Genomic DNA, 45,699 nt, shown 5'->3' on the forward strand with positions numbered 1-45,699 from the left:
AAAGAGGAAGTAAAAGTGTATTTATTAACGGCACAGCTAATTACCCAGAGCTTTATTCAATTTGATTTTGAACTATTGAATGATGAAGAACAGCCTGTTCTACAAAAATTCATGGCACAAAATAATATGGATACAAATGATCAAGATCTATGGGAAGCATTGAAGTGAGAAATTCTTTACTCTCTAAAAAGTTAAAACGTACAGAAACACGCTTATTAATTATTGATGATAACCAACTCCGTTATAATCAAGTCTTAGAAATATTTGCCTCACAAGATCATCAGGTGAAAGCAACCCTACTAGATGACTTTAAAGCTTTTGAAAAACAACTCAACTTACCTTGGGACATTGTCATTTTTGGGCGTGCCTACGATTTAAAAATTGAACAAACACTGTCTTTAATTCAAGCATCAGCTCAGCCAAGCTTGCCCATTTTATTACTAGAGCCAGAAAATTACAGTGCTGATCAATATCAAAGCTACATTCATAAAGGCATTTATGATGTCTTAAATCTAAAAGCACCAGAAGCGTTCTATATCAGTATTGTTCGTGCCCTCTCATACAGTCGTTTAGTTCAAGCTGAACATCGTTTATTGAATGAATTAGAGGCCGCACAAACTCAAGCACAATCCTTAGCTGCTGAGAGTCACAAAGCCGTTGCACTTTTGCAAGAAGGTATTCACATGAGTGCCAATGCAGAATATGCAAATTTATTTGGCTTCAACAGCGAAGATGATCTGATTGGTTTACCAATTCTTGACGTTTTACAACCAGAAGATTTAGCTCAATTTAAACTCCGCTTTAAAAAGATTTCACAAGGTCAATTTGAGCATGGGCGTTTTGAACTTCATACTCAAAATCCAACCGTCAAGAATAATCCTTTGCAAGTCGAGTTTATTCCTTCTGGCGATGAAGATGAAATTCAACTCAATATCGAATGTGGTTCATCAATTAGTATCTCAACACCTACTAGTTTAGTTGCACCAGCCGTAGCAGAGAAAGTTTCAAGTCTAAATACTGCCTTACAACAGATTAATCGCCATTTAACCAACCACCCCGCGAATGTAAATGCTTTAGTTTTATTTAGTTTAAATCACTGCCCAAATGAGGTTTTCCAAAATGACTGGCGTGGAACTAAAGCGTATTTTTCAAACATTCAAAACTTCATTAAAGAGCAAGTAAATATTCCAATCTATCAGATTGAAAAATCACTTCATGCAGGTTTACTACAAGCCGAATCAAAAGAAGTTTTAAATTCACTATTGATTGGTTTAAACAACCTACAAAAGCCGCAGTTGCTAGCGACTGAACAATACACCTTCCCTTTACAGTTAAAACTGGGATATAGCGAACTTCCCAAGCAAATAAATGATGAAACTGCATTCGAGCAAATTTTGACGAAAGCATTCTCATCACAATTGCCAACATTGAATACACCAAAAATTGATGCTGACATTGGTCTCACTACAGAACATATTCCAAAGGCTGTTCAATTAACATTATTACAAGAGTTAAAACAAAAACTTGATGCTGGCGATATTCATCTGAAATATCAGCAGCTCTATGACAAACAAGATCAATATACGCATACCTATGAAGTCACTGGTGGGTTTATTCATAACAATCAGTGGCAAGATTTAAATGATCTTGGTGATTTAAAAGATGATCCTGAGTTATCTGTACAATTAGATCGCTGGATCTTGGTTGAGGCATGTAAGCAATTACACAACTTCATTACCCAATATCCGAAAGCCAAGCTCGTTGTTAACCTCAATCATCATATTTTGTTGAATGATAAGAAACTACCTGAATTAATTGCAAAATTACTCACCATTATTGGAAGTAAACAAGCACATCCATTAATTCTTCAGTTTTCAGAATTGGCTTTACAACAGAATTTATCTCAAGCACAACCTCAAATCGCTTTACTTCGTCAACACGGTGCTGAAATTTCTATCCGTAACTTTGGTAATTCACTGTATAGCGAATCCATCCTCAATCAGATTGATACACAATATTTGAGCTTCGATAATAAGCTAACCAAGCAATTGGCTTCAGATAAAGATATGGCTACGCTGCAAGAAAAAATTCTACATTTCATAGGAATAAAATCTGTAGAAATTCTCTTAATTGATCTGAATGATATGAATCTTTTTGCGAATGCATGGAATGTTGAAGCGCGTTTCTTACAAGGTAATTATTTCCAGAAGAAACTTGACCGCTTAACTGATGTACAAGACCAATAGTCCACGTTGAGGAGTTTGATGACTCCTCACCTTTTATTAAGGTAAAGCGTAAAATTAAGGGCACAAAAAAAACGGGCAAATTGCCCGTTTTTTCTTTCTTGGTATTAACGTTTGATAGAACGTGACATACCAGAGAAACGTTGTTTGAACTTGTCGATACGACCGCCAGTGTCCACATTCTTTTGTTTACCAGTGTAGAATGGGTGGCAAGCTGAACATACGTCTAGGTAAATAGTTTCTTTACCAAGCGCAGATTTAGTTTCGATTACGTTACCACATGAACAAGTAGCAACTAATTTTTCGTATTTTGGGTGAATATCGGCGCGCATGGTCGATGCTCCTAATTAACAAGAAAGGCTTAAGCTGTTATCGCAATTGATCACTCTCATAATGAGGAAAGCAAAGTTATTCAACTTGCAGATCAACACCATAACAGACCATTTCTTTTGACCCACCGAGACCTTTAAGATCAGAGCAAAGCCAACAAGTGGCGAGCATTATACGCCAACAAATCAAATTATGCGAACTATTCTTGCTTCGATTTTGCCCAATGATTCGCAATCACACCACACACCATTAACTGGATTTGGTGGAAAATCATGATAGGTAAAACAATCATACCTAATGGTTGGCCAATAAATAAAATTTGCGCCATGGGTACACCACTCGCTAAAGTTTTTTTAGAACTACAAAAGAAAATCGTCACTTGATCAGCACGATTAAAGCCCAGCCATTTCGGTAGATATAACGCAAGCAACATCACAATCGTTAAAAGAACTGAACAAGCAAGTACCAGATAAAGCAAAGTGATCCCATTCACCTGATGCCATAGACCAGCTACAACAGCGCTGCTAAATGCACCGTATACCACCATCAGAATCGAGCCTTGATCAAAAGCTTTCACTAAGCTTGGCACTTTCACCATCAACGGGAAAATATAAGGCCTTAATAATTGTCCCAAAATGAAAGGAACTAACAGCAATAAAGTAATTTGAATAATAGATTTTGTTGGATCAAAACCATGTTGGCTCTGACCTAAAATGAAATAGCTCACTAAAATCGGTGTAATGAACATACCGATGATATTAGAGAAAGAAGCACTACACACCGCTCCAGCGACATTACCTTTTGCAATCGAAGTAAAGGCAATTGAAGACTGCACTGTTGATGGCAAAAAGCACATAAACAAGAAGCCCCAATAAAGCTGCTGGCCTAAAAGTGGCTCTAAAATCGGTTTAGCAACTAATCCGATCACTGGAAAAATAAGAAAGGTAAAAGCAAAAACTAAAGCATGCATTTTCCAATGTAACATGCCTTCCACAACCGCTTCCCGAGAAAGCTTCGCACCGTGTAAGAAGAAAAGTATTGCGATTGCAGCGGTCGTTAAAATATTGAAATAGGATGCTAGTTGGCCTGAAACAGGCAGAAATGTTGCGAGTAACACCATCGCAACCAAGAATATTGTAAAGCGATCCAATGCCAAAAGTTTCAACATAACTTTTTCCTATTCACCCACTAATTATGATAAAGCCCAATATAATATTGTTGACCATTTGATCAACACATCATACTGGGCTATATAAATAATGCTAGCGCTTTTAAATGAGAATTCTTCAGCTTAAGATGAATTCAAATTAGTTATTACGTGCATTTTTATCCTGTTGAATTAATTCAACCTTGTAACCGTCAGGATCTTCAACGAATGCTATTACCGTTACGCCACCTTTCATTGGTCCAGCTTCACGCACAACTTTACCACCACGCGCCTTGATCTCTTCACATGCTTTATAGGCATCATCAACACCAATCGCGATATGTCCGTATGCATTACCTAATTCATAACTAGATGTATCCCAGTTATGGGTGAGTTCAAGCACCGTATTGTTTTCTTCGTCGCCATAACCAACGAAAGCCAAAGTAAAACGCCCTTCTTCATAATCACGTTTGCGTAGCAATTTCATACCAAGCACTTCAGTATAGAACTTTAAAGATTGCTCTAAATTGCCTACTCGTAGCATCGTATGTAACATGCGCATATTTATTCACCTGCCTGTTGTGTTGTTTGGTTCTCATGGTCACGTAAAAGTTTTGCAACCCAAACCACAAGAATTAAAATAGGTATACCAATTAAAGTTGTCATCAAAAAGAAATTCGGATAACCGATATTGCTGACAATTGTGCCCGAATAACCGCCTAACAGTTTTGGTGTTAAGGTCATTAATGAGCTGAAAATGGCATACTGAACCGCTGTAAATGAAACACTGGTTAAACTCGATAAGAATGCAATAAATGCTGCACCAGCCAAACCAGAAGCTAAATTATCCATAATGATGGCCATGTAAAGCCATAAGGAACTATAGGTTTTGATGACTTTACCTGAAAGCTCGACTGAACCTTGCTGATCAGGACTTACGACCGCAACAGGTTGAATGTCAATATCCAAAGCAGAGTTCGCTGGAGCCGTTGTATTGATTTGATATTGTCGCGTAGCCAATAACTGATTGCCGTTATTATTTGTCAAATTCGCTGAAGCTGTAATTGTTCTAGTTGATGATGCTTGTAAAGCCTTACCATCAATTACACCATTAAATAAGCCACTCTGATCAACTTTTGCAACAAACTCTTGTCCATCTAACTTTAAGACAACAGGTCTATCAGCATCTAAATCTGTTATGGATACATTAGCCAATTGCCCTTTGACAACCAAACTTTGCTTCAATTCATTTGCAGTTAGCTGATCATCACTGCTAATCGGCAACAATTGAATTTGAGGCTGCGTTGTTTCAATTAAATATGGAACTTCCAGTTTGATTTTTGAGTCAGCCTGATTTTGATACTGAGTGCTTACTTGTACCGAGTGAGCATTTAACAATTCTTGATTCGGTACTTGTAATTTCCAATATCCGACTTCATCAGTTTTTACTTGATAATGCTTATCCCCGATTTGCAATTCAACTTGATCAAGCGGCTTACCAGACTTTACTAGACCAATAAAAATCAAATTGGTCGAACTCGCTAAAACAGCACCAACAAACATGAGCTTCATAATATTCATGCGTTGTGCTAATAAGCCACCTAAGAAACCACCAACCAAACTGAATAAAACACCATAAATTTTAACCGCTTCAGCAATCTGCTCTTTACTGAAATTTAAATCTTGATAGAACACATTCGAGATTACACCCGCAATAATGTCTGAAATACGGAAGAAACCGATCAGCAATAAAAGTACAAGTGCAAGCTTAACACCGTAACGTTTAAAGAAATCTAAAATCGGTGCAACCCAAGTTTCCTTTGCCATTTGCTGATTTACAACACCTGCTTTTACCAACCCAAAACCGATCAATAAAGCCGTTGCTGTTGCAGTTAAAAATCTTAATGCCTCTAAACCAAATAAGGCTGCTGTATCTTTGATAGCAGCAACCTTTGAAATTGCTTCAGTTACATTACCCGAATAAATATAACTCACCACGAATGTTGCAACAGCAATAAAGAAAACAAAAACCAAGCGGTAATAATCTGTGGTTTTATAATGCTTATAAACGCGATTAACCTGAGGTTCACGGATACTGAGTGTTGTGATGATACCGATTGCCATCACGGCTGCCATCGCTAAGTAAGTATATTTCCAAGCCTCGTAAATATAATTACCTTTTGCTGTACCTAAATAGGCTGCTAAGAATAATGCGCCAGCACCAGCAACAATCATCCCGATTCGATAGCCTGCATTGTATGTTGAAGCTAAAACCGTCTGCATTTCTGTTTCAGCAAGCTCAATACGATAGGCATCAATCACAATGTCTTGGGTAGCAGCAGAGAAACCAAGTAAAACTGCACCAGCCGCCATTTGAATTAAATAGCTTTGCCCAAGCGCTGGATCAGAAAAGGCCATAACACAAATGGCACAGATAATTAAACACTGTGCAATTAACAACCAAGCACGTCGACGACCTAAAGACTTCGTCAAAAATGGTACAGGCAACTCATCAATCAATGGTGCCCAAACAAATTTAAATGAATACCCTAATGCAGCCCAACTAAAAAAAGTCACTGCACTTTTATCAATACCAGCCTCACCTAGCCACAATGATAAGCTAGAAAAAATCAATAGAATTGGTATCCCCGCTGAGAAACCAAGAAATAACATAATCAGAGCACGGCGATCTAAAAAAGCTTTAAATGCAGCTGCCCAACCAGAGGCTTGAGTCGTCATTGCTTATTATTTTCCATGAATATGCGTGAATGTGCTTATTCAATCGTTTCTTGTGATTGCTTGCAAGTTGCTTTATGCAACTATTGTTTTGTTTTGTCGATAAAAAACACAAGTTCGCTTGATCTTTAGACCTAAAACTGTATACCTTTAAGAGAGTCGATTGATACTTCAAATATGCTTGCAACCTAGTTCAAAAATAAAGCAAGTTTTTGTCAGTCATATAAGCATATCTGGAATATCAAATGACCAAACCCTCAACTAACGTTTATTTGTTGGATAGCAATGACCCAAAAACTCGATCAAATGACTGCAACAGCTTTATCATCAACACCAACAAACACGATTACAGCAACACTTAATTCATTCCCAAGCGCTTTTGAACAGACGGAAATCAAACCAACACTAATTAAAACAGCTTTAAAAGCAGAACAACTGACACATATTCCAGATTTATTAGAAATTCCAAGCTCGACTCGACGTATCAAACCGCTCAATAATTTTCTTGGGCAAGATCGTGCACGCGCGTCTGTTGAGGCTGGAATTTCTTTACCTTATTCTGGCTACAACATATTTGCAGTAGGTACAGCGGGGCTAGGCAAACGCACAATGATTAAACGTTTGTTACAGCAACATGCCAAGACCATGCAAACCCCAGATGATTGGGTGTATGTCAACAACTTCAAAAACCCAAGACAACCGATTGCTCTACGCTTCCCTGCTGGACAAGGGACAAAATTTCAAAATGCTTTACAACAAGCATGGCAGGTTATTTTAAAACAGCTCGAACGTCGCTTTAGCGCTGAAAGTTATCACAATCGTATCGAACGTATTCGCCAAGCGACAGGTGAAGTTCAACAACAAGCATTAGTTGAACTGACTAAAGAAGGAGAAGACCTAGACCTTAAGCTTATTTCCCGTAATGACAAACATGTCTTCATTCCAATGCAGCTTCGAGATGATGAATATCATGAGTTGACGCAAGAAGATATTGATACGCTTAGCAATAAAGAACGCGCTGAGATCACCTCCAATATTCGCTATATGGAAAAAAAATTAGACCGACTTGGTCTACATCTTGGTGATTTGGAAGATGATGCGCGAGATCAAGTGTCTATCCTTAATCGAGAAATTGCGACACAAGTGGTTATGCCGCGTGTTGACCTGATTCTAAACAAAAACAAAGAAGTTAAAGGTTTAGAGCAATTTCTTAAACAATATGCAGATGACATTATCGATAATGTTGAACTGATTTTAGAACAGGAAGAGGATGACTTTACGCCAGCTTTATTTAATCGGGTCCCTTCTCGTTATCAAGCCAATGTCATCGTATCGAATAAACCAAATAGTGGTGCGCCTGTTATTTTTGAGGATTTCCCAACACACTATAACTTACTTGGGCATGTTGAACAGCTTACTCATAATGGTACGATCACGACAGACTTTACCTTAATCCGTCCAGGTTCATTACATCAAGCGAATGGTGGCTTCCTCATGCTTGAAGCTGAGCATTTACTTGAGCAACCTTATGCTTGGCAAGGTTTAAAACGTGCACTTAAATCAGGGCAACTTAAGCTTTCTTCGCTTGAACATATGCTGACATTAACTGGCAGTATTTCAATTGAACCTGCTTCTGTACCTTTGGATCTCAAAGTTGTACTTCTTGCTGAACCTGAAATCTATTATGAAATTTTAGAAGTTGAGCCTGAACTCGGTAGCGTTTTCAAAATTCGTGCTGATTTCACTGATACATTACAACGTAATGACAGCAATGAACAAGCATATATGCAGTTGATTGCAGACTACGTACAAGCAGACAAATTGCTTCCATTTGATCGTTCAGCTTTAGCAGCTTTGCTTACCGATTCAAGTCGTCAAGCCGAAGATCAAAGTTCACTTTCATTACATGCTTCTACGCTGGGTGATTTAATCCGTGAAGCACATCATCATGCTTTCAAAAGTAACGATAAAATCGTAACGGATCAGCATGTGAATCAAGCTCTCCATCATCGTCAATATCGCTTAGGGTATTTACGTGAGCTTTACTGGCAAGATTTATCTCGCGGTACTCAACTGATAGAAACCTCAGGTCATCGTCTAGGTCAAATTAATGCTCTATCTGTAATTCACTATGCTGATGTCGAATTTGGCTTACCTTCTCGCCTCACTGCCTCAGTTTATCAAGGTGGTGGTGATATCTTAGATATCGAACGTAGTGTTGAGCTAGGTGGTTCATTACATGCTAAAGGGGTATTGCTCATGTCGAGCTTCCTCAAAGCTCACTTTGGTCGTGAACAAATTCTGCACTTCTCAGCAGCATTAGCTTTTGAGCAAAGTTATGGACAAGTGGATGGTGATAGTGCAACTGTAGCTGAACTTTCTGCACTCATTTCTGCGATTTGTCAGATTCCAATTGATCAATCTTGGGCAATTACTGGATCAATGAACCAATTAGGACAAGTTCAGCCAATTGGCGGCGTAAATGCCAAAATTGAAGGCTTTTACGATGCTTGTAAGCTGCAAGGACTCACAGGTAAACAAGGTGTCATCATTCCTCGTCAAAACATGCAACACCTCATGTTACGTCAAGATGTTATTGATGCCGTTGAAAGTGGGCAATTCCACGTACATGCGATTGACACCATTGATCAAGCTTTAGAAATTTTAATGGCTCGTCCAGTAGGAACACTTGATAAAAAGGGTCGTTACAGCAAAAACTCAATCTATGCTGCTGTGATGGAACAACTTGAGTACTGGCAAGCGATAGAGGATGGTGAAGCTGTAGAAGAGGATGAACCAAAGAAAAAGAAAAAACGTAAGAAGTCTAAAAAAGATGAAACCGATGCAAAAGCTTCTGAGGAAGCTCTCGCTGAAGCTAAAACGCTAAAACCTCTCAGTAAAAAGAAACATCGTTAAAAGAAAAAGCCATGTTCCTCGGAACATGGCTTTTTTGTTAGGCTACCCCTTGCAAGGAACGGCCTCCAGGGAGTTGTGCAAAATATTGCTTTAATGCATCAATACAACGATGCACTTTCATTGGATATTGTTCACGTTTAGACGTTAAAGCATGCAAGGTATAAGATGGCATGTGCCAGTCAGGCAAGACCTCGACCAATGAACCATTGATTAGCTCTTTTTGGATATCCATATAAAGAATACGTGCAATACCATGTCCTTGTTGGCAGAGTGACTTTGCGACAAAAACGTTATTTGTACCCAAACGTGTTTTCATATCTACATTCACCACTTCACCACTCAACCCATGACGAAATGCAAAATGTTGATAATTTTGCATTAACGTTACAGGAAGCAACTCATGATGACGTAAGTCTTCAGGTCTTGTAATTGGCAAAGATTGATTGAGATAGCTAGGCGAAGCAACCAATACTTGATCGACACGAGCCAGTGGGACTGCTGTTAGATTATGATCATCCATTTTTAGACTCATTCTGACAGCGATATCAATACGCTCTTCAATTAAGTCGATATAACGATGATCTGCTTCAAAATGAATTGCCAAGCCCTTATGCGCTGACATCCAATGAGAAAGTGCTGGGATAACATGTAATGCACCTAACTCAGGTGTAGTCGAGATTCGTAAATCACCCACCAGATCATCACGTAACTCATTAATACGAATTTTACCTCGTTCAGCCGCTGCGAGCATTTCTTGACAACTTAAAAAGAATGCTTGCCCTGCTTCAGTAAGACTAAGCTTACGCGTTGAACGATGTAATAAAGTGACATCCATTTCTTGTTCTAAAGAACGGATTTGTTGACTGACTGCACTTGTTGTAATTCCTAATTCTCTCGCTGCACCACTGAAAGAACTTTTCTCTACAACACACGCAAAGACCCCCATTGCACGCAATTGATCTAACATAGACTTCCCTCTATTTATTTATATGCTTATTGTTCTAATTAAAGCAATCTATAAGAGTATACAGAGAAGTCTAGTCTTAGACCAGTGATTATTAACAATTTGTTGAAAGTTTGTTTTGCCAAAAAGAAAATTAATTTGGTAAAACTGTAGTTGGATTGACTGGTTTACCATCTATACGAACTTGGAATTCCAGCATCACGCGTGTTGCACCTGAAGAACCCATTTCAGCGATTTTCTGACCAGCAGTGACATTATCGCCACTCTTCACGAGCATTTTGCTGTTATGTGCATACGCTGTGATATAGCCATCAATATGCTTAACCAACACTAAGTTCCCATATTCTTTTAAACCGTCGGCAGCATAAACAACCTGACCATTGGCGGCAGCAAATACTGGATCACCTTCATTTCCACCGTAACGTGTTCCTTTGACATTACTCGCCAAATTAAATGTCTGAATCACAGGACCATTTGATGGTTTAACCCAACGTAGGTTTGAAGCTAGATTCGATGAAGTTGGATTCACAGGAACGACTGGAACAACAGGTTTCGGTGCTACAGGCTGTTGCGTAGGCAACTGAATGCTCTGACGTTGAATAGGTGCAGTTTGTGTGATTGTCTGCGTTGATGTTGTACGTTTAGATGCTGAGCCTTTGAGACGTAGAGATTGATTCACATAAATTCGATAAGGCGGTGCAATATCATTGAGAGCTGCAATATCGAGATAATTCATTCCATAACGATTTGCAATGCCACTTAAGGTATCACCTGATTTTACAGTGTAATAATTTGGAGCTTGAGCAAAACGCGTTCCGCCGTGAATTTGCGGTTTAGATGCACAACCAGTCACAATAGCCGCCGTTGTTGCTACCGCCATAGACAATACGATTGTTTTAATCATCTTCTGTGATAGAAAAATCGAGACCTGGTTTAAGTGCATCTTCACCCCCATCTTAAAAAAGCTTAATTTATTTCGGCCCTAGAGTACCAAAATAGTGAAAAAAAACGAGTTTTCACATTCTATATTCACAAAGTTATAACAGAGCCACCGCTAACCATTTACAAGAGCATGTAAATCGTCAAGCACAGCATAATTTGTTGCATCCATCTGAATCGGCGTAATACTGACATATCCATTCGATACCGCAAAGAAATCAGATTGAATATGACTCGAAGCGGGTTGAGGTTCTGTTACAGCTTCACCTGCGAGTCCAATCCAATAAACTTGTCGACCACGCGGGTCTACATGGCTAGTGATCGGTTTTGACTGTGCTCTACGCCCTTGATAAGTAATTTGAGCACCTTTGATTTCTTCAACATCAGGAATATTAATATTGAAAATATGACGCGGAGGTAAAATAGGTAGACCTTTAGCAATAAAATCATGAACCCATTTTGCTGCTTGTGCATATGCTTGAGGGTGTTCATAAGAACGCACATTTGAACCAGATAAAGAAACTGCAATTGCTGGATGTTTCATTAAACGACCTTCAAATGCAGCGCCCACTGTACCTGAATATAAAACGTCATCGCCTAAGTTAGCACCGCTATTTATACCACTCACGACTAGGTCAAATTCAAAATCAAACAGACCATTCATAGATAAATAAACACAGTCTGCTGGTGTACCATTTACCGCCCAGACATCTTCCGAAATTTGCACTGGACGTAAAGGACGATCAAGCGTTAAAGCACTTGAAAAGCCACTGCGCTCACTTTCTGGAGCAACCACAACGACTCGGCCTAAAGGTTTCAAAGCATGAGCCAATGCTTGAATACCAGGAGCGAAAACACCATCATCATTTGCAATTAAAATATTCACTAAAATCCTATCTCTTCAAATATTACTACTGAGTTTTTTCAATTGAATTATTCATTGAATTATATATATTTATTACTTCTTAGTATTAGAAATTTAAGTAACTATGAGACATTTATCTAATTTTATTCGAGTTTTTGGGGTGAGTTTCGCACTTCTTACTGCACCAACGGTTTTTGCTGACGAGGCAGTTTCAGCAGCTGAAGCGGATGCATTGATTAAAGATGATATCGCGAATGCACAAGTACTGATCGAAATGTGTCCAAGCATTATTGGTAAAAATGCAAAGTTTGATCAAAATATTAAGAAAATTGTTAATTCTTATTTAAGTAACTACTCAAATAAGTCCACGACTTTAGACAGCTTGCAAAAAGATAGCGAGTTCCAAAATCTACTGACAGATGCGCGTCAAGCAGCAAAAGAAGTCAGCCAAGCTGAGCAAAAATCAGTTTGTGAAGATGTATTAAATTACGAAGAGTAATCCTCTAAAAGCATCAATGTGGTTTTAAAATATGGCACTTTAAAACCACATCATCCCTAATCTACTCACAAAATGAGTGAAGCCCGTCTTAAACAATCACTACCAAGCATCAGGTTCACGGACCATGTGAACAATATTGGCGGGGCTAATAATCCAACCTCCTCGAAAACCTTCAGCTAAAGGTTCAATCGCATCACAACGCACTACCCCAGCGTCTCTCAAATATTTAGCAGCTTCAGAAAAATTATCAGTAAATAGTTCAAGCCAAAGCTCAGCTTGACTTATTCCAGATGCAACATCAATCCATAAATTGACAGGGCCAAATTCAAAACCTATTGCTGTGCCTTTTTCTGTAATTTGTTTAAGGCCAATCACATCGCGATAAAATATGACCGTTTCTTCAAATTGATGTGGTGGAAGTTTAAGGGCGATATCAATACCACCTGCGAATTTTGTCTTCATTTTATTACTCCTGTTCGATACAGATTTGTTATTTTCACTCGTCTTTTTATCTAACTTATTCATTTAAAATACAGTTCTATCGACCATATTCATTCTTATAATAATACGAAAAGTAAATTCATCTATATTAAACATATAAGGAGAAATAAAGCTGTTAAACCTCAGTACAATTTCATCTCAGCATCGTTGCAATGTCTGAGATTATGAAAATTTAAAACCACATTTTCTCCATGGTTCCTACAGCAAAGATACAATTTTTAATTTACTTTATGCTATAAGTTATTCAAATTCTTTAAGTCTTGTTTTGAGTTTGGTTTCTTATGAAGAAAAATGTTTTTAAAACACTAGGTTTATCATTTCTCATCGCGTCTAGCACTTTATCTCCTACAGTTTTTGCAGCTGACAAAAAAGTCTGAGACTGAGAAAATTGAAGTTACTCCAACAACTGACAGCGTCACGCCTCAAGAGCTTGCTGCGATCTATGTTATTTCTGAGACTTGCCCTAAATTAATCGGAAAAGATCTCAAGTTTAATAAAGCTTATGAAAACTTAGTTAAAGCTTATTTAAACAATGATCCAAATGCCGTTGAAGTCCTCAATAAACGCGCAAAAAGCAAAGATTTCCAAGCTGCTTTAAAAGAAGCACGTGCAGATGCAAAGGCAGCTTCTGAAGAAGATAATCGCCAAATCTGCGATGATGTTCGGAATTATTATTCTAAGTAACCGATTCGTTACAATACTGTATGAAAAAGCCGACTTCGCCCATAGAAGTCGGCTTTGCTTTATCCTAAAATGCTAGGCTCTACTGCTTCACACAAGATATTGGAACCACTTAGAATGACTCAAAAAAGCGCTCTTGCTGCATTACTACTTTTGCCAAGCTTTTCTTATGCAGCAACTGTCCTATCTGCTCCACCAGAATTAAATAATAAATCCTATGTACTCATGGACTATGAGACTGGACAGATTCTCGCTGCAAAAAACGAAAATGAAAAACTTGCGCCTGCCTCAATGACTAAAATGATGACAAGCTACATCATTGAGCAGAAACTTTTGAAGGGTGAATTAACTGAAGACGAAAAAGTACGTATGAATGAATCTGCGTGGTGTCGTGGTAGCAGTTCTGAATCATGTATGTATGTTCCATTAAATGGCACTGCAACAGTTCTAGAAATGTTACGCGGTATCATTATTCAGTCAGGTAACGATGCGTCTAAAGCAATGGCTGAACACATTGCAGGGAATGAAGGTACTTTTGCTTACATGATGAACCAAGAAGCAAAACGTGTTGGCATGGTGAATACAAACTTCATCAACTCGACAGGTATGCCTGCTGATGGTCATTATTCTACTGCGAAAGATATGGCTGTTCTTGCTCAGCACATTATCAAAGACAGTTCTAAATATTACCCAATCTATTCAGAAAAAGAATTTACCTTTAATGGTATCAAGCAAGGCAACCGTAATGCCCTACTTTACACTGACCCAAGTGTTGATGGCTTAAAAACAGGTCATACAAATGAAGCTGGTTATTGCTTAACGACTTCAAGTAAACGTGGGCCAATGCGTTTGATCTCTGTCATCTTCGGCACACCAAGCATGAATGAGCGTGCAAGCCAAACACGTACTTTACTTGCTTGGGGTTTTGCAAACTTTGAAACTGTTAATGTTCAACCTGCAAACCAAGTACTTGCTAAAGCCAAAGTTTGGTTCGGTAAAGAAGATGAGGTTCAAATTGGCTTAGCTGAGAACTTCAGCGTAACGATGCCTAAAGGTCGAGCGGATAACATTAAAACTCAACTTGTAGTTCAACCTAAATTGAACGCGCCTTTAGCGAAAGGTCAAGTTGTAGGTAAATTAGTTGCAAGTCTTGATGGTAAAGTGATTGCTGAGAAGCCACTTGTCGCTTTAAAACCTGTCGAGGAAGCGGGTTTCTTTGCGCGTATGATTGATCACATCAAAATGTTCTTCAGTAACTTATTCTAATTTTAGAATAGTGAAATCAAGCACTCATGCTATTTAGCTTGAGTGCTTTTTTATTTTATAATTCTTTTAAATCTTCAATTGAATACTGCTATGTCAAACAACATTCGCCATTATCTAGACCAAAAACCTGATATAGATTCAAGTTGTTACATTGATGATATGTCAGTGGTAATTGGTGATGTAAAACTTGCTGAGAATGTTTCTGTCTGGCCTTTTGCCGTGATTCGCGGTGATGTCAATTCGATTCAGATTGGTAAAAATAGTAATGTACAAGATCATTGTATGTTGCATGTCAGCCATAAAAATCAATCTAAACCAAATGGTTCACCTTTAGTAATTGGTGAGGATGTGACCGTTGGACATCATGTAACCTTACATGGTTGTACGATTGGTAATCGCGTCTTGATCGGCATTAATACTGTGATTTTAGATGATGTGATCATTGAAGATGATGTAATGATTGGTGCTGGTAGTCTTGTGCCACCACGTAAAGTTTTAAAAAGTGGTTATCTCTATGTGGGTAGTCCAGTACAACAAGTTCGTGCACTGACTGAAAAAGAAATGGCATTCCTTGCTTATTCGGCGCAGAACTATGTGAAAGTGAAGGATAATTATCAAAAAAATTTCAATCTTTAAGCTTTAAAGAGTTTCACAATTCTTGTCAAACTCTTTAAATATTGTAACTCTATTACCAAATTGTGACGCGTTTTTTAGGTGGATACCACATTTGATTCCCCTCTTTAATATCAAATGCTTTAAAAAATCCATCTAAATGTAACAATGGAGCTATTGCTCGAACGTTTCCATTGGAGTGGTAATCTGTATTTACCAAAGTTTTTATTCTTTCAGGGCGTGCTTTGAATGACCATAACTGAGACCACGCAATAAAACAACGCTGTTCTGGAGATAACCCATCTATTTCTTGATAATCTGAGGGATGATTCTTTATATCCTTTTCTAAAGCTGAAAAAGCGATTGCTATCCCACCTACATCAGCCGTATTTTCTGTTACAGTCAATGCACCATTTTGTTTAATATCTGGTAAAACCTCATACTGATTGTATTGCTCAACCAACATATCCGTTTTTTTCTTAAATTCTATAGCTGCTTTATCAGCCCACCAATTATTTAATTTACCATTTTCATCAAAATTACGCCCCATACTATCAAACCCATGAGTTAACTCATGTCCTATTACTGCACCCATAGTACAGTAATTTATCGCCTTATCTGCCGCTGGTTGATAAAATGGTGTTTGCAAGATAGCAGCAGAAATATCCACTGCATTCAATGTTGGCATATAAGCTGCATTTACAGATGTAGGTGTCGTAATATTTGCTACAGCAAACCGCTCATTAATGACAGGCTTTCCTAACTTATTAAACTCACGCATTGTAGAAAATGATCTTATCCTTTGAACATTACCAAGATAGTCATCTGGCTTGATTAAAACACTACTATAATCAATCCAATCTTCGGGATAACCAACTTGAATATCAATCTTATCTATTTTTAGTAAAGCAGCATTACGTGTTTTTTCATCCAACCACTGATTATTGCTAATACGTTGCTTAAATGTATTTTTTATATTTTTTACCATTTCAGTCACATCATTACGAGTAGACTCATTAAAATAGTTTTTTACATAAAGCTTTGATACTGGATGTGCTAATAAACTCGTTGTTTGCTCGATTATTTCTCGTTCATGAGAAACATTTTGCTGAATACCACTTCGTTGACGAGTAAACTCTTGATCTATGCTATGCCAAGGCTCTCCTAAACTACCAATCGATCCAAGATAAATCCGCCAACGTAAAAATTCGGCTAGCTCATCCTTACTCAAATTCTCAATAATTTTTGTAGTTCCAATCAATCCTTTAGGATTACGTACAAGTACGCTCTCAAAAGCACCGACTTCAATATTCACTTTATTTAACATCTGTTTTACATCAATGAAAGGAATTAACTTTTGCACCTCCTCCAATGTCATTTTATGGTAATTTGAAACAGGGTCTCTCAACTGAATTGGTGTTAAAGATATTTCTGCAATCTGTTTTTCAATATTAAAAATTAACTGAGAATTTTTTTTCGCATCCCACTTTTTCTCACCAGAAGCCAATAGAATTTTATTAATATAATCAACATAATCATCCTGAACTTTTTTCTGCTCTGGATTTAAATACTCATCTTGACTTAATGGATTCATTCCGAGCAAGAATTGTAAAATATATCGATCATTTATTTTCTGATCAACATCAGGTATAACATTTAAAATTGGAGAAGCTCCATAACGTAGCATTAAATCCACATTAAATTCTGCTAAGGCTTTTGGAGATCCTACTGCAACATCCGCTTGTTTTAAATCCTTTTGTATAGGTTTTATTCCCAACTTATTAATTCTATCAACATCCATACCTGATTTGTAAAAATCACCAACTTGTTGTGATATTGTAAATGGCTTCAAGTTACTTTGTTTTGATGCACCATGGATTATTTCACTTAACTGTATATCGATATTTTCCTTTAATAATCTAAATGAACCTATATCCTGTTGATCAGAAGGAATTTTAACTTTATCCATCCACACACCTGATGCATATCGTAGAAAATTATTTCTCGGATCTGCGCTGGTGTCCATTTTTTTATTGAAAAACCTAATGGTTGATCTTTATTATATTCTTCTGCATGTACTACCCCTCCTAAAAAAACCTCATTGATTATAATGAATGGAAATAATATTTTTAACTTCATTTCATATACTCTTTATTAAGATAATAATACCCTCTGAAAAACATCAGCTCTTATTCGAGCTTTTATTCGCTTTTCAAGCGATAAAATTTATAAGAGAATTAATCATAAATTAGATTCAAGACTAAAATTCACGATTAGTCCAATATTGATCTACGCCCTTTCCAGCCCGATAGCATTGTCTAGTAGCTTCATAACATGTTACCCCTGAGCTAGGTGAATAATAACCACTATTATGGTTGTTATGGTTGTTATGGTTGTTATGGTTGTTATGGTTGTTATGGTTGTTATGGTTGTTATGGTTGTTATGGTTGTTATGGTTGTTATGGTTGTTATTATCTTGATAACTATTATTAGATTGATGATCTCTACATTCTTGACTGCGTTTATTTTCTATTGAACTCACTTTGCCATTTGAAACAGTCATTTTAATACAATCAGTTTGACTATAATTCCACCACAATGATTGTTTACGATTATTACTATAATTATCACCTTGCAAATGATAATAACGATTATCTCTCAATATTCTCTCAGCACCACTTTCCCGATTACCTACTAAATTTTTAATTTCTCTAGGAGTATCATTATTATGATGTTCATCATCTTTTTTATCATGTTCATGCTTAATTATTGCTGCTGCTGCCCCTAATGCCACTGCAGAACCTATGATTGCTGCAGCTTTCTGACCACCTGTCATAGATGAGCTACTTTGACAATCATTAGGTGACTCTGTTATTGATTCATATCGGCCATCATAAGTAGCTACGGCAATACAAGTATCAGTTGTTGACTTAAGCCAATATGTCCAACTACGGTCATTACTTTTTTGTGTTTTAATATACTTATATCCGCGATCTTTTAGTATAGATTCCCCAGAACTTGCCCTAGCTCCAATCATATCTCTTAATTCAACTGGAGTTGAAGCATAAAGAGTTGTAGAAGATAGCAACCCGACCAATATTATATTCCCCAAAGTAATTCTATTATTCATTATGGCATTCTCATTGTGTATTTTAATCACTTCATAATAATAAAACTTAAAATAAAATCTACATTATAAATCCTAAAATTTGTAACTAAAAAATAGGGGTTTTTAACAAAATACTTGTTTAGTAAAATTAAATAATTTTTAGTGAAACTCATCAAAATATAAAATACAAATGTTAATTACAACCACTTAAATAAAAGACCGAATACTTCAAAAAACACTCCTATTGATAGATAAAGTATTTCAATTATTCAGTTTATGATGTTTTCTAATAAAAACTATATAGACCACACACACCTGTTTTAAGATTTAAGTACAGCCTAGCCATCTTCCCCCAAATTTTGTAGAATACGTTTTTTAAAACCATGGTGCTTTCTATGACCGCTTGGACACCTCATGTCACAGTTGCCACTGTTGTCGAAAAAGACGGACGTTTTCTGTTTGTTGAAGAACACAGCGAGGGTTTTGTGCACACGGTGTTTAACCAACCTGCTGGTCATGTCGAATGTGGTGAGACGATTATTGAAGCAGCGATCCGTGAGACCTTGGAAGAAACTGGTCATCATGTTGAAATAGATCATTTGCTTGGAATCTATACCTATACCCCACCAATGTTCCCAGATCGTACTTATTATCGTTTTTGCTTTTTGGCACATGTCACTTCCGTTGAGGAAAATGCGCAACTGGATACAGGTATTATCGGTGCGGTTTGGATGAATTTGGAAGAATTGCAAGAATCTGCTCGTGCGCGCAGTCCATTAGTTTTAAAAGCTGTTGAAGATGCCCTAGCTGGCAAAAAATATCCATTATCGCTTATTTATGAGCACCCTTTCTCTCCCTCACTCACTTCTCATTTGGATGCTTAATTAGATGCAACAACGTGTCATCGTCGGTATGTCTGGTGGTGTAGATTCTTCTGTTTCTGCAGCGCTATTACTTCAACAAGGATATCAAGTTGAAGGTCTTTTCATGAAAAACTGGGAAGAAGATGATGGAACGGAATATTGCACAGCACTCGAAGATTTAGCGGATGCTCAAGCCGTTGCAGATAAAATCGGCATTAAGTTACATACCGCCAACTTTGCCATGGAATACTGGGATCGTGTCTTTGAACACTTCTTGGCTGAATACGCAGCAGGTCGTACACCAAACCCAGATATTCTCTGTAATAAAGAAATTAAATTCCGTGCGTTCCTCGACCATGCCATGACTTTAGGTGCAGATTTTATTGCAACAGGTCACTATGCACGTCGCGGTGAAAGCACACAAAACTCTCGTGGTGAAACCTACGCACCATTGTTACGTGGTGTGGATAATAATAAAGACCAAACTTATTTCTTACATGCAGTGCATGGTCGTGAAATTAACAAGACCCTATTCCCTGTTGGTGAAATTGAAAAACCAGAAGTTCGCCGCATTGCAGAAGAACTTGATTTAGCTACAGCGAAAAAGAAAGACTCGACTGGAATCTGCTTTATTGGTGAACGTCGCTTTACTGATTTTCTTAAACAATATCTCCCTGCGCAAGCTGGAAAAATTGTTTTAGAGTCAGGTAAAGAAGTTGGTGAACACCATGGCTTAATGTACTATACGCTCGGTCAACGTGGTGGTATTGGTATTGGTGGTATGAAAGGTGTACAAGAAGGTGCATGGTTCGTATTACATAAAGATATTGCAAATAACCGACTGGTGATTGGTCAAGGTCATGAACATCCATTGATGCAAAGTACGCAACTTTGGAGCGAGTCGATTGATTGGGTTGCAGGCGAACAGGATATTCCAAGTACAGGTTTCCGATGTACAGCTAAAACTCGTTATCGTCAGCCTGATCAAGCGTGTACAATTTACCGTGATGAACATAGTGAAACTGGAATTCGCGTGGAATTCGATGAACCACAACGTGCCGTTACTCCTGGGCAAAGTGTGGTGTTTTATTCAGGAGAGGTTTGCTTAGGCGGCGGTGTTATTCACCATACCAATGCACCTCAACCAGATTTTATTTAAGGAAATTGGAAGCGAAGCATGGCGGAGTTACCCTTTCAGCACACTCAAGCGTTGAATGTTAGACAAAACCGTGCTTTGGCATTGGCAGCTGTCTTTCAAGCAACTCAACTGACGCATATGACCGCAATGGCTGGTCAGCAGAGTATTGGTGATAGTGGTAATTTTTATTGTGAACTGCTGATCAAAGCAAGTTTAAATATCCGCCCAGCAAGTAACAATGCTACACAGACGCTAGACTTCTTTAATCAACTTGCAGATATTTCACTTGGTCTAAAAACATTAGAAGGTTGTATTACTCAACCGTTTAATAGCGCACCAAAATCAAGAGTGCCCAAACTTTCTACTGCCAAGCTACCGATGTCTTATGCAATGGCTTTGCTACAGCTTGAAAAGAAAGTCTATAGTAATCCTGAATACGTCAAAATCATCGAAACAGCACAACAAAAAATTTTAAAGCAGTTGTCCTTTTTCGATAACAACTATTTACACCCAAGTATTATTGCCAATCTGGCGCAAACTTACGTTGAAACAGCTGGTCAAATCAATCCACGAATTTTAGTGCGTGGTAATGCCGAAGCATTCAAAGATATTAATCATACCAACCGAATCCGTGCCTGCTTATTTACAGGTCTACAGCTTGCTCATCTTTGGAGACAACTTGGTGGCAGCTCATGGAGTATGATTTTTAGTAAACGTAAGCTTTTACAAGATATTCAAGCTCTCGCTCGTTTGCAGTATCAGGTGGTATAAACCGATGCTAAAACGAATTTATTTTTTATGTTTATTCCAAAATTAAGGAATCTGTATGAATGCTTTAACCGCACTCTCACCACTTGATGGACGTTATGCAAGCAAATGTGATGCGCTACGTCCTTTTTTGTCTGAGTTTGGTTTAATCCACGCTCGTGTCACGGTTGAAGTGCGTTGGTTACAAGCACTTGCAAATCGTGCAGAAATCATCGAAGTTCCAGCTTTCTCGGCTGAAACAAATGCCGCGTTAGATGCAATCGTAGCAAACTTCTCAGAAGAAGATGCGAATCGCATTAAAGAAATCGAACGTACCACAAACCATGATGTAAAAGCTGTTGAGTATTTCCTTAAAGAAAAAATTGCCAACATCGATGAATTAAAAAATGCAGGTGAATTCATTCACTTTGCATGTACGTCTGAAGACATCAACAACTTGTCTCATGCGCTGATGCTTAAAAATGGTCGTGAAGTTTTAGTTACAAGCATGAAGCAAATTTTGAATGCGATTTCTGCTTTGTCAACAACTCATGCTGAACAACCAATGTTGTCTCGTACTCATGGTCAAACTGCTAGCCCAACTACGTTGGGTAAAGAAATGGCTAACGTTGCTTATCGTTTAGCACGTCAAATCAAGCAATTCGAAAATGTAGAATTACTTGGTAAAATCAATGGTGCTGTAGGTAACTATAATGCTCACCTTTCTGCTTACCCTGAAATTGATTGGGCTGCACATGCTCAAGCATTTGTAGAATCTTTAGGTTTAGCATTCAACCCATACACAACTCAAATTGAGCCACATGATTATATGGCTGAATTATTTGATGCATTACGCCGTTACAACACGATCTTGATCGACTTTAACCGTGATGTTTGGGGTTATATCTCTCTTGGTTACTTCAAACAAAAGTTAAAAGATGGTGAAGTTGGTTCTTCAACCATGCCACACAAAGTGAACCCTATCGACTTTGAAAACTCAGAAGGTAACTTAGGTATTGCCAATGCTGTATTGGGTCACTTAGGTGAAAAACTTCCAGTTTCTCGTTGGCAGCGTGACTTAACTGACTCAACTGTTCTTCGTAACATGGGCGTTGGTTTCGCACAAAGTTTAATTGCTTTTGATGCATGCTTAAAAGGAATCGGTAAACTTGAACTCAATGCGAACCGTTTAAATGAAGATTTAGACCAAGCACAAGAAGTTCTTGCTGAACCAATTCAAACTGTTATGCGTCGTTATAACGTTGAAAAACCATACGAAAAATTAAAAGCACTCACTCGTGGTCAAGCAATGACACGCGACATGATGGTGAACTTTGTAAATGGCGATGAGTTATTACAAGTACCAGCTGAGGAACGTGCTCGTTTAGCCGAGCTTACGCCTGCGACATATACAGGTAATGCTGCTGAACAAGCAAAACAAATTAATGATTTGATCAGCAAAATCTAAATAGTATTAAATCAAAAAAGCAAAGCTTCGGCTTTGCTTTTTTATGTTTTAAAAATAAATTAACGGCGAATAATCATGTTGGTTGCCGTTGCATGTGCATAAAGCTTTCCCTCTTCATCACGAATATAACCTTCAGAGATCACTAAGTTACGTCCCGCATTAATCACTTTTCCTTCTGCAATTAACTGCTTATTAAATGGCAACGGACGACACATTTTCACATTCAGATCTGTTGTGCCATACCCTTCTCCAGCAGCAAGAACTGTATGGGTTGCACAGCCTGTCACAGAATCTAAAACCGTCGCAGCAAATCCACCATGCACGCCACCTAAAGGATTGGTATGTCTTTCATCTGCAATTGCACTAAATACGATACGTCCATGTTCTACTTCTAGTGGCTTCATCGGCATTGTTTTTGCGATCCCCGGCTCAGGAACTAAGCCTTGAGCAAACGCTTGCATTATTTCCAAACCAGTCATTTCTAATGGATTCATTAATAGTTCCTCAATTCCTTAGATTAGGGCAGAATTTCCCCATTCAACAAATGCTTAGCAGTCACGTTGTATCAGAGCTAAGCCTTTCAGCACAATTTAGATCACACTCACAAATGTAGCAGATATATTTAAGTTCTTTTTTGGAACTTATTATTCATACCATAACTATGCTAAGATAAATTGTCAACGTGATGATGTGTTTACACGTAAGACTTTGCAAACTTGGCAATATCTTTTGTCTAAGGTGATATCAGTAGAGGTTAAACATGAAATGGCATGAATTGGGTGAAATGAGTTGTCCAATTGCTAGAAGCTTATCGATTTTTGGTGATCGATGGACACTTTTGATTATCCGTAATGCTTTTTTAAGAACACGCCGTTTTGACGATTTTCAGAAACAACTGGGTATTACTCGTCACTTACTCACTGAACGTTTAAATAGACTTGTAGATAATAAAATTTTTGAAAAAGTGCTGTATCAAGAAGCACCTAAACGATATGAATATAAGCTAACTGAAAAAGGCTTGGCTTTATACCCGATTATCATGGCAGTCACAACTTGGGGCAATTACTGGCATAACGAAGACAATAAATATCCAGTGTTAGAATACATGCACAAAGATTGTGGATATAAAACAAAAGCATTGATGAGTTGTGAGCATTGTCATAAAGAATTAACGGCAAAAAATACATTGCCTTATTACGACAACATCAGCCAAACTGCTGAGAAATAAATCTGAGATGAAGAGCAGCACATAGCCCTCTTCATCTCCTATTTTCAATTAAAAACTAAAACCAATATTCAAATTAATTCGATATAACCATTTATCACTATTCGGCGATACCGTAGAAGTAAACCCAGTGGCATTAGTAGCTCCGCCAATGATATTAGAATTTTTGCCCCACGTATAATCTGCCCAAACCATAAATGGTGAAGCAATAAACATCATACCTGTTGTATTCATTTGTGAATCTGACCAATCATCGCGTTTTTTATCTAAGTAACTATAATCATTATAGAAACGAATCGCTTTTAATTTACCCATATCTTGCACAGGTAAGGTATAAGCAAGGTTTAGACTGGCAACTGTTCCTTCAGATGCAATGAAATAAGCAGGTGTTAAACCATTTGCACCCATCAGTGTCATATCATCATTTACCCCATCAGGGTTTTTCGCATCGTATTGATAATGAATCACTGAGCTTTGTAAATTAAATCGTTTGTAGTTGTTATCGGTATGCAATCCAACTGCATAATATTTGCCGTTTTTATCGGTGGTCTTATTATGTAGTTGAGCAATTGCACCTGAAACACCAAACTCTTGCTTACCAAAATCCGTTTCCAATTTTCGAACAATACGTGTGTTAAGTTGGTGACGCTTTTCATTTTGATAAGCACTTTGGGTTGGAAATGCATTCTCAGATAAATCATCATAAGTCGCGCTTTCAGGTGAATATCGCAAATTGGTTGAAAGCATCTCTGGATAATAGCCTAGCTTTAAATCCCAATCTTTATTGTGAAAATTCCAATTTATACCTGGCGCGATATTGTTGCCATAACCGAGGAAAAATGGAATGTGGTAAGTCCATCCATTTTGCGGATAAGGATAAATTGCAAATGGTTTGTAGACAAAACCTGCTTCAATGTTATTGTTTTCATTCAGGTTATATCCAACATAGGCTTTTTCAATTGATCGTTTCTCTTGATCTTGAAAAAGATAACTGGCATTGAAATAGGCATCATCAAATTTACCTTTTAGATCAACCCTAAAAATATCAAAATGGAGTTTCCCAAAACCACCATTCTCACCTTCCCAGTTTTCATAACGCTGGTTAAGTCGAACTACCCCACCTAACTGAACAGAATCTGTTCCGTCTTCACTTTTCCACTGTAATGCTGAGCTCTGTGCAAATACATTAGACATCCCACCTAAATAAACTGCGCCTAGCATCACAACCATAGCTGTCTTTTTCATTTCATATTCCTTCGGTTTTTTACCAACAATCCTATTGGTTTGGTTTTTGTTTTACCTATAAAACATAGTTTTTATTGTTTTTTAGGCAAAAAATTTTTACCTGCTGTAATTTAATGGACATTCGGCTTCATCGCCCAATGACCGAATGCCCAAACTGGTTAATACAATTTCTTCTGCGGTGGTCCTGCAAAATTAAGTGGCCCAATCGAATTCATATCGAGTTCAATCACTGTTGGCCCTTGGAAATCAATTGCCTCTTGAATTGCCGTTTTGAATTCATCAGCACTGCCAACTTTCCAGCTCTTCACGCCCATTGCCTCACCTAAAACTTTGTAATCTGGTGTATGCAATTCATTGAAATACTGACGACCACCGAAGTAATTGTTTTGAATACCTCGCATTACCCCATAACCACCATCATTCATGATCATGAGTACCATATTGGTATTCTCTTGAGCCATGGTAGCAATCTCTCCGATCCCCAACATCAAGCCACCATCACCGACTAAACCGATCACTTTTTTGTCAGGATTGGCAATTGAGGCACCAATTGCAGTCGCTAAACCAAGACCAATTGCGCCTGCCAATGAATGAATATTTTGATTTGGTGCTTGTACTGGGAATAATCGACTGCCCCATGTACTACCTGACATCGTAATATCACGAACAAAAATTCCATCTTGTGGCAAAGCTGCACGGAGGTGATCACAGATCAATGCATATTGATCAAGCTGTGTACGTAATGCATTGATTGCTGCCTGTTTCGCATTAGCAACTGCTGCATCATATTCAGTATCTACTTTAGATACGTTGGCTAAGCCTGTGAGAATACGTTGCAATACATCTTTGGCATCACCACAAATGAAATTACGAATTTTGTAATTACGTTGTTGTGCAACAGGATTGGCATCGATTTGAATAATATTTTCAGGGAACTGCACTGAATAGGTTTTGGTTTCATTACTACGTAAACGAGAACCCACAACAACCAATAAATCTGCTTCTTTTAAAAGTTGCTCAACGCCTGTTGAGTTATGAAATGCACCTAAGCTACGGGGATGCTCATCTGCCAATACACCGCGTGCATGGGTTGAAGACACTACTGGAATACCAAGATCAGCAATTGCTTTAACTTCATCAACACTATTGAGCGTACCACCGCCGATCCAAAAAATTGGACGTTTGGCTTTCTTGATTTCATCAATGATCAAATCAACTTCGGCCTGATCAGCTTGAGGCAATTCAAGTGCTTTGACTGGTCCTAAATTCAACGGTAAATCAATTTCAGCGGCTTGAACATCAATCGGTAGCTCAACACTAACTGGCCCCATTGGCACAGTAGTCGCGACACGAATCGCTTCACGAATTACGCCGACCGCATTGTCAGGGCTAGTAATACGAAATGCTGCTTTGCTCGATGCACGTAAGAAAGTCAGCTGATCTTTAGTTTCGTGAATGAAACTTGCATCGCGATCTAAATATTCACGTTCAACTTGACCTGTTAAATGCAAAACTGGACTGCCTGCATTCATCGCTTCAATTAATGAACCCACCGCATTTCCTGCACCCGCACCTGTACTGGTGAGCGCCACACCGAGTCCTTTAAAACGTGAATGACCATCTGCCATCGTCACTGCACCAGCTTCGCCACGCGCTGCGACAAAGCGAATTTTTTCACGGCGACCAACGGCATCAGCAATTGGTAAATTGTGAATTGAAATAACGCCGTAGATACTATCAACTTGGTGCGCCTCTAAAACACGAGCGATTGCTTCGCCTACATTTACACGTTCTGTCATTACTATATTCCTCAAAAACTTGTTCTTTCCATGAATTTATTAATCGCACCAAGGATTTGGCTGTTCGCTTAATCCCATATAAATGCTTTTCTGTTGCATATACGCCAAGATGCCTAAGCGACCTTTTTCACGTCCAATTCCACTTTCTTTGAAACCACCAAATGGTGCTGAGATTGAGAATTTTTTGTAGGTATTGATCCAAACTGTTCCCACTTCTAAAGCACGTGCTAGTTGCCACGCTTTGCGATAGTTTTCCGTCCAAATCCCCGCTGCCAAGCCAAAACAACTGTCATTGGCTTGGGCAATTAAATCTGCCTCATCGTCATATTTCATGACCACCAACACAGGGCCAAAAATTTCTTCCTGACAGGTTTGAGCTGAGTTATTTAGACCTGTGATAATGGTCGGTAAATAGAAGCTACCTTTTGCTAAATCACCTTCAGTCAATGCCTCACCGCCGACAAGAACCTGACCGCCTTCTTTTTTGGCTAATTGAACATAAGCATCAACAGAAGCTAAATGTTTAGGATTGATCAACGAACCTAAATGCATTCCTGCTGCTTCAGGATGTCCAACACGTAATCCCTTGGTGATTTCAACCAAACGATTTAAGAATTGATCATAAATGCTGTGATGAACAAATAAACGAGACCCAGCAATACATGCCTGTCCTGCTGAACTAAAAATGCCATAAGCCACACCTTTTGCTGCAAGCTCAATATCTGCATCTTGCATCACGATTGTTGGCGATTTTCCACCGAGTTCTAAAGATGTGGTGATCAGCTTATCTGCTGCGATATGTGCTAAATGACGCCCCGTACTCGTTCCACCCGTAAATGAAATTTTGCGTACCAATGGATGCTTTACGATTGCATCACCAATAACTGAGCCACGACCAACCAACACACTCAATAAACCTTTAGGTAAACCTGCTTCTTCAAAAATTTTGGCAAGTTCTAAAGCAATCAGTGAAGTCACTTCTGCTGGTTTAAGCACTACAGCATTACCGCCAGCCAATGCAGGAGCTAACTTTTGCACTTCACTGGCTATCGGTGAATTCCATGGTGTAATTGCTGCTACAACCCCAACAGGTTCATGCACACTCATGGTCATAAAATCTGGCGCACGTTGTGTGGTTAACTCATCATTTAAGGTTTCACACGCCGCTGCGACATAACGTGCTGTTGCAGCCGCACTCAAGGTTAAGGCACGCGTCTCAGCCAGTGGTTTACCGTTGTCTCGGGTTTGTAGCTTTGAAAGTTCATCAACACGCGCTTCAATAATGTCAGCTACTTTATATAAAATTCGTGCGCGCTCGTGAGGCATACTGTTGCGCCATGAAGACTGTCGCCAAGCAAGATCCGCTTTTTCTACCGCTTCATTGACATCATCCAAACTCGCCGTTGAAATCTCAGCATTCACAGATTGATCTGCTGGAAACAGACTTTGAATCGTGTCGCCTCGACCTAATCGCCATTCACCAGCGATATAAATTTCCTTTACCATGATCAAATCCTTTAAATCTGAATTGCTTGAACACTATTTCGACATGCCCGAATTACACTCAATGCAGCCAATGTCGAGGTTTTCGGGTTACTTGCCAAAGGTACACCCACCAGTTCAATCGTCATTTCGCCGAACAAACCTTCTGCCACGATGGTGTGTTTGTTCTTATTAATCGTTGGATCGACAGTTAGCTCGACCAAGGTTTGATCCATTCCCAAACCAGCTAAAGCAATCGTTGCCGCAACATTGGCATTAGCTGGAAATTTAAGTGCTGCCTCTCTTGCTGTTCCACGAAAGAACACCGTTGCTTCACTCACCTGATCAAGATCAACCAACTGCTCTGCATAGCTTCCTCGCCAACTGTTTGGACTTTTACACCCCTTATAAGTCACCTTTTCCAAGCCACCTTCTTTGGCGGCTGAAATACCATCAATACCCGCAATGGCGCCTGCTAGAAGATGTAAATGGGCATCATGTTGCTCAGCGGTATTTTTTAACTGAATCAAAAACTCGTTATCAGCCAAAGTTCCAACCGAGATCAATCCAATAGTCCAGCCCTTTTCCAATACCTTTTGTGCATGCTCTTTAACCGCAGCTTGACCAGCAACTTCAATAACGTAATCAGGTGTGCCCTGACATTCATCAATTGAACTAATCACTTGCACTTCGGGAGCAACTTGTGCCTGAACTTTTTCAACACTCCGTGCTGGCACTACAATCCATTTAAGTTGTAAGTCTTGCGGCATATGGGCATACACTTCTGCTGCCATTGCGCCAAAACCAATCATCATCAACTGTTTCATGTGCACACCTTATAAATGCTTATTGAATCCGCCAGAAACATCTAGGGTTGAACCTGTGGTATAGGATGCTAAAGGCGATGCGAGAAAGACCAAGGCACGAGCTGGTTCTTCTGGCTTGCCTAAACGATGCATCGGAATACCACGATTTCTTGCAATATTACCTGTCCATTGTTCCCATGAAAGATTTGGGTCTGAACGTGTTTCAAAACGGCGTTTCCACTGTGCCGACTCGACCATACCGAGTAGGATTGAATTCACACGGATACCATATTGAGTAAATTCATGTGCCAGTGAATGTGTTAAATTTAATAACGCCGCACGTGCAGATGACGTTGCGATCATGTGAGGCTCAGGCTGTAATGCCAACAATGAATTGACATTAGTGATTGAGCCACATGCTGAATCTTTTAAATCATTTAAAAATGCACGAACTGGATGCAATACACTGAAATATTTAAGTTCGATTTCTTTCATCCAATCTTCGTCTTGAGTATTTTCAAAATTCGACACACGACCTTGACCTGCGTTATTAATCAACATGTCGACATTGCCCAAATTTTGCTTCACATCATGCGCAAATCGTTTTACATCTTCTTTGTCCAAAACGTTGCAGATGCTGGTGTAAATATTGGCATGTGGATATTTTTCTAAAATATAAAGCTTCGATGATGCTAACCGCGCTTCATCTCGACCACACCATGCCACCTTTGCGCCTTCTGCAACTAAAATTTCTACAGCAGCCAAACCAATGCCTGACGAGCCACCTGTTACAACTGCTACTTTTCCTTCAACTTGGAAGCTCATATCCATATCTCTCGTTTAAATCTTAATTTGCCGATAAAACAATGTCGTTAAACTGATCAGGTTGATCGACATAACTCAGATGACCTGCATCTGTAATGAGATGACATCGGCTCAATTGCATTTCCATCGCCAGTTCCATGATGGCTTGAGCAGGTGTTATTTCATCCTTGTCACCCGCAATCACCACACATGCAACTTTGATATCTGTTAAATAATTTCTAATCTCGTCATACGCCAACAAATACGATGCTCGCGTAAAACCGTTTAAAGTGAGTTGCCCCATCACCTCACTGACCAATGCCAGTGCTTGTGGGTCTTGTTTATAAATTAAATGTGGTCCACGACTCGCCGCCATCCCAGCATTACCCAAGCTTTTCAACATATTTGGGCGTTTTTGATAAACTTGTGCTTTGGTTGCTTCATCTAATCGTTGATAACCTTGTGCAGCGTTAGCAATGATTAAAGTTTCAACTCGTTCAGGATAAAGATGGGCAAAGGCACTTGCCTGTAATGCGCCTAATGAATGACCGACGATAATGGCTTTAGGAATTGCTAATGCATCCATGATCGCCAGCACACGCTGAGCATAATCAGTTGCAATTGGCTGCTCAGTATCTAAGTTCTCAGATAAGCCATAACCCGGCGCATCCCAAGCAATGACATGAAAATGATGACTGAGCACATCGAGCTGATTGACCCAAGATGCAGAACCTGAGCTGATACCATGCAACAGAATCAGTGTTTGGCCTTGCCCTGCTTCACGATAGGCTTGCAGTTGGCCATTGATCTCAATGGTTTGCACTGGGTATTTGGCTAATGTGTCAATCAAAGTCATCATTTCATTCCTTTTACAGTTAATCGCGTTGATTAACGTTTAATTTGAGACAATGGATGCTCAGGTGGATAGTTCGGAATGGTTGGTTTTCCAGCCCCTAACATCACACACATCAAGGCATCTTCTTGACCAGGATTAAACAAACCACGGTAAATACCTGGTGGAATTGAAATCAGATCACGCTCTTTCAATTTGGTCTGGAATTTTTCACCGTTATGCTCAATGAACAGATCAATCTCGCCACGTAACATGAAAAACACTTCTTCCACATCGTGATGAATGTGCAGTGGTCCTTCACATTGCGCAGGCAAAACCATGGTTGAAAAAGTGAAGTTTTCAGCTGGAACGGTGTTGCCATCATTCACCACACCCGTTGCGCCTGTACCCATATAACGCATTTGTGCACGACGATATTTAGGGTCATAGTCAGCTTGGAACTTCAGCGCATCAAAATCATATTTACGTGTCTCAAAACGAGCGATACGTGTATTTAACCAATCTTCTAAATTCGTGCCTTCTGGCTGTGTCCATGATTCAAATTGTTGAGTAGACATTTTTAACTCCTAGGTTTTTGATGAATAGTTTGATTAATAACGTTTCAATAAAGGAACCAAGAAGAACGACCCAATAACGGCGACTGCTGCTAAGAAGGTAATTCCTAAATTAAAACTGTTGGTTTGCATCACGATGTAGCCGATTAGAACTGGCGCAATCGCACTGGCAAAATTACCCAATCCATTGAAAATTCCTCCTGCTGTTGCACCGACATCAGCTGTTGTCACACGGGCAAGTAAGGCAAATACTGCTGCGACACCGAAGCCCCAAGCCATTGCACTTAAAGACATTGCTGCGATCACTAAATGTGGTTCAGTCATTAACACCATCACGTACATAAAGATGCCCGCAACCAATAAACCACCGAAAACTTGCACTGCTCGGCGACCTAACTTGTCTGAAAGGAATGCACCGATCACTTCACCAATCAACATGGCGATGAATGGGAAACTTGAATAAATACCGAACTCTTTAAGGTTGAAGCCTTTGTCTTGGATTAAATAAGAAGGAACCCAACTGTTTAATCCCCAGAGGTAAGTCATCAATGCAATGTTGAAGATACACACCAACCAAAAAGAACTGTTCTGCAATAAAATCTTGGTGTTTTGAATATGGCCTTTGAAGTTGATACGTTTACTGGTCGAATCAAGTTCAATGGTTTTCTTGAGCTGTAAATTGCGTAGACCAAATACGATGGCAATTAATGCAATTACCGTTAAACCAGCCATCACAAAGAATGTGGTATGCCAATCATGTTTTGCTAAAACTGCCGCAGTAATTGGGAAACCCAAGAATGCACCGATTGGCGTTCCTAACAAGAACATGGTGGAAGCTCGTGCTTGCTGACGATCAGTATAGGTTTGCTTCACGATGGTATATGCCAAGGCAAATAATGGACCTTCAGCTAAACCGAGCAGAACTCGAAGCACTAACATGCCTTCGTAGTGTGTGGTAAACCCCATGCAGAACATGAGTACACCCCACGATGCCACACTCCAAAACAACATTTTCTTTGGATTGAAAATATCGCCCAAAAAACTCAGAAAGACAGATGAAAAACCGTAAGCCAATAAGAAGCTCGTCATTAACCATCCAAGTTTTGCTTTATCTTCAGCAATCCCCATCGCGCCTTGGAAATGCGGATCAGCAAATAACACAGCAATACTAATCTTGTCGAAAAACGCGAGAACAACACACACCATCAGGACAAAAGCAGGAACCCAATGCTTAAATCCACTTTTCTCTTCATTACTCATACTTCATTCCTTCGATTGCGTAATGAACCGGAATCAATGTTTACGGTTTTAATTTCATGACATTAAATTCAGGGTCTGCTAATAGTTTTGGGTCTAAAATGGTGTTGGATTGCATCCAACGTTTTGCCAGTTTGACCAGTTTCGAATCATTGATTGCAATCATGTTGATCAAACGACTTTGATCATCAAGATAGAGGTAACTACATTGATCTGCCGCACTTTTGCGCACCACAATCTGTTCTGTTCTTTCAGGTTGGTAAGTTCCTAATATCTGAATATTGAAGTGATATTGATCCGACCAAAGCCAAGGAATGTCAGCATATTCTGTTTCCATGCCCAGCATCGATTTTGCTGCTGCAATCGCTTGGTTTTGTGCATTTGCCCATGACTGAATGCAATAACCTAAACTCGGATGAATGGCGACATCACCAGCGGCATAAATATCTTGATCAGATGTCTGTCCAAAACAATTTACGACGATACCGTCTTTCACTTCTAAGCCTGCATTTACACCAAGCTCTTTGGCAATATCAGCACCAGCACCGACCACCACACAATCAAATAGCTCACTTGCATTTGGATGATTTACAACTTCAACTTTTTGCTGACCCGCTTCAATCAAATGTAGGTTTTTACTATTTAAATGAATCTGTGTGCCTTGTTGCTCATGCATATCTTTTAAAAATGCTGACACATCAGGACTCACGCTACGCGCACAAAGTCGATCACCATATTCAAAGATATGAACTTCTTTACCTTGCTTGCGTGCAGTTGCAGCAATTTCCAAACCAATCCAACCACCACCGACTACCGCCAATTTCTGAGCATGCTGCAAAATTTCAGCAAGACGTTCGCAATCTTGTACATTACGCAGCGTGACGACATTAGGAATGAACTGCCACGTATTTACGGGTACACGAGCGCGACTTCCTGTTGCAATCAATAGCTTGTCATAAGGCAAAACTTGACCATCATTCAAGACGACTTGTTTGTGTTGACGATCCACTTGAGTTGCTAAAGCAGGCTTATGCCATTGAATATTGAACTCCTGCACCTGCTCTGGAGAAAACAGATGTAAACTTTCATAACTGGCTTCTTTAGACAGTACTTGTTTAGAAAGCGGTGGACGCTCGTAAAACACACGATCTTCATTAGAAACCACATGAATTTCGCCCAAAAATCCATTTTGACGTAAGGTACTGACTGCCCAACCAGCTGCCTGTCCAGCCCCTACGATTACGATTCTTTCCATAGCATTTCTCCCTGCTTCGTCACGCTTTATGCAGGTTTCACTTGACGACGTGTATGGTCATCCAAACCGCCTTCAATTGCCCATTCAGTAAATAGTTCTAAACGATGTTCCTCTACACGCGGCTGCCATTCTTCAGTCAAATAATCATCATTGGTGTAGTATTCAAAAGCACCACCCAACGGTGAATTTACATACCAAAAGTATGCTGAAGAAATAGGATGACGCCCCGGTCCGATAAACGTTGACCACTCAGAACGATTCATATTCAAACCACCGCCAATCACTTCATGAATATCACGAACCACAAAGGCAACATGATTTAAACCAGCAGGTTTGTTTGGAATCGATAATAAGAACAAATCATGGTGATAACCCTTGCCACGACAACGTAAGAAAGCACCACGATTACGATAAGCATCAGATAAGAAGAAACCTAATTTCTCAATATAGAACTTTTCAGTTTTTTCTAAATCTGGGGTAAAAAACACCACATGACCAATTGCAACTGGCTGACCTTTTTCATAGACAGGACTTGCTGCATTAACACGATTGATGCTGCCGTACTGGTTAATGCCTTCGGTTTTTAATTGCGGTAGTTCATGTACAAAACTTTTTTGAAATCGAATGGTCATACCATTTGGATCAATGCATTGCACCATATCTGCTGTAGACTGATAACCATCAACATCTTTTAAATGATCAGCCAAATCCGCTAAATCTTGAGCTGGATTGTCCAACCCCCAAGTCACTTCACGTAAGGTTGAACCTGATTCAATCGCTTGTGGTAAACGGGCATCATCACAGTCAAATAGATAAATCTTACTGCCATTTTGTGTTTGATAAAGATCAGTACCTTCAATGTCAGATGTCGTATTCTTTAGACCAAAATCTGCCAAAAATTTATTCGAAGCAGCTCTGTCCTCAACACCAAATTTTAAAATCTCAATCCCTGTAATCATGAGACAAACTCCTTAATTAAAGACAAAACCACCATTTACTGGAATATTTTGACCTGTCACAAATGAAGACAAATCCGACAGTAAATACAGTGCTGTGCCGTTTAAATCCTGTGGTAGTTGCTGACGCTGAATCGCACGACCATTCACATATAAATCATGACGTTCTTGCGGTACATATTCTGTCGCTTCTACCAGTGTTAAACCGGGTGAAAGCGTATTGATGCAAATGTTGAATTGTCCAAGCTCTCTCGCCATCGAGCGTGTCATTGCAACCAATGCGCCTTTGCTGGCTACATAAGCCATGAGATTCGGTGCGCCCCACAAAGCCGTATCAGAAGCGACATTAATCACTTTTCCAGCATCAGCCTGTTTCAGATATGGCACACATGCTTTAGTCACCAACCATGTCCCTTTCACATTGATGTTCATGACTCGATCCCAGAGATCAGCATCGTAATCCATCAAACTTTTACCGCCGACATTGGTTGCAAGCGCAGCGCAATTCACTAAACCATCTATTCCGCCTAGGGATTCAGCAGCCTGCTCGACAGCCTGCTGAATTGAAACTGCATCAGCCAAATCGATTTGTACAGCATCGACCTTTAAACCTTGTTGCTGCAATTCAGCCGCTTCTTTTTGAACAAGATCATCCAAAATATCCGCCATGACGACCTGAGCACCTGCTTCTGCAATTGCTTGCGCAAAGTCTCGTCCCAAGCCTCTTGCCGCGCCTGTGACAAGGACTTTTTTGCCTTGTAACAATGCAACATTAGCCATGCGCTTCTTCCTGCATTTCAATACGATTTGAAGTATTCAAAGCTGCAATTTTCTTTAATTGCTTTTCTGCTTCTTTTTTCATTAAACGACGTAAGCGTGATAAGCCCACATCATGTTGGTAGAGAAACTCTTGTTGACGTGCATTTGGCGCAAGATTTTCCAAGATAATTCGATCTTGCTCTAATACATCCCAATGCAATTTTTCTAAGTGATTACGGTAAAGAAAGCGCCAGACGTTACGTTGCCAACCACTCACTTTACGGCAACGCCAGAAGAATACGCGTGTATTGTCTGCATCAATTGGTGTTGCATATCCAACAATCCAGAACTCGCCGCCCGGCCCAAAATCTTTACGATAAGGAATAGAAAGGCGTAACCAGCTTGCACCTGTATTGGCGTATTCAACCCAGTCAAAGTTCACACCAATTTGACCTTCTTTCTCAAAAACAAAACCATGTTCAGTTGAACGATGTTTCATTTCTGCGGTGCGATCACCTTCAGCCATTGAGTGAGAGGTACAGTGCAAATAGCTACCGTGCATAGGGTCCATGACATTATCAATTGCATATTGATGATTCACTTTCCAATCAGCTTGGCAAAGGAATGCGCTCCAATCTTCACTCGCGAGTTGTTCAGGAAAATCGAGGGCTTTTGGTGCTTCATTAGGATCAATACCGAACCAAAGGAAAATCGCACCATGTGCTTCGGTCACTGGATAGCTCTTAATACATTGAGTGCCTTTCATTGGACATTCATGTACAGCTGGTACATCTTCGACCACACCATCATGGCGAACTTCAACACCGTGATACCAACAAGCTACGCGATTTCCAAGATTCCACCCCAAAGAAAGACGTGCTCCACGATGTGGACAACGATCTTCTAAAGCATGGACTTGACCTTGGTCATCACGCCAAACCACAATATTCTCACCCAAACGAGTGATACCGACTGGATTTGCTGCAACTTCCCAGCTCGCAAGAACTGGATGCCATTGATCACGTAAACCCAAATCCAAATATTCTTCAACACTTGGTGTAGCTGATACTGCTGCGTTCATAATCATTCTTCCTTGAATCAATAACCCAAACGTTGCATTTCTTCTGAAAAGCTTTCAGAAGTCCAAAGCTCACCAGACTCACAACGGAAACCTTGTTGATTTAAAGTCTGAACTAAGTCTGCAAGCTCGGTAACACCTGCTGCAAAGGCTTTAATCAAATGCTGAACAAAATCTTGCTCATAAACTGTTGGTTCTTTATAGCGAGTTTGCCAAATCAATAATTCTGGCTGGCCCGGAACTTGGATATTATTAATCCCTGCTTCCGTTGCTGGCACTGCATGAATCCAGTTGGCTAGCTTCTCATTAAATGTTTTCACGCGATTCCTTCCTTCTAGTTAAGACCTATAGTTGAATTTGGATATCTGTTCCTTCAACTCGTACAGGATATGTGCATAGATCACGGCATCCTGGTCCACTCTTTAGCTCACCCGTTTGAATATCGAAAATCGCTTCATGTAATGGGCATTCAACGGTTTGATCTTCAATAAAGCCTTCTGTTAATAAGGCGAAGGCATGTGGGCATACATTTTCAATGGCAAAGTAGTTTTCTTCGATGAAAAAAACGCCAATTTTTTTACCGTCAACTTCAATGGCTTTTGGCTCGTCTTCGGTTACTTCGTCTTGCTGACAAACTGAGATCCAACTCATTCCTATAGTCCTCGAATATGTTTTATATGCAAAACTTTTGTTTATTTCCAAAACATATGAAAAGAATAATATTAATCCAGTTTTTATGTCAATATTATTAACATTATAAAATTCATATGCTTATTTAAAAAATTATATTTTGTTACGTTTCTAATAGAAAAATGTGTTTTGCATATAAATCTTTAATTGTGTATTTTGATCTATTAAATAGATCCAAAATAAAGCAATATGCACCATTTAATTTCATCACTTTTAGTTGTAGGAATTTCAACCAAATGAACATGATCATCGATGAAGATTTGCAAGAAAATGAAGAAACAAAAAACGATGACCGCTATCTTGTTCCAGGGCTTGTACGTGGATTAGCAATTCTGCAAGCTTTCAATAAAGAAGCCAAAGAAATGACGATTTCAGAAATAGCTGAAATATTAGATGTGAACCGTTCTAGTGCGTTTCGTCTCATTTACACCTTAGAATCTTGTGGTTTTTTAAGAAAAGCTTCGCAAAAAACTTATGCGCTTGATTCAAAGGTCATGGAACTAGGATTTAACAGTTTAGCGAAGCAATCTCTGCTAGATTTAGCGACGCCGTTGATGAAAGACCTACGTGATCAGACACAACTTGCAGTGCATCTTTCGATCTTAGAAGGTACTCATATTGTTTTTATCAATAATGTTCAGTCCAATGGAACATTTACCAGCAACATCGGTTTAGGCACACGCTGGCCTGCTCATGCCACGGTGATAGGACAAATGATGCTTGCTGATCTAAATGACACTGAAATTCGTGATCGCTATAAAGGTTTTAATCAATGGGAAACCTTTTCTGAACTGACCCCGAAGAACCTGAAAGAGCTACTTCAACGCCTAAGCTTTGTAAAAACACAACGTTCAATGGTCAGTTGGGGACATTACAATCACGATATGGCCGCATGTGCAGCACCTATTTTTAAACAATCCACAGGAAAAATGGCCGCTGTTTTATCTGTAAGCTGTCCTCTAGGCACGTATGATGAGCATTATTTTAAAAATGAAATCGCTGAAACCGTGATTCAAACGGCGGAAAAAATTTCTAAGTTCATTTATTAACCACCCAATAAGTACATAAAAAATAAAGCATTAGGTCGATAAATTTTACCTAATGCTTTTTTATAACTTGTAGTAATTGCTATTTAATCCTTTTTACGACTTGCCACAATAGCGATCAAAGCAGCCACTCCTCCCAATACGCCATATCCATAACCAATCTGAAGTAATTCCATACTATAAGCAAAACGACTAGAGATTAAGGCTGGGATAGCTGCACTACAGTACGCAATCAGATAAATAGTCGAAAGCAAACCAGCTCGATTTTGCTGGTCTGTTATTTGAATTAAAACGCCCATCGCACCTGTCACTGCAAGCCCTTGCGCTAGCCCAACGCATAAACTTGCTATGATAAATGCAACCATAAAGCCGAACTTTAGACTTATTAAAATGGTTATTAAAGACAGGATATAAATAAACATTCCTGTTTTGACCGCATTCTTAGCCACGAGAAAACGACTTAAAGGACTACCCAACGGAGTCAGGATCATGATTGCTGCGAATACCAAAGCAGCCAAGATCGGATTGTCTGCACCCAAATAATGATGTGCCAACGCTGGGCCATAAGCTTGATAAAAACCACCTAAAGACCATGTCGCTAAAAAAACCATACTTGCAATCAAGACATATTGGTTTGCCGCTTTGGGCAGATATAAACGTGGAATGAGAGAATGAATTACACCTTTTCGAGATAAAACCGTTTCACGACTCAATGATATCAATAGGATTAAAGCAGCAAGAACAATTCCAACCAAAGCATAGATTAAAAACCAATTCTGCTTACCCGTTAGAATGAGAAAACCACAGCTAATTGCCCCAATTGGAATACCAATCATCGGCGCACTACTCGTAATCACAGCAGCAAGCCAACGTAACTTTTCTGATGACGTATCAACAATAAATGCTGTTAAGGCTCCAGCACTTAATCCACATGCCAAACCTTGTAACAGCCTCGCAGCGAATAATGACCAAAATCCATGTATAAGGAACAATAATCCACATGACAGCATTGCAGCCATTAAAGCAATAATCGCAACCTTTTTTCGTCCAATAAAATCTGAAATACGGCCTAAGACCAATAGTGCAACCGCTGCTGCGATAAAATAAGCAACGGATACAAGACCGAGATCAGCATTGCTGATGCCATATTCAGACTGATAAATATTAAACAATGGAATCGGAGAACCCGCTGTGACAAAGATCATTACAAATGAAATACTTGCTACAACGAAACCATAGGTATTTGAATGACCTTCACCTGCTTGCATTACTGAGTTGCCTCAATCCGTACATTCAATAATCCTGATTTTCTTAACAGCTGAATATCGTCAGAGATTTCACCTAAACGAACAAGTCCACTGGCATAACCAAAATTTTTATAAAATATGGCTAAATTTCCCCAAGGTGCATAATAAGTAATATCTCCAGCTTTCGGCTGATAACCCTTAGGCTCGCTTTGAACAGGCAAGGCTTTTACTAAATCACTAATTTTTTCTGTAGAAGCATAATCAGTGAGTGTTAACTCTAAAGGTAAGGAATCATAAAAACTTCTTGCAGCGACAGTATCATCTAAACGTGCAGATAAGGTTGTTTCTTCAAAAATCAGTTGAATTTCCATGTCTATTCCTTCTTTTGATTACGTTCTCAGGACACATTGCAAAGTAAATGCATATGGCATTGACACCATATGCAAATCAATAACTTAAGGCTGTAATAACACTTTAATTGCTCGACGCTCATCCATTGCTTGATAAGCCTCGGCAACCCGTTCTAAAGGTAAGGTTAGATCAAATACTTTGCCAGGCTGGATTTTTTTATTCCAAATCAGATCAATGAGTTCAGGTAGAAATTGTCGAACTGGCGCAGGTCCACCATGTAAATGAACATGCTCAAAGAACAGTTCTTCTCCATTTAAATCAACACCATGCGGCACACCAACATATCCTACATAACCACCTTGTCGAGCAGCATGAATGGCTTGCATCATAGATTCTTGTGTGCCTACACATTCAAGAACAGAGTCCGCACCATGGCCATCCGTTAATTCCAAAATGCGCTTAACACCCTCATCACCTCTTTCAGTGACAATATCAGTCGCACCAAACTCAATAGCTAATTTTTGGCGAGCCTCATGGCGACTCATCGCAATAATCTTAGTTGCACCCATTTGCTTAGCAGAGAGGATTCCAAGTAAACCAACTGCCCCATCGCCAACAACAACGACCGTACTGTTCGGTTGAACATTTGCAGCTACTGCGGCATACCAGCCAGTACCCAAAACATCAGAAGCGGCTAAAAGATCAGGAATCATCTCAGCTTCTGGCATTGTGGGAGTTGCAACCAACGTACCATCGGCTAAAGGAACTCGTAATAAAGGCGCTTGAGCACCGCCAACAAACTCAGTTTGTTCACATGCTGATTGATAACCATGCTCACAAACAAAACAAGTATTGTCAGAAGCAAAGAAAGATCCAATCACAAATTGACCGATCTGAATATTTTTCACATCTGCGCCAATTTCTTTGACGATGCCACAATATTCATGTCCCATCGGCATCGGTTCAGTAATTTTTTGAATCCCTCGATATGGCCATAAATCTGAACCACAAACACATGCAGCAACGACTTCAATGATGGCATCTGTTGCTTTCATAATCTTTGGTTCAGGACATTCTTCGAAACGGACATCATTTGGCCCATAGAGCATTGTAGCTTTCATAAAAACTCCGACTTTGGGCTTCACTTAGTAATTTTTAGACAAAGAAAGCCCTAAGCGTGGTGATTCACGCTTGAAAATTAAAGAAAGAATATGAGAATTAAGGATTTAGAATTTTTTGCAGCTTTTGACTAGCATCTAATGAAACTTTTTCAGCGAGAATCTGCTGGATTTGATTCAATTGTTGGACGCTCACTTGAATATTCAAACTCATATTCACATGTGACTTCAGCTGACTTTCAGTTCCAGTCATTGCAGCAAGCATACTGACTGTCGCAATTTCACGATCTTGCCAACTTAATACGTCTCTAGAAAAAATATCACCGAACAAATGCGTTTTAAGATATTCATCAATTTCTGGTGAAAATTCAAATAAAGAGCCAGTTACAGGCTGACCCACAAGCTGAGTTTGGTTCTGCTCTCCTTGAACACGCGCATTATAATCCTGAGCTAAAGGCTGGCTGTCCTTACCCTCTTGATCATCAATACCTTGAGATTTTCTTTGTTCAATGACTCGCATAAATTCGGCCAGTGCATTCAAACTACGAGGAAAGCCAGCATAAGCATAGGTTTGGACTAAAACTGCTTTGATCTCATTTATGGTTAAACCATCGTCTAATCCCTGATTAAGCGCGCGGTTTAAACTTTCAAGATCACCAGTAGCGGCAAAAGCAGCAATAGGAATAATCGCTTGTTGTTGATTTGATAAAGTGTTTTCCACAGACTTCACCTCATTCTCAGATCGTATCCGTTGCTCAGTAGCGGCTACTGAATATTGATTACCCAATAGCCCAACCAAGCCAATCAATATAAAAATACCTTTTATATTCAATGATTCGCCTCTTTAAACTGTTCATCTGTTACAGGCTCAAGCCAATCTACGTTGTGACCATTTTCATCAGTCCCAGTAAGGGCTAAATGAGTCATCGCAGAATGTCCACTTGCACCATGCCAGTGTTTAATTCCAGGAGGACAATAGATCACATCACCTACAGCAATTTTTTCTGCGGGCTTGCCCCACTCTTGCACAATGCCTTCACCTTCAGTCACAACAAGGTATTGTCCTTTCGGATGGGTATGCCAAAAAGAACGAGAGTTAGCGTTGAAACTCACATACGCACTCGGCGCATTTATTCCTTCTGTCACACTTGTAAGTGGCTTGATTGCCACCGAACCTGTAAAGTTTTTATCAGAACCTTCTATAACAGGCTGCTCACTCGATTTTTTAATCGTTTGAGATGCTGGTAATTGATTTTCCATTGCTTGAACTCCTGTCGTGAGTAATAAAAGTGTTGTAACTAAAGCGAATGATTTAGGGAACATATCTCTTTCTCAGAAAAAGAAGCCGTTAAATAGCGATCAAAGACTTCAAACCAACCAATATGAATAAGTATAAAAAACAAACACAAAATGTGCTGATCTATTCCTGTAAGATGTTTGCCTATTTCTATAATTTTTTATAGTTTCAAACTTATATCAATAACTTAACTCACAAGAATCGAATCAATCTCAAGCTTGAAAACTAAAATCAAAAGTGCTGTAGACTTTTTTAGTTTTCAAGCTTTTATCTAAGATTACTTAAGATTTTTCTGGAAGAAATCTGTCATTTTATCGAATGGAATAATATCCACACGATCATAAAGATCGGTGTGATTCGCATTCGGTATAATTAAAAGTTCTTTTGGCTCCAAAGCTGCCTCATAAGCCGTTTCACTAAAATAACGTGAATGTGCTTTTTCACCATGGATGAATAAAACAGGTCGTGGTGAAATTTCTTTGATATAAGTTAGAATCGGCATATTCATGAATGATAATGGTGTCGTTAATGACCAAGAAGCATTCGAATTGATTGCACGAGGATGGAAACCACGCGGGGTTTTATAATAATCAGCATATTCCACAACAAACTGTGGTTCACCACCTTTTAATTCCAGTGATACTGGACCATAAGCAGGTGTTCCATTCTTGGCATCTTGCCAACGTTGCTGACCCAATTGTTCAAGCGTTTTTGTGCGCTCTTCAAGCGTTACGCTATCATTGTAGCCCTTAGACATCACACGCGTCATATCGTACATTGTGCTGGTCACAACAGCTTTAATCCGCTTATCGATCGCAGTGGCACTTAATGCCATGCCGCCCCAACCACAGATCCCAATCACACCAATACGATTTTGATCAACATTCGGCAAAAGCCCAATAAAATCTACAGCGGCACTAAAATCCTCTGTGTTGATGTCTGGTGATGCTACATTTCTCGGCTCACCACCACTTTCACCTGTATAAGATGGGTCAAATGCGAGCGTTACAAAGCCTCTTTCTGCCATCGTCTGTGCATAAAGGCCAGATGCTTGTTCTTTAACAGCACCAAATGGCCCGCTCACAACAATTGCTGCAAGCTTTCCATTTGTGTTTTTAGGTAGGTAAAGATCAGCTGCCAAAGTAATGCCATAACGATTTTTAAACGTTACTTTTTTATGATCAACTTTATTACTTTGGACAAATGTCTTATCCCATGTATTACTGAGTTTTAATGGCTGATCTGCGAGAGTTGCTTGATTCATAGTTAACGCTCCAATAATTAAAGAAGTTAGACCCAAAGATTTCTTCAAAGAATGACGAATACTTGTCATATCCAATTTAAATTGAGTACCTAAACTCGAAGGTTTGAAAGACCTAATCATGAACATTTCTCCAAAAAATCAGTGTCATTCACTTGATAAAACTGATTTATCAATAAAAAATTGATCTAATTTTTGAGTAGTTACAGCCTAAAGATGCTATTCAATGGCTAGCCCTTAAGTTTTTTAGCATTCAACCAATGATGATAAGAAACTGTAAAAATTAATCTTTTTAAAAATGAATTTAAGAATCCAAAGAAACTTGGAATAACTCTCAAAAACTGCGAATTAGCTTCTGAGAACAAGTATAAAAAACAAACAAGAAAAGGGATGCCTCATTCCTACACTATATTTGCCTAATTCTACGAATTTTTAGAATTGAGTCTTTCTTTAAAAAGAGAAGACCTTACAATAAAGTCATGATGAGCAAATGAGATGTGATATGAGTACTATAGCGATAACTCAAGATCGTGAATTACGGTTGAGCAAACTCGTTGACCAGTGGACTCAGGGAAAGAATAAGTTTGAGACACCTATTGCTGGTTTAACATTGCACCGCTGGGATGCCCCTACACAGCCGACCAGTTATATTCTGGATGCGAGTCTGTGTATGATCGCTCAAGGAAAAAAGCAGGTGATCTTAGGTGATGAAACCTATACTTATGATGCTCATCATTTTTTATTTACTGCAATTGATTTACCGATTATTAGCCAAATCATTGAAGCAACTCCAGATCAGCCCTATTTGGGGGTTATTTTAAAATTAGATCCTTATTTATTAGCTCAACTCATGTTAGAAGCACATATTACTTTTCAAGCGAATGATCATGAAAGAAAAGGTGTTGCTATTGGCGAAGTTACAGCAGATATTAATGATGCATTTGCTCGTTTGCTCGATTTATTAGCATCCCCAGATGATATCCCTATCCTAGCACCACTGATTTTAAAAGAAATCCTATATCGCTTAATGATGAGCCCACAAGGCAGTCGTCTAAAACGTATTGCGGCAACAGGTACAGCAGGACATCGAATTGTTAAGGCAATTGATTGGTTAAAAAATAATTTTGCAAAACCATTTCAGGTGGAAGAACTTGCAACCAAAATGGGAATGAGTGCTTCAAGTTTTCATCAGCATTTCAAGGACATCACTTCAATGAGTCCTTTGCAGTATCAAAAACGTATACGACTTACCGAAGCACGTCGGTTGTTAATAACAACAAATAGTGATATTTCAACAGCAAGTATGCAGGTTGGATACGAAAGCCTTTCTCAATTCTCAAGAGAATATAAACGTTTCTTTGGAACTCCGCCCTCTGAAGACTTAAAAAGTTTTTAATTAGGAAGTTTTATAAAAAATTGGCAATAAAAAAGCCCTTGTGATCACAAGGGCTTCTTCATTTATTTGGCAGAGGATCAAGGACTCGAACCTTGACGAACGGTTTTGGAGACCGTCATGCTACCATTACACCAATCCTCTATAACCGCGTGATTAAATCATTTCTGACTTAATCATAAAAAGTAAAAATATTTAC

The 45,699-nt window shown here is 39.1% G+C and carries 44 protein-coding genes, 1 tRNA gene and 1 pseudogene; 14 read left to right on the plus strand and 32 right to left on the minus strand.

What is annotated here, in order from left to right:
- Positions 1 to 168 (plus strand): hypothetical protein (locus ACT4_RS17580; protein ID WP_007483716.1); only part of this gene is annotated, 168 nt, incomplete at its 5' end.
- Positions 150 to 2,246 (plus strand): EAL domain-containing protein, encoded by a 2,097-nt coding sequence (locus ACT4_RS15365; protein WP_034605357.1) that lies wholly within the window; start codon positions 150 to 152, stop codon positions 2,244 to 2,246. The genes ACT4_RS17580 and ACT4_RS15365, both read left to right, overlap by 19 nt.
- Before the next feature lie 104 nt (positions 2,247 to 2,350).
- Here ACT4_RS15365 and rpmE read toward each other — a convergent pair whose 3' ends face one another.
- From rpmE to ACT4_RS15385, 4 genes are all read right to left on the minus strand, one after another.
- Positions 2,351 to 2,575 carry a 50S ribosomal protein L31 gene (gene rpmE, locus ACT4_RS15370; protein ID WP_005231378.1) on the minus strand — a complete coding sequence of 75 codons (225 nt, stop codon included), beginning with the start codon at positions 2,573 to 2,575 and terminating at the stop codon, positions 2,351 to 2,353.
- Between the two features lie 197 nt (positions 2,576 to 2,772).
- The gene (locus tag ACT4_RS15375; protein ID WP_007483718.1) at positions 2,773 to 3,741 is read right to left on the minus strand and encodes a bile acid:sodium symporter family protein; all 969 of its coding nucleotides are present in this window, start codon (positions 3,739 to 3,741) and stop codon (positions 2,773 to 2,775) included.
- Positions 3,742 to 3,880: 139 nt separating this feature from the next.
- Positions 3,881 to 4,282, minus strand: coding sequence for a lactoylglutathione lyase (gene gloA, locus ACT4_RS15380; protein WP_007483719.1), 402 nt, complete (start codon positions 4,280 to 4,282; stop codon positions 3,881 to 3,883).
- Between the two features lie 2 nt (positions 4,283 to 4,284).
- Positions 4,285 to 6,459 carry an MFS transporter gene (locus tag ACT4_RS15385; protein WP_007483720.1) on the minus strand — a complete coding sequence of 725 codons (2,175 nt, stop codon included), beginning with the start codon at positions 6,457 to 6,459 and terminating at the stop codon, positions 4,285 to 4,287.
- A gap of 282 nt (positions 6,460 to 6,741) precedes the next feature.
- Between ACT4_RS15385 and ACT4_RS15390 the strand changes: the two genes are divergently transcribed.
- A complete protein-coding gene (locus ACT4_RS15390) occupies positions 6,742 to 9,372 on the plus strand; it encodes a Lon protease family protein (protein ID WP_007483722.1) in 2,631 nt (876 codons plus the stop codon).
- A 37-nt stretch (positions 9,373 to 9,409) separates the two neighbouring features.
- On the opposite strand, the gene ACT4_RS15395 is transcribed toward ACT4_RS15390, so the two are convergent.
- The 3 genes from ACT4_RS15395 to surE all read right to left on the minus strand — a co-directional run bounded on the left by ACT4_RS15395 (position 9,410) and on the right by surE (position 12,161).
- On the minus strand, positions 9,410 to 10,339 hold the full coding sequence (locus ACT4_RS15395; RefSeq protein WP_004880504.1) for a LysR family transcriptional regulator: 930 nt from the start codon (positions 10,337 to 10,339) through the stop codon (positions 9,410 to 9,412).
- Positions 10,340 to 10,469: 130 nt separating this feature from the next.
- Positions 10,470 to 11,279: a peptidoglycan DD-metalloendopeptidase family protein gene (locus ACT4_RS15400; protein ID WP_007483724.1), complete on the minus strand. Its 810-nt coding sequence runs from the start codon at positions 11,277 to 11,279 to the stop codon at positions 10,470 to 10,472.
- A 111-nt stretch (positions 11,280 to 11,390) separates the two neighbouring features.
- Positions 11,391 to 12,161 carry a 5'/3'-nucleotidase SurE gene (surE, locus tag ACT4_RS15405; protein WP_007483729.1) on the minus strand — a complete coding sequence of 257 codons (771 nt, stop codon included), beginning with the start codon at positions 12,159 to 12,161 and terminating at the stop codon, positions 11,391 to 11,393.
- Positions 12,162 to 12,264: 103 nt separating this feature from the next.
- Between surE and ACT4_RS15410 the strand changes: the two genes are divergently transcribed.
- Positions 12,265 to 12,639, plus strand: a complete 375-nt coding sequence (locus ACT4_RS15410; RefSeq protein WP_034605360.1) for an MCR_0457 family protein — start codon at positions 12,265 to 12,267, stop codon at positions 12,637 to 12,639.
- A gap of 99 nt (positions 12,640 to 12,738) precedes the next feature.
- Here the strand turns inward: ACT4_RS15410 and ACT4_RS15415 are convergent, their stop codons facing one another.
- Complete coding sequence (locus tag ACT4_RS15415) at positions 12,739 to 13,101, minus strand: glyoxalase/bleomycin resistance/dioxygenase family protein (RefSeq protein ID WP_007483731.1); 363 nt, start codon at positions 13,099 to 13,101, stop codon at positions 12,739 to 12,741.
- A 320-nt stretch (positions 13,102 to 13,421) separates the two neighbouring features.
- Here ACT4_RS15415 and ACT4_RS15420 point away from each other — a divergent pair.
- The 3 genes and pseudogenes from ACT4_RS15420 (at position 13,422) to ACT4_RS15430 (ending at position 15,723) form a co-directional block, all read left to right on the plus strand.
- Positions 13,422 to 13,824 (plus strand): annotated as a pseudogene (locus ACT4_RS15420) (MCR_0457 family protein).
- A 114-nt stretch (positions 13,825 to 13,938) separates the two neighbouring features.
- Positions 13,939 to 15,087 carry a D-alanyl-D-alanine carboxypeptidase PBP5/6 gene (dacC, locus tag ACT4_RS15425; protein ID WP_004880516.1) on the plus strand — a complete coding sequence of 383 codons (1,149 nt, stop codon included), beginning with the start codon at positions 13,939 to 13,941 and terminating at the stop codon, positions 15,085 to 15,087.
- A gap of 90 nt (positions 15,088 to 15,177) precedes the next feature.
- Entirely contained in the window at positions 15,178 to 15,723 is a 546-nt protein-coding gene (locus ACT4_RS15430; RefSeq protein ID WP_007483734.1) for a gamma carbonic anhydrase family protein, read from the plus strand.
- Positions 15,724 to 15,775: 52 nt separating this feature from the next.
- On the opposite strand, the gene ACT4_RS15435 is transcribed toward ACT4_RS15430, so the two are convergent.
- Positions 15,776 to 17,725, minus strand: a complete 1,950-nt coding sequence (locus ACT4_RS15435; protein WP_081399772.1) for a M13 family metallopeptidase — start codon at positions 17,723 to 17,725, stop codon at positions 15,776 to 15,778.
- Between the two features lie 234 nt (positions 17,726 to 17,959).
- A complete protein-coding gene (locus tag ACT4_RS17405) occupies positions 17,960 to 18,829 on the minus strand; it encodes a hypothetical protein (RefSeq protein ID WP_007483739.1) in 870 nt (289 codons plus the stop codon).
- A gap of 374 nt (positions 18,830 to 19,203) precedes the next feature.
- Between ACT4_RS17405 and ACT4_RS15450 the strand changes: the two genes are divergently transcribed.
- Genes ACT4_RS15450 through purB form a run of 4 tightly spaced genes read left to right on the plus strand, consistent with a single transcriptional unit; the run spans position 19,204 to position 23,024 of the window.
- Positions 19,204 to 19,692, plus strand: a complete 489-nt coding sequence (locus ACT4_RS15450; RefSeq protein ID WP_007483741.1) for an NUDIX hydrolase — start codon at positions 19,204 to 19,206, stop codon at positions 19,690 to 19,692.
- 4 nt (positions 19,693 to 19,696) lie between these two features.
- Positions 19,697 to 20,830 carry a tRNA 2-thiouridine(34) synthase MnmA gene (gene mnmA, locus ACT4_RS15455; RefSeq protein ID WP_004880521.1) on the plus strand — a complete coding sequence of 378 codons (1,134 nt, stop codon included), beginning with the start codon at positions 19,697 to 19,699 and terminating at the stop codon, positions 20,828 to 20,830.
- A gap of 18 nt (positions 20,831 to 20,848) precedes the next feature.
- On the plus strand, positions 20,849 to 21,580 hold the full coding sequence (gene hflD, locus ACT4_RS15460) for a high frequency lysogenization protein HflD (protein WP_004880522.1): 732 nt from the start codon (positions 20,849 to 20,851) through the stop codon (positions 21,578 to 21,580).
- 55 nt (positions 21,581 to 21,635) lie between these two features.
- Positions 21,636 to 23,024, plus strand: a complete 1,389-nt coding sequence (gene purB, locus ACT4_RS15465) for an adenylosuccinate lyase (RefSeq protein ID WP_007483745.1) — start codon at positions 21,636 to 21,638, stop codon at positions 23,022 to 23,024.
- A gap of 59 nt (positions 23,025 to 23,083) precedes the next feature.
- On the opposite strand, the gene ACT4_RS15470 is transcribed toward purB, so the two are convergent.
- Complete coding sequence (locus ACT4_RS15470) at positions 23,084 to 23,518, minus strand: PaaI family thioesterase (RefSeq protein ID WP_004880524.1); 435 nt, start codon at positions 23,516 to 23,518, stop codon at positions 23,084 to 23,086.
- 266 nt (positions 23,519 to 23,784) lie between these two features.
- Here ACT4_RS15470 and ACT4_RS15475 point away from each other — a divergent pair, with 266 nt between their 5' ends.
- Positions 23,785 to 24,252 (plus strand): helix-turn-helix domain-containing protein, encoded by a 468-nt coding sequence (locus ACT4_RS15475; RefSeq protein WP_007483747.1) that lies wholly within the window; start codon positions 23,785 to 23,787, stop codon positions 24,250 to 24,252.
- A gap of 48 nt (positions 24,253 to 24,300) precedes the next feature.
- Here the strand turns inward: ACT4_RS15475 and ACT4_RS15480 are convergent, their stop codons facing one another.
- From ACT4_RS15480 to ACT4_RS15545, 14 genes are all read right to left on the minus strand, one after another.
- Positions 24,301 to 25,494 (minus strand): hypothetical protein, encoded by a 1,194-nt coding sequence (locus tag ACT4_RS15480; protein ID WP_007483749.1) that lies wholly within the window; start codon positions 25,492 to 25,494, stop codon positions 24,301 to 24,303.
- A 158-nt stretch (positions 25,495 to 25,652) separates the two neighbouring features.
- Positions 25,653 to 27,293: a thiamine pyrophosphate-binding protein gene (locus tag ACT4_RS15485; protein ID WP_007483751.1), complete on the minus strand. Its 1,641-nt coding sequence runs from the start codon at positions 27,291 to 27,293 to the stop codon at positions 25,653 to 25,655.
- A 39-nt stretch (positions 27,294 to 27,332) separates the two neighbouring features.
- On the minus strand, positions 27,333 to 28,799 hold the full coding sequence (locus tag ACT4_RS15490) for an aldehyde dehydrogenase (protein ID WP_007483752.1): 1,467 nt from the start codon (positions 28,797 to 28,799) through the stop codon (positions 27,333 to 27,335).
- Positions 28,800 to 28,810: 11 nt separating this feature from the next.
- On the minus strand, positions 28,811 to 29,602 hold the full coding sequence (locus ACT4_RS15495) for an aspartate dehydrogenase (protein ID WP_007483753.1): 792 nt from the start codon (positions 29,600 to 29,602) through the stop codon (positions 28,811 to 28,813).
- A 9-nt stretch (positions 29,603 to 29,611) separates the two neighbouring features.
- Positions 29,612 to 30,406, minus strand: coding sequence for an SDR family oxidoreductase (locus tag ACT4_RS15500; RefSeq protein ID WP_034605369.1), 795 nt, complete (start codon positions 30,404 to 30,406; stop codon positions 29,612 to 29,614).
- Positions 30,407 to 30,428: 22 nt separating this feature from the next.
- On the minus strand, positions 30,429 to 31,244 hold the full coding sequence (locus ACT4_RS15505; RefSeq protein ID WP_007483755.1) for an alpha/beta fold hydrolase: 816 nt from the start codon (positions 31,242 to 31,244) through the stop codon (positions 30,429 to 30,431).
- Positions 31,245 to 31,273: 29 nt separating this feature from the next.
- On the minus strand, positions 31,274 to 31,795 hold the full coding sequence (locus ACT4_RS15510) for a cupin domain-containing protein (RefSeq protein WP_004880546.1): 522 nt from the start codon (positions 31,793 to 31,795) through the stop codon (positions 31,274 to 31,276).
- Between the two features lie 33 nt (positions 31,796 to 31,828).
- The gene (locus tag ACT4_RS15515) at positions 31,829 to 33,052 is read right to left on the minus strand and encodes an MFS transporter (protein ID WP_007483756.1); all 1,224 of its coding nucleotides are present in this window, start codon (positions 33,050 to 33,052) and stop codon (positions 31,829 to 31,831) included.
- Positions 33,053 to 33,092: 40 nt separating this feature from the next.
- On the minus strand, positions 33,093 to 34,304 hold the full coding sequence (locus tag ACT4_RS15520; RefSeq protein WP_007483758.1) for an NAD(P)/FAD-dependent oxidoreductase: 1,212 nt from the start codon (positions 34,302 to 34,304) through the stop codon (positions 33,093 to 33,095).
- A 26-nt stretch (positions 34,305 to 34,330) separates the two neighbouring features.
- A complete protein-coding gene (locus ACT4_RS15525) occupies positions 34,331 to 35,263 on the minus strand; it encodes a VOC family protein (RefSeq protein ID WP_007483760.1) in 933 nt (310 codons plus the stop codon).
- A 12-nt stretch (positions 35,264 to 35,275) separates the two neighbouring features.
- Positions 35,276 to 36,040: an SDR family oxidoreductase gene (locus ACT4_RS15530; protein ID WP_007483763.1), complete on the minus strand. Its 765-nt coding sequence runs from the start codon at positions 36,038 to 36,040 to the stop codon at positions 35,276 to 35,278.
- On the minus strand, positions 36,033 to 37,100 hold the full coding sequence (locus ACT4_RS15535) for an aromatic ring-hydroxylating dioxygenase subunit alpha (protein ID WP_007483764.1): 1,068 nt from the start codon (positions 37,098 to 37,100) through the stop codon (positions 36,033 to 36,035). Before ACT4_RS15535 ends, ACT4_RS15530 begins: the two co-directional genes overlap by 8 nt.
- 17 nt (positions 37,101 to 37,117) lie before the next feature.
- Positions 37,118 to 37,417, minus strand: a complete 300-nt coding sequence (locus ACT4_RS15540; RefSeq protein WP_004880556.1) for a recombinase-like helix-turn-helix domain-containing protein — start codon at positions 37,415 to 37,417, stop codon at positions 37,118 to 37,120.
- A 25-nt stretch (positions 37,418 to 37,442) separates the two neighbouring features.
- Positions 37,443 to 37,748: a non-heme iron oxygenase ferredoxin subunit gene (locus ACT4_RS15545; protein ID WP_004880559.1), complete on the minus strand. Its 306-nt coding sequence runs from the start codon at positions 37,746 to 37,748 to the stop codon at positions 37,443 to 37,445.
- Positions 37,749 to 38,023: 275 nt separating this feature from the next.
- On the opposite strand from ACT4_RS15545, the gene ACT4_RS15550 reads away from it, so the two are divergent.
- A complete protein-coding gene (locus ACT4_RS15550; RefSeq protein ID WP_007483766.1) occupies positions 38,024 to 38,836 on the plus strand; it encodes an IclR family transcriptional regulator in 813 nt (270 codons plus the stop codon).
- Positions 38,837 to 38,919: 83 nt separating this feature from the next.
- On the opposite strand, the gene ACT4_RS15555 is transcribed toward ACT4_RS15550, so the two are convergent.
- The 6 genes from ACT4_RS15555 to ACT4_RS15580 all read right to left on the minus strand — a co-directional run bounded on the left by ACT4_RS15555 (position 38,920) and on the right by ACT4_RS15580 (position 44,110).
- Positions 38,920 to 40,101, minus strand: coding sequence for an MFS transporter (locus ACT4_RS15555; protein ID WP_007483770.1), 1,182 nt, complete (start codon positions 40,099 to 40,101; stop codon positions 38,920 to 38,922).
- The gene (locus ACT4_RS15560; protein ID WP_007483772.1) at positions 40,101 to 40,451 is read right to left on the minus strand and encodes a cyclophilin-like fold protein; all 351 of its coding nucleotides are present in this window, start codon (positions 40,449 to 40,451) and stop codon (positions 40,101 to 40,103) included. The genes ACT4_RS15555 and ACT4_RS15560 overlap by 1 nt, the downstream gene beginning before the upstream one ends.
- 84 nt (positions 40,452 to 40,535) lie before the next feature.
- Positions 40,536 to 41,552 (minus strand): zinc-dependent alcohol dehydrogenase family protein, encoded by a 1,017-nt coding sequence (locus ACT4_RS15565; protein ID WP_007483774.1) that lies wholly within the window; start codon positions 41,550 to 41,552, stop codon positions 40,536 to 40,538.
- 97 nt (positions 41,553 to 41,649) lie between these two features.
- Positions 41,650 to 42,270, minus strand: coding sequence for a carboxymuconolactone decarboxylase family protein (locus tag ACT4_RS15570; protein WP_034605372.1), 621 nt, complete (start codon positions 42,268 to 42,270; stop codon positions 41,650 to 41,652).
- A 107-nt stretch (positions 42,271 to 42,377) separates the two neighbouring features.
- Entirely contained in the window at positions 42,378 to 42,872 is a 495-nt protein-coding gene (locus ACT4_RS15575) for a cupin domain-containing protein (protein WP_007483777.1), read from the minus strand.
- Positions 42,873 to 43,123: 251 nt separating this feature from the next.
- Positions 43,124 to 44,110 (minus strand): alpha/beta hydrolase, encoded by a 987-nt coding sequence (locus ACT4_RS15580; RefSeq protein ID WP_252316397.1) that lies wholly within the window; start codon positions 44,108 to 44,110, stop codon positions 43,124 to 43,126.
- A 499-nt stretch (positions 44,111 to 44,609) separates the two neighbouring features.
- On the opposite strand from ACT4_RS15580, the gene ACT4_RS15585 reads away from it, so the two are divergent.
- Positions 44,610 to 45,503, plus strand: coding sequence for an AraC family transcriptional regulator (locus ACT4_RS15585; RefSeq protein ID WP_007483779.1), 894 nt, complete (start codon positions 44,610 to 44,612; stop codon positions 45,501 to 45,503).
- 67 nt (positions 45,504 to 45,570) lie between these two features.
- Here ACT4_RS15585 and ACT4_RS15590 read toward each other — a convergent pair.
- Positions 45,571 to 45,644, minus strand: a tRNA-Trp gene (locus tag ACT4_RS15590).
- Positions 45,645 to 45,699: the final 55 nt, after the last annotated feature.

Source organism: Acinetobacter sp. NBRC 100985, assembly GCF_000241225.1.
Classification (GTDB): Bacteria; Pseudomonadota; Gammaproteobacteria; order Pseudomonadales; family Moraxellaceae; genus Acinetobacter; species Acinetobacter venetianus.

Bases quoted from the DNA above. Each gene is read 5' to 3' on its own strand.
- purB (WP_007483745.1), top strand. From the start codon at position 21,636: ATGAATGCTTTAACCGCACTCTCACCACTTGATGGACGTTATGCAAGC.
- gloA (WP_007483719.1), bottom strand. From the start codon at position 4,282: ATGCGCATGTTACATACGATGCTACGAGTAGGCAATTTAGAGCAATCT.
- ACT4_RS15535 (WP_007483764.1), bottom strand. From the start codon at position 37,100: ATGAACGCAGCAGTATCAGCTACACCAAGTGTTGAAGAATATTTGGAT.
- ACT4_RS15490 (WP_007483752.1), bottom strand. From the start codon at position 28,799: ATGGTAAAGGAAATTTATATCGCTGGTGAATGGCGATTAGGTCGAGGC.
- ACT4_RS15550 (WP_007483766.1), top strand. From the start codon at position 38,024: ATGAACATGATCATCGATGAAGATTTGCAAGAAAATGAAGAAACAAAA.
- ACT4_RS15575 (WP_007483777.1), bottom strand. From the start codon at position 42,872: ATGTTCCCTAAATCATTCGCTTTAGTTACAACACTTTTATTACTCACG.
- ACT4_RS15415 (WP_007483731.1), bottom strand. From the start codon at position 13,101: ATGAAGACAAAATTCGCAGGTGGTATTGATATCGCCCTTAAACTTCCA.
- ACT4_RS15365 (WP_034605357.1), top strand. From the start codon at position 150: ATGGGAAGCATTGAAGTGAGAAATTCTTTACTCTCTAAAAAGTTAAAA.
- ACT4_RS15450 (WP_007483741.1), top strand. From the start codon at position 19,204: ATGACCGCTTGGACACCTCATGTCACAGTTGCCACTGTTGTCGAAAAA.
- ACT4_RS15510 (WP_004880546.1), bottom strand. From the start codon at position 31,795: ATGTCTACTCAACAATTTGAATCATGGACACAGCCAGAAGGCACGAAT.
- hflD (WP_004880522.1), top strand. From the start codon at position 20,849: ATGGCGGAGTTACCCTTTCAGCACACTCAAGCGTTGAATGTTAGACAA.
- ACT4_RS15480 (WP_007483749.1), bottom strand. From the start codon at position 25,494: ATGAAAAAGACAGCTATGGTTGTGATGCTAGGCGCAGTTTATTTAGGT.
- ACT4_RS17405 (WP_007483739.1), bottom strand. From the start codon at position 18,829: ATGAATAATAGAATTACTTTGGGGAATATAATATTGGTCGGGTTGCTA.
- ACT4_RS15495 (WP_007483753.1), bottom strand. From the start codon at position 29,602: ATGAAACAGTTGATGATGATTGGTTTTGGCGCAATGGCAGCAGAAGTG.
- ACT4_RS15530 (WP_007483763.1), bottom strand. From the start codon at position 36,040: ATGGCTAATGTTGCATTGTTACAAGGCAAAAAAGTCCTTGTCACAGGC.
- ACT4_RS15435 (WP_081399772.1), bottom strand. From the start codon at position 17,725: ATGGACACCAGCGCAGATCCGAGAAATAATTTTCTACGATATGCATCA.
- ACT4_RS15585 (WP_007483779.1), top strand. From the start codon at position 44,610: ATGAGTACTATAGCGATAACTCAAGATCGTGAATTACGGTTGAGCAAA.
- ACT4_RS15580 (WP_252316397.1), bottom strand. From the start codon at position 44,110: ATGAATCAAGCAACTCTCGCAGATCAGCCATTAAAACTCAGTAATACA.
- ACT4_RS15430 (WP_007483734.1), top strand. From the start codon at position 15,178: ATGTCAAACAACATTCGCCATTATCTAGACCAAAAACCTGATATAGAT.
- mnmA (WP_004880521.1), top strand. From the start codon at position 19,697: ATGCAACAACGTGTCATCGTCGGTATGTCTGGTGGTGTAGATTCTTCT.
- ACT4_RS15505 (WP_007483755.1), bottom strand. From the start codon at position 31,244: ATGATGACTTTGATTGACACATTAGCCAAATACCCAGTGCAAACCATT.
- ACT4_RS15520 (WP_007483758.1), bottom strand. From the start codon at position 34,304: ATGGAAAGAATCGTAATCGTAGGGGCTGGACAGGCAGCTGGTTGGGCA.
- ACT4_RS15500 (WP_034605369.1), bottom strand. From the start codon at position 30,406: ATGAGCTTCCAAGTTGAAGGAAAAGTAGCAGTTGTAACAGGTGGCTCG.
- ACT4_RS15475 (WP_007483747.1), top strand. From the start codon at position 23,785: ATGAAATGGCATGAATTGGGTGAAATGAGTTGTCCAATTGCTAGAAGC.
- ACT4_RS15400 (WP_007483724.1), bottom strand. From the start codon at position 11,279: ATGCACTTAAACCAGGTCTCGATTTTTCTATCACAGAAGATGATTAAA.
- ACT4_RS15515 (WP_007483756.1), bottom strand. From the start codon at position 33,052: ATGAGTAATGAAGAGAAAAGTGGATTTAAGCATTGGGTTCCTGCTTTT.
- ACT4_RS15375 (WP_007483718.1), bottom strand. From the start codon at position 3,741: ATGTTGAAACTTTTGGCATTGGATCGCTTTACAATATTCTTGGTTGCG.
- ACT4_RS15525 (WP_007483760.1), bottom strand. From the start codon at position 35,263: ATGATTACAGGGATTGAGATTTTAAAATTTGGTGTTGAGGACAGAGCT.
- ACT4_RS15545 (WP_004880559.1), bottom strand. From the start codon at position 37,748: ATGAGTTGGATCTCAGTTTGTCAGCAAGACGAAGTAACCGAAGACGAG.
- rpmE (WP_005231378.1), bottom strand. From the start codon at position 2,575: ATGCGCGCCGATATTCACCCAAAATACGAAAAATTAGTTGCTACTTGT.
- dacC (WP_004880516.1), top strand. From the start codon at position 13,939: ATGACTCAAAAAAGCGCTCTTGCTGCATTACTACTTTTGCCAAGCTTT.
- ACT4_RS15390 (WP_007483722.1), top strand. From the start codon at position 6,742: ATGACCCAAAAACTCGATCAAATGACTGCAACAGCTTTATCATCAACA.
- ACT4_RS15410 (WP_034605360.1), top strand. From the start codon at position 12,265: ATGAGACATTTATCTAATTTTATTCGAGTTTTTGGGGTGAGTTTCGCA.
- ACT4_RS15555 (WP_007483770.1), bottom strand. From the start codon at position 40,101: ATGCAAGCAGGTGAAGGTCATTCAAATACCTATGGTTTCGTTGTAGCA.
- ACT4_RS15560 (WP_007483772.1), bottom strand. From the start codon at position 40,451: ATGGAAATTCAACTGATTTTTGAAGAAACAACCTTATCTGCACGTTTA.
- ACT4_RS15385 (WP_007483720.1), bottom strand. From the start codon at position 6,459: ATGACGACTCAAGCCTCTGGTTGGGCAGCTGCATTTAAAGCTTTTTTA.
- ACT4_RS15565 (WP_007483774.1), bottom strand. From the start codon at position 41,552: ATGAAAGCTACAATGCTCTATGGGCCAAATGATGTCCGTTTCGAAGAA.
- ACT4_RS15470 (WP_004880524.1), bottom strand. From the start codon at position 23,518: ATGAATCCATTAGAAATGACTGGTTTGGAAATAATGCAAGCGTTTGCT.
- ACT4_RS15395 (WP_004880504.1), bottom strand. From the start codon at position 10,339: ATGTTAGATCAATTGCGTGCAATGGGGGTCTTTGCGTGTGTTGTAGAG.
- ACT4_RS15485 (WP_007483751.1), bottom strand. From the start codon at position 27,293: ATGACAGAACGTGTAAATGTAGGCGAAGCAATCGCTCGTGTTTTAGAG.